This window comes from Pseudomonas sp. S31 (genome assembly GCF_016648105.1).
Taxonomy (GTDB): domain Bacteria; phylum Pseudomonadota; class Gammaproteobacteria; order Pseudomonadales; family Pseudomonadaceae; genus Aquipseudomonas.
On record NZ_JACVVE010000039.1, the window covers coordinates 1 to 53,237 of the forward strand.

At 65.8% G+C, this 53,237-nt stretch carries 44 protein-coding genes; 19 read left to right on the top strand and 25 right to left on the bottom strand.

The window, feature by feature from the left end; all coding sequences use genetic code 11:
• Positions 1-268: 268 nt before the first annotated feature.
• From IAE37_RS22980 to IAE37_RS22990, 3 genes are all read left to right on the top strand, one after another.
• Positions 269-805 carry a BRO-N domain-containing protein gene (locus IAE37_RS22980; RefSeq protein WP_201177246.1) on the top strand — a complete coding sequence of 179 codons (537 nt, stop codon included), beginning with the start codon at positions 269-271 and terminating at the stop codon, positions 803-805.
• 129 nt (positions 806-934) lie between these two features.
• Complete coding sequence (locus IAE37_RS22985; protein ID WP_201177248.1) at positions 935-1,237, top strand: helix-turn-helix domain-containing protein; 303 nt, start codon at positions 935-937, stop codon at positions 1,235-1,237.
• Positions 1,237-2,454 (top strand): type II toxin-antitoxin system HipA family toxin, encoded by a 1,218-nt coding sequence (locus tag IAE37_RS22990; protein ID WP_201177249.1) that lies wholly within the window; start codon positions 1,237-1,239, stop codon positions 2,452-2,454. The genes IAE37_RS22985 and IAE37_RS22990 overlap by 1 nt, the downstream gene beginning before the upstream one ends.
• A 55-nt stretch (positions 2,455-2,509) precedes the next feature.
• On the opposite strand, the gene IAE37_RS22995 is transcribed toward IAE37_RS22990, so the two are convergent.
• From IAE37_RS22995 to tagH, 15 genes are all read right to left on the bottom strand, one after another.
• Positions 2,510-2,971: a hypothetical protein gene (locus IAE37_RS22995; protein ID WP_201177251.1), complete on the bottom strand. Its 462-nt coding sequence runs from the start codon at positions 2,969-2,971 to the stop codon at positions 2,510-2,512.
• A gap of 22 nt (positions 2,972-2,993) precedes the next feature.
• Positions 2,994-3,434, bottom strand: a complete 441-nt coding sequence (locus tag IAE37_RS23000) for a hypothetical protein (RefSeq protein WP_201177253.1) — start codon at positions 3,432-3,434, stop codon at positions 2,994-2,996.
• On the bottom strand, positions 3,431-4,291 hold the full coding sequence (locus IAE37_RS23005; protein WP_201177306.1) for an NAD synthetase: 861 nt from the start codon (positions 4,289-4,291) through the stop codon (positions 3,431-3,433). The genes IAE37_RS23000 and IAE37_RS23005 overlap by 4 nt, the downstream gene beginning before the upstream one ends.
• A gap of 160 nt (positions 4,292-4,451) precedes the next feature.
• On the bottom strand, positions 4,452-5,357 hold the full coding sequence (gene tagQ, locus IAE37_RS23010) for a type VI secretion system-associated lipoprotein TagQ (protein WP_201177254.1): 906 nt from the start codon (positions 5,355-5,357) through the stop codon (positions 4,452-4,454).
• A gap of 72 nt (positions 5,358-5,429) precedes the next feature.
• Positions 5,430-7,208, bottom strand: coding sequence for a formylglycine-generating enzyme family protein (locus tag IAE37_RS23015; RefSeq protein ID WP_201177257.1), 1,779 nt, complete (start codon positions 7,206-7,208; stop codon positions 5,430-5,432).
• Positions 7,201-8,403, bottom strand: a complete 1,203-nt coding sequence (locus IAE37_RS23020; protein WP_201177259.1) for an ABC transporter permease — start codon at positions 8,401-8,403, stop codon at positions 7,201-7,203. The genes IAE37_RS23015 and IAE37_RS23020 overlap by 8 nt, the downstream gene beginning before the upstream one ends.
• Positions 8,403-9,107 (bottom strand): ATP-binding cassette domain-containing protein, encoded by a 705-nt coding sequence (locus tag IAE37_RS23025; protein WP_201177261.1) that lies wholly within the window; start codon positions 9,105-9,107, stop codon positions 8,403-8,405. Before IAE37_RS23025 ends, IAE37_RS23020 begins: the two co-directional genes overlap by 1 nt.
• Complete coding sequence (locus tag IAE37_RS23030; protein ID WP_201177307.1) at positions 9,107-12,112, bottom strand: serine/threonine-protein kinase; 3,006 nt, start codon at positions 12,110-12,112, stop codon at positions 9,107-9,109. The genes IAE37_RS23025 and IAE37_RS23030 overlap by 1 nt, the downstream gene beginning before the upstream one ends.
• Before the next feature lie 8 nt (positions 12,113-12,120).
• Positions 12,121-12,840, bottom strand: a complete 720-nt coding sequence (locus IAE37_RS23035) for a PP2C family protein-serine/threonine phosphatase (RefSeq protein ID WP_201177262.1) — start codon at positions 12,838-12,840, stop codon at positions 12,121-12,123.
• Positions 12,837-13,493, bottom strand: coding sequence for a type VI secretion system-associated protein TagF (gene tagF, locus IAE37_RS23040; protein ID WP_201177263.1), 657 nt, complete (start codon positions 13,491-13,493; stop codon positions 12,837-12,839). The genes IAE37_RS23035 and tagF overlap by 4 nt, the downstream gene beginning before the upstream one ends.
• A complete protein-coding gene (tssM, locus tag IAE37_RS23045) occupies positions 13,490-16,999 on the bottom strand; it encodes a type VI secretion system membrane subunit TssM (RefSeq protein ID WP_201177264.1) in 3,510 nt (1,169 codons plus the stop codon). The genes tagF and tssM overlap by 4 nt, the downstream gene beginning before the upstream one ends.
• The gene (locus IAE37_RS23050; RefSeq protein WP_201177265.1) at positions 16,996-18,303 is read right to left on the bottom strand and encodes a DotU family type VI secretion system protein; all 1,308 of its coding nucleotides are present in this window, start codon (positions 18,301-18,303) and stop codon (positions 16,996-16,998) included. The genes tssM and IAE37_RS23050 overlap by 4 nt, the downstream gene beginning before the upstream one ends.
• A gap of 6 nt (positions 18,304-18,309) precedes the next feature.
• The gene (gene tssK, locus IAE37_RS23055; protein WP_201177266.1) at positions 18,310-19,644 is read right to left on the bottom strand and encodes a type VI secretion system baseplate subunit TssK; all 1,335 of its coding nucleotides are present in this window, start codon (positions 19,642-19,644) and stop codon (positions 18,310-18,312) included.
• A 15-nt stretch (positions 19,645-19,659) separates the two neighbouring features.
• Positions 19,660-20,145: a type VI secretion system lipoprotein TssJ gene (gene tssJ / locus IAE37_RS23060; protein WP_201177267.1), complete on the bottom strand. Its 486-nt coding sequence runs from the start codon at positions 20,143-20,145 to the stop codon at positions 19,660-19,662.
• A gap of 39 nt (positions 20,146-20,184) precedes the next feature.
• Positions 20,185-21,582: a type VI secretion system-associated FHA domain protein TagH gene (tagH, locus tag IAE37_RS23065; protein WP_201177268.1), complete on the bottom strand. Its 1,398-nt coding sequence runs from the start codon at positions 21,580-21,582 to the stop codon at positions 20,185-20,187.
• 394 nt (positions 21,583-21,976) lie between these two features.
• Here tagH and tssA point away from each other — a divergent pair, with 394 nt between their 5' ends.
• The 16 genes from tssA to IAE37_RS23145 all read left to right on the top strand — a co-directional run bounded on the left by tssA (position 21,977) and on the right by IAE37_RS23145 (position 41,473).
• Entirely contained in the window at positions 21,977-23,008 is a 1,032-nt protein-coding gene (gene tssA / locus IAE37_RS23070) for a type VI secretion system protein TssA (protein WP_201177269.1), read from the top strand.
• Positions 23,009-23,080: 72 nt separating this feature from the next.
• Positions 23,081-23,596, top strand: a complete 516-nt coding sequence (gene tssB / locus IAE37_RS23075) for a type VI secretion system contractile sheath small subunit (protein ID WP_201177270.1) — start codon at positions 23,081-23,083, stop codon at positions 23,594-23,596.
• A gap of 11 nt (positions 23,597-23,607) precedes the next feature.
• Positions 23,608-25,104, top strand: coding sequence for a type VI secretion system contractile sheath large subunit (gene tssC / locus IAE37_RS23080; RefSeq protein WP_201177271.1), 1,497 nt, complete (start codon positions 23,608-23,610; stop codon positions 25,102-25,104).
• A gap of 47 nt (positions 25,105-25,151) precedes the next feature.
• A complete protein-coding gene (locus tag IAE37_RS23085; RefSeq protein ID WP_136913316.1) occupies positions 25,152-25,640 on the top strand; it encodes an Hcp family type VI secretion system effector in 489 nt (162 codons plus the stop codon).
• Positions 25,641-25,797: 157 nt separating this feature from the next.
• The gene (tssE, locus tag IAE37_RS23090; RefSeq protein WP_201177272.1) at positions 25,798-26,313 is read left to right on the top strand and encodes a type VI secretion system baseplate subunit TssE; all 516 of its coding nucleotides are present in this window, start codon (positions 25,798-25,800) and stop codon (positions 26,311-26,313) included.
• On the top strand, positions 26,310-28,172 hold the full coding sequence (tssF, locus tag IAE37_RS23095; protein ID WP_201177273.1) for a type VI secretion system baseplate subunit TssF: 1,863 nt from the start codon (positions 26,310-26,312) through the stop codon (positions 28,170-28,172). The genes tssE and tssF overlap by 4 nt, the downstream gene beginning before the upstream one ends.
• Entirely contained in the window at positions 28,136-29,182 is a 1,047-nt protein-coding gene (gene tssG, locus IAE37_RS23100; RefSeq protein WP_201177308.1) for a type VI secretion system baseplate subunit TssG, read from the top strand. The genes tssF and tssG overlap by 37 nt, the downstream gene beginning before the upstream one ends.
• Complete coding sequence (tssH, locus tag IAE37_RS23105; RefSeq protein ID WP_201177275.1) at positions 29,175-31,850, top strand: type VI secretion system ATPase TssH; 2,676 nt, start codon at positions 29,175-29,177, stop codon at positions 31,848-31,850. The genes tssG and tssH overlap by 8 nt, the downstream gene beginning before the upstream one ends.
• Positions 31,851-31,861: 11 nt before the next feature.
• Entirely contained in the window at positions 31,862-33,799 is a 1,938-nt protein-coding gene (locus IAE37_RS23110) for a type VI secretion system Vgr family protein (protein ID WP_201177277.1), read from the top strand.
• 11 nt (positions 33,800-33,810) lie between these two features.
• Positions 33,811-34,245: a DcrB-related protein gene (locus tag IAE37_RS23115; protein ID WP_201177279.1), complete on the top strand. Its 435-nt coding sequence runs from the start codon at positions 33,811-33,813 to the stop codon at positions 34,243-34,245.
• Between the two features lie 9 nt (positions 34,246-34,254).
• Complete coding sequence (locus IAE37_RS23120) at positions 34,255-38,613, top strand: RHS repeat-associated core domain-containing protein (protein ID WP_201177281.1); 4,359 nt, start codon at positions 34,255-34,257, stop codon at positions 38,611-38,613.
• Between the two features lie 2 nt (positions 38,614-38,615).
• Entirely contained in the window at positions 38,616-39,278 is a 663-nt protein-coding gene (locus tag IAE37_RS23125) for a hypothetical protein (protein WP_201177283.1), read from the top strand.
• 62 nt (positions 39,279-39,340) lie between these two features.
• Positions 39,341-39,808, top strand: a complete 468-nt coding sequence (locus tag IAE37_RS23130) for a hypothetical protein (protein ID WP_201177285.1) — start codon at positions 39,341-39,343, stop codon at positions 39,806-39,808.
• A gap of 21 nt (positions 39,809-39,829) precedes the next feature.
• A complete protein-coding gene (locus tag IAE37_RS23135; protein WP_201177287.1) occupies positions 39,830-40,492 on the top strand; it encodes a hypothetical protein in 663 nt (220 codons plus the stop codon).
• Between the two features lie 68 nt (positions 40,493-40,560).
• Entirely contained in the window at positions 40,561-41,214 is a 654-nt protein-coding gene (locus IAE37_RS23140; RefSeq protein WP_201177289.1) for a hypothetical protein, read from the top strand.
• A 61-nt stretch (positions 41,215-41,275) separates the two neighbouring features.
• Entirely contained in the window at positions 41,276-41,473 is a 198-nt protein-coding gene (locus tag IAE37_RS23145; RefSeq protein ID WP_201177291.1) for a hypothetical protein, read from the top strand.
• A gap of 91 nt (positions 41,474-41,564) precedes the next feature.
• Here the strand turns inward: IAE37_RS23145 and IAE37_RS23150 are convergent, their stop codons facing one another.
• From IAE37_RS23150 to IAE37_RS23195, 10 genes are all read right to left on the bottom strand, one after another.
• Positions 41,565-42,368, bottom strand: a complete 804-nt coding sequence (locus tag IAE37_RS23150) for an IclR family transcriptional regulator (protein WP_201177293.1) — start codon at positions 42,366-42,368, stop codon at positions 41,565-41,567.
• Positions 42,369-42,429: 61 nt separating this feature from the next.
• Positions 42,430-43,740 (bottom strand): MFS transporter, encoded by a 1,311-nt coding sequence (locus IAE37_RS23155; protein ID WP_201177295.1) that lies wholly within the window; start codon positions 43,738-43,740, stop codon positions 42,430-42,432.
• Between the two features lie 87 nt (positions 43,741-43,827).
• Entirely contained in the window at positions 43,828-44,976 is a 1,149-nt protein-coding gene (dgoD, locus tag IAE37_RS23160; protein WP_201177297.1) for a galactonate dehydratase, read from the bottom strand.
• A 40-nt stretch (positions 44,977-45,016) separates the two neighbouring features.
• On the bottom strand, positions 45,017-45,646 hold the full coding sequence (locus tag IAE37_RS23165) for a 2-dehydro-3-deoxy-6-phosphogalactonate aldolase (protein WP_201177299.1): 630 nt from the start codon (positions 45,644-45,646) through the stop codon (positions 45,017-45,019).
• Between the two features lies 1 nt (position 45,647).
• Positions 45,648-46,658, bottom strand: a complete 1,011-nt coding sequence (locus IAE37_RS23170) for a 2-dehydro-3-deoxygalactonokinase (protein ID WP_201177300.1) — start codon at positions 46,656-46,658, stop codon at positions 45,648-45,650.
• 220 nt (positions 46,659-46,878) lie between these two features.
• On the bottom strand, positions 46,879-47,778 hold the full coding sequence (locus IAE37_RS23175; protein ID WP_201177301.1) for a LysR family transcriptional regulator: 900 nt from the start codon (positions 47,776-47,778) through the stop codon (positions 46,879-46,881).
• Positions 47,779-47,840: 62 nt separating this feature from the next.
• A complete protein-coding gene (locus tag IAE37_RS23180) occupies positions 47,841-49,862 on the bottom strand; it encodes a pyridoxamine 5'-phosphate oxidase family protein (RefSeq protein ID WP_201177302.1) in 2,022 nt (673 codons plus the stop codon).
• Positions 49,863-49,890: 28 nt separating this feature from the next.
• Entirely contained in the window at positions 49,891-50,514 is a 624-nt protein-coding gene (locus IAE37_RS23185; protein ID WP_201177303.1) for a glutathione S-transferase family protein, read from the bottom strand.
• A gap of 138 nt (positions 50,515-50,652) precedes the next feature.
• A complete protein-coding gene (locus tag IAE37_RS23190; RefSeq protein WP_201177304.1) occupies positions 50,653-51,204 on the bottom strand; it encodes a UPF0149 family protein in 552 nt (183 codons plus the stop codon).
• Between the two features lie 98 nt (positions 51,205-51,302).
• Positions 51,303-52,946 carry an acetolactate synthase large subunit gene (locus tag IAE37_RS23195; protein ID WP_201177305.1) on the bottom strand — a complete coding sequence of 548 codons (1,644 nt, stop codon included), beginning with the start codon at positions 52,944-52,946 and terminating at the stop codon, positions 51,303-51,305.
• Positions 52,947-53,237: the final 291 nt, after the last annotated feature.

Sequence of the window (53,237 nt, forward strand, 5' to 3'; positions counted from 1 at the left end):
TGGTTGGCATACATGCACCTCTTACTCATGTTATGCCCGAACACAAAATTTCTGACACCCTCGCGCCGCGCGGGGGGCGCCCGATCTCATAAATACCACATTATAAACGTCGAACCCTTCCGGCGCTGGCGCAAATACAGACGCTTCCTACAACCCTCGGCATTGTGAACGTTGCGGGCTCAAGCTAGCTTGTGCAAGCGCTAAGAACGCTTCGCAGCGGAATCCCGTTCCCGTTAGAAACGGCTCTCCTACTTTTGGAAGGCCCATCATGCTCGACCACTTCACCCCCACCCTCTTCACCCGCCACAACCGCCCGCTGCACGCTCTCTGGCTCGAATCCCAAGCCTGGTTCTGCGCCCGGGAACTGGGCCGGCTGACCGGCCGGCACTACGACCAACATGGCGTCCGTCGGCTCGACCCGGACCAGCATCGAGTCGTGCGGCTACGACGCTACGAGCAGTACCAAGACACCCTCATGATCAGCGAGTCCGGCGCCTACACCTTGCTGGCTCACCATTACGTGCCGGAGAACCGCCATCTGCGCAGGTGGCTGACCCACGAGGTGGTGGCGGTGCTGCGTGCTGCGGATACTGAAGATACCGACGCTTCGCCGCAATTGGGGCGCATGTGCTGGGCTGGAGGGCGCATCTCGACCTTGCTGTACTGGCAGAACGAGGCTTGGGTGAAGATGCGCGACATGCCGGTAGTACTGGCGCTGGAAGCGGCTGAAGCCGAGCCGAGCGGCATGCGCAAGGACGGTTGGCGGGAGTGTGCGCAGCGGGCTTTGCGGATGCATGGAGTCTAGCAGAGTCGGTAGTGGCTCTTCGCCGCTGATCTAGGGACCTGTGGGTGCCGGCAGCCTACGGAACACGCATTTTAAGAACTGCTATACTACCTCTTACCCACGATAAGCATTGCTTTAACAGGTCTTAAAATGAACATTTTCCCTTTGGCATGTGCCGACAAGCTAATGAAATTAGGGCTCCTGGCCAAGAATAGGCGTCTTGAGCGGAAAATTCGTCAAAAGGACCTCTCTGCGCAGTCTGGCGTGTCGGTTACCACAATCGCCAAAATCGAAGCCGGGACCCCCTCGGTGGAGATGCGCAGCTACATGCTGGTCCTATGGTATCTAGGCTTGCTCGACGAGGTGTTTCAGGATGTCCCGATGACCTCGCCCGCATCGTTCGCCACTGAACACCGGGTGCGCCTCAAGCAGGTGACGGAGGATGACTTCTGATGACAGCAATCTACCTCTACATGCAAATGCCGGACTCCCTCGAGGTTTCCACCATCGGGCGGTTGAGCGTGGAGAACAATGTCGGGGAGTTCGTCTACAACCCAGCCCATGTCGAGGCGGGTGGCTGGGTAGCTGATGATTTGCGCTACCCACTGCGAACCCAACCCTACAAACGTATCACCAAGAACCGAGGCATACCCGGATTCATCCGTGACGCTGCTCCTGATGGGTGGGGTGAACGCTTGGTAGCGCGAGAGCATGGTGAGCAGAAGGAGGCCCTTGCCTTCATTCTGAAATCGCCCAACCATGACCGAGCTGGAAACCTCATGGCAGGGGCCGGTCGAAAGCCACCTGAGGGTATTGGCCAGGCTGGACTAGGCAAGATTACCCAGCTGGAAACCTTCATACAGTTCGCAGACGGTGTGCAAGGTGGATTCCCACGCAATGCCGACAAAGGCACCAAGGCCACGCTGCAACAGCGATCATCACTCGGTGGCGCCCGGCCCAAATGCACGTTGATCGATGGACAACGGCTGCTGTTAGCCAAGCCACGAGACCGCCATGATTCATACGACATCCCGGCCCTGGAACACGCTTGTATGACCTTTGCCGCAAGCAAAGGCCTGAACGTCGCGAACGTGGATTTACATCACGGACGGGTCAGCACGTTGCTCGTCGATCGTTTCGACCGGGTACCGGCCGGCAACGGCCAGTTCTATCGTGTTCCCATGTTGAGCGGTTTGACATTGCTCGACAGCGATTGGAACAACCCCGTCGGTTGGCCTCGTGAATGGCACTACGGGTTACTGGCGGACGAAATGAGCCGACGAGGTGTGCCGCGGAGCGATCTTCAGGAGCTGTTCAAACGCATCTGTTTCAACATCCTGATCGGCAACGATGATGATCACCCCAAGAATGTGGCGCTGCTCTATCTGAATGGCGTATGGCGGCTATCTCCCATGTACGACGTGGTACCAACGACCGAAGGCGCCGCTCCTTCCAGCTTGGCCATGGCAGTGGGGAGTTTCGGAAAGGAACTGACCCGGCGCAACCTGCTCAGTCAAGCCGACCACTATGGCCTGACTCCAGCTGAGGCAGGCTCAGTCATCGATGAAATTGCCGGGTGGAAATCCGATTTGGAGGCCCATTATCGACAGCATTTGCCGCAAGAAGAAGCTGAGGTGGCGTTGGCTGCGATGGGGACATTGAAAGATTGAATTCTCCCCTTCGCCGCGAACCGAGCGAAGCCCGGCCAAACAGCGCAGCACGTGACTACTTGCCCTCAGCCACCGGCTCCACCCGCTCGACCACCACCTGCTGATGGGTGAACATATCGGTGACGATCACCTCCCCTTCCGAATACTCGGGTGTGATCATCACCGAGCGGATCAGGTGCTGGTTGCTCCCCTCGCGCTCCTGGATGTTCTCGAACGACACGACCACCGTGTCGTTGCGCCAGTTGCTGATGTCGAAACCGCCCGCGGCGATGAACTCGCGGATGTCGCGCACATCGTTGAAGGTGTTGGCGGGGAGTATCAGCAGGCGGCCCTTGAGGAACACTTCGTAGTACTGGCGCGGACCCGCCGGCCAGTTGTGCGCCACCACGTGCTCGATGCGCCAGTGGTGGACGTCGTTTTCATAGACCACCACGCGTTCGACCTTGTGGCCGTTGCAGGCGGCGAGCAATGGCAGCAGCAAGGCCCCAAGCCAGCTGCGCTTTCGGCGCAAATTCATTCAGTCAGCCTCCATAACAGCTTTACTTGGCGGCCTTCGCGGCCTGGCGGTTGGCCTTGCGGATGTGGCGGTAGCTCACCAACTGCACACGCATGTCCCGGTAGCGCTGGGTGTTGATGACCAATAAGGCCAGCAAGGCGAACACCAGCACCGAAACATACGCCCCCATGTGCGGGCGATAGCCGTAGCTGGGCAACGCAGCGAGCAAGGCGACGACGAGGATGCCGATCACACCGCGCACGCCCCAGGCGTAGCCGCGCACCATGGCGATATGCGAGGCGGCACTTACCGCCGCTGCCACTGCAAGGGCCATCACCGACAGCGAGCGGTCGGGGCTGCGCAAATAGGTAGCGAATACCAGTGAGACAGTCCCGCCGACAGCAAAGCAGGACAGTGTGAACTCGGCAATGAATACGCCGAAGTAACGAGAAAGAAACGCTTGCAGCTCCTGACCATGTGTCACTCGGTAATCTCCTCGTAAAGCCCCACAGCAACCGACTGCACGAAGCTGCTGCTGCCAAAGCCCAGGGATGCGCCGATAGAGTCCTGGATCAGGGTCTTGGTGGCGTGCTGGATCTCGGTGGGGGTAAAGCGTTTGATCGCCGTCCCGGCAGCCTGCTGCAGCTTGAGCTGCTTGGCAGTGAGCGACGGATGCTTGATCAGCAGCAATTCCTTGGCCAACGCCTTGCGTTGCTGGCGGCTCAAATTATCGAACAGCTCGCGCCAGCTCTTGCCGGTCGCCGCTTTTCGCACTTGCAGGAACCGCACGGTGCTCGCGCCTGAGGCACCCACGCCCATCAGGGAAACACCGTCGAGGATACCCATGATCGTCTGCACGGTGTCGTTGTTGTCGAGCCAGTCGTTCTGCTCGGGGTCGTTCATTTCGTTATACACCCGGTACCCGCCCATCAGGCATTGGCCGGTCCCGGCAGCGGCCGCAGCATAGCCCACTGCGGTCAAGGCCAGGCTGGCGCCAGCGCTAAACGGTACGGCGACGGTGCCGCTGAACATGACGATCCAACCCAGCGCTGCCGACAGGCAGGTCGCGCTCGCGTTCATCGCTTCGCTGACCACCTTGCGCTCGCGCGGGCCGGTGGTCAGCTGGGTCATGAACTGTTCGGGCGAGGTGTAGGGTGGCGCCTCCTGCAGGATGATGCGCTTGGGCGCGATGCTGCAGATCGGCTGGAATTCGCGCAGCGTGATCACGTTGTACTGGGCATCGATGTAGACGACGCCAGCACCGACGATACCGGGGTCGGCATCGATGGCCCTGAACAGCTTCTGCTGGTCGAGGGTGAGCAACAGCTTCTGACGCGCCATCTGCTGCCGGTTGCTGCCCAGCACATCGGGCAATAGGTCATTCACGACGACTCTCCTTGAATCGACAAGCCGCTGCGCCGGCCCACGCGTCCCCCCGGCAGGTCAGGCGACCTGCACAAGGGCTGCACGTGCGCTGGCGCGAGCGCAACGGAGCGTGGGGTTACACGTTCGGGCAAGGTACCGGCGCCCAGTCACCCATGTCGGGGCTGCGGCACATCTTGTTGACCTGGTCGACACCGGCATTGGCCACTTGCTGGGCCTCGGCCTTCTTACTGGTGGCGTTCTGCAGGGTCTTCTCGGTGGCTACGGCCTCTTGCGGCACGTTCTTGTTGACCTTCTTGGCCTGGGTCTTCTTGCCAGTGGTCTTGGCCGGTGCGGCCACGGTGGCGACTTCGGTACGCGCTACGCCGACCTGCTTGAGGTCCTGCTCGTAGGCCTGGGTGTAGCTGTCGAGGTTTTCCGCGACGCGGCCGTTGACGGTGGCCAGCAGCTTGTTCGACTCCTGCAGGCCCGAGACGATCTCGGCCAGGCGCTTGCGCCCTTCGGTGTCGTTGATGCGGTTGGCCTTGCGGCCGTCGATCAGGCTGGTGAACTCACGCTGATAGCAGCTCTGCGAAGCCTTGGCGTAGGCCGTGGTGCGGTCCAGGTCGGCAGCGCTCTTGTCGATGTCGGTAGCGTAGGAAGCGATGCGCTGCTTGTCATCGCTGATCTGCTTCTGGCGCTCGGTGTAGTAACCGGCCGCGCCGCCCACCAGGGCACCGCCGGCTGCACCGATGGCGGCGTTGCGGCCACGGTTTTCCTTGTCGACCAGGGCGCCGGTCAGGGCGCCGCCGAGCGCACCGATGACGGCACCGCTGGCAACCGACTTGGTCATGTCGCCGTCGGTGGAGCGCAGGTGCTGCACTGGCTCGTAGCAGCTGGGGTAGTACTCGACCTTGGTCGTGGCGCCGACCTTGGACACCGGCGAGCTGGAGCAGCCGGCCAGCAGCACGGTGCTGAAGCCTGCGGCCAGCAGCAGCGCGTTGCGGGCCTGGGAAGCGTTGATCATGGTTTTTCGGCTGAACATGTCGGTTTCTCACTTGGGTGGGTCAAACCGGGGAGCCTCATGCCGCCCCGGGGTTACGTCAGGCAGAAGCCACTACGAAGGCCGCGCGGCGGCCGATGCCAGGAGCTCCTTGAGGATCGTCGCCGGGTCGGCCCGCCGGTTCTGGCGGTACTCCCCAACGTGGCGAACGAACAGGGTGGCGCGGCTCACCAGGCTGTTGCCCAGGACCGGCTTGCGATTGAGTTCTTCCTTGACCCGCTGGAACTGCGCCTGGATCACCGCATCGGTGTAGCGCGTGCCACTGGCCAGGTTGTCGATGTAGATCGCCACGGCGCCGTCGAGGGCGGCGCGGCCATTGGCGATGGCGGCGGCGTACATGCGCACGGTGGTCTGGTCGCCACGGGCCTTGGCCTCGGCCTGGGTGGTGCGCAGGTTGGTCAGGCGGATGTTGTAGTTGTTGATGGTCTCGGCTACCAGTGCGGCAGACTGGATCAGGTTGCCAGCGGCTTCCTCACGCTGGCGGCCGATCAGCGAGACACTGCGCTTGAGCTCTTCGTTGACCAGGCCCAGCTCGGCCTGCTGGCGCGGGTCGACGGTGGCGGCGATGATGCTGTCCAGGCGCTTGGTCGGGTCCTGGGCGGCGTCGATGTCGTCGGTCAGGCTGGCCAGGCGGCCCTCCTTCTGCCACTGCTCGAACAGCTCCTGGTAGCGCGAACGGGGTGCCGACAGAGCACCGATGGCCACCCGGAAGCCAGTGGTCTCGTTGCGCTGCTCGGTGCCATCGGCGCCGAACAGTGGGTACTCGCGGCGCATGCCGGTGAACAGCGTGCCCTCGCCTTCGAGGTAATTGCCGCCCTTGACCACGAAGCCGCCGTAGGCGCCCTGCAGGCGGCCGGCGTGCACCAGCTGGAACGACTCCTGGACCATCTCGGCAGCATTGCCGATCACATCGAACAACCCCAACGGGTTCGGCAGCTTGGTGCCGATCGGCATCAGCCGCGCAGCCTGGCCGGTCCCCCCGGCGACCTGGTTGAACACCGCCCAATCGCCCAGAGGCCCGTCGCTGTCATTGCCTTCGACCTTGCGCGGGAACAGGCGCCCTTCCAGTTCCTGGCGGCTCACTGCCGAACCGCCACGGGCGGCGAATTCCCATTCCACCTCGGTGGGCAAGCGCACGAAGCCAACACCGCCGTCTTCGGCCTTGCTGCCGCGGCCACTGACCGGCAGCAGTTCGCGGTGATACTTGAGCAACCAGGCGCTGTACACGGCAGCGAAGCGCTCGGCCTCGAAGCGCGACAGTTTGACCTTGGGCAAGCGCCCCGCCGCCGAAGTCTCGGCCTGGCAGCTCGGCGCCGCCTCGCCGCTGGCCAGCGACTGGGCCTGGGCCATGACCTGGGCGTACTGGCGGGCGGTGACTTCGTACTTGCCGATGAAGTACATCATCGGCTTGAGCGGGCCACCCTGGTCGATCTTCGGCAGGCTGGGCGCCACGGCCTTCTGCCACGCGGGCGACAGGTCCTGCAGGCCGAACTGGCCGTTGATGAAGTCGCGCCGGTAGCCAGAGATGAACGACTGCTTGTAGCCGGCCTCGCCTTCGCTGAACGGGTAGCCGAGGTTGACCTCGCGGTCGTCCAGGCTGCCCTGGGCCAGCACGTAGACGCTGCGCAGCACCAGTTCACCACCGCACGGCAGCGGCAGGCTGACGTCGCCCGGCAGTGGCTTGGGGTTGTCCAGCTTGCTGCTGTCGACCGGCTGCGCTGCGGCACTGGCCGGGGCCTCGGGCTTGGCAGGCTCGTCCTGGCCAGGCGAACAGGCCGCAAGGCCAAGGGTGGAGAGGATCAGGGCCACGGCCCCGAGGCGAAGGTCAGACATCACGGATTCCTTGGCTGGCATCGATGCGCGCCACCCGCCAGCCACCGAGAGCGGCGGCGGCCGTGCTGGCCAACAGCACGGCACAGAGCGCAACGAGGTAGTGCAGGGGCAACAGGTGGCTGGCGTACTCGCCCGGCACCTGCATGAAGATTCGGTTGAGGCCGTGTTCGGCCAGCAGGTACAGGCCACCGGCGGTGGCAGCGGCAAGTACGCCGCTGTACAGCGCCTGCAGCACCACGAACAGCAGCAACGCGGCGGTGCCGAAACCGAGCAGGCGCAGCACCGCCAGCTCGCGCTGCTTGCGCTGCACCGCTGCCACCGCGCCAGCGGCGATGGCCGCCACGGCGCCGGCCACGGCCAGGCTGGTAATGATCCAGAACACCAGGTCGAGGTTGCGGCTGAGGGTCTGCACCTGGGCGATCTGCGCCGCCTGGGTCGACACCAGCCACTGCCGCTCGGCGAAGTACGCGCGCAGCGGCTCGACGTCGGCCAGCCCGCGGGCATACAGGCGAAACGCCGGGTACACCCGTTCGGCGTCGTTGCCAGGCGCCTCGCCCGGCCAGCCCAGGGCCGGCACCGCGCGTCCGTCGCGGTAGTCCTCGACCGCCTCGAGCAAAGCCAGGGAGGCGAACAGACCGTCGCGCTCGAACGCGGCCAGCGGCAGCACCGCCGTCACCTGCAGGGGCATCTGGCGCCACTGCACCTGGCCGGCCTGCTGGCGGCTGAAGCTGGCCTGCAACTCATCGCCGGCACGGGCGCCGAGCTTCTCGGCGGCGGTAAGGCTCAGTACCACCTGCTGCAGGCCCTGCGGCGGCGCAACCTGCTGCAACAGCGGATCACCAGCGGCGCTGGGCAGCATTTCCACCGTCACCCGACGGCCCTGGGCGGGCAGCAACAGGTCGGCAGTGGCGGCGATCTGCCGGGTACGGGGGATGGCGAAGGCGACGTCGGGGCGCTGCGCCAGTTCGTCGATCAGCTCAGCCCGGAAGCGTCCACCGCCCAGCGGGATGATCTCGCGCACGGCCGGGTCACGTTGCAGGCGTTCGGTGAGGCTGCCGACCAGGCCGAACTTGAGCCCGAACAGCACCAGCAACGGCGCGATCACCGCGACCAGCGCCAACACACTGCACGCCGACAGCCGCGCATCGCTGCGGTAGTCCTGCCAGGCCAGGCCGGCGATCAGCCAGGGGCGCATCAGGCGGCCTGCTCCAAGGTAGCGGTGACGCCGCCGTCGGCGTCGCGCCGGCAACTCACGCGCAGCACGTTCAGCCCGGCGTTGCGCGCCAGGCCTTCGTCGTGGGTGGCAACCACACAGGTCACCTGGCGCGCCTGGGCCTCGCGCAGCAGCAATTGCATGACCCGCTCGGCATTCACCGGGTCGAGTGCCGCGGTGGGCTCGTCGGCCAGCAGCAGCGCCGGCGCATGGGCCAGGGCCCGGGCGCAGCTGACCCGCTGGCGTTGCCCCAAGGATAGCGCGGCGGGTTTCTTGCCCAGTTGATCGTGCACGTCCAAGGCTGCGGCCAGGCGTTCGACGCTGCCGTCCTCGCCCAGCCCCAACAATTGCCGAGGCAGGCGGATGTTGCCGCGCACATCGAGAAAGCCCAGCAGCCCGCCCGCCTGCAGCACGTAGCCCAACTGCCGGCTGCGCAGCGCGGCCAGCTGGTCGAGGCGGCGCTGGCGCCACAGGCCGGCGACGTCGGCGCCAGCGAGCAGGAAGCCCTCGGCGGCATCCGGCGCCAGCACCAGCGCCAGCAGGTCGAGCAGCGTGCTCTTGCCACAGCCGCTGGGGCCGACCAGGGCCACCCGCGCACCGGCCGCCAGCTGCAGGTGCTCGACCTCCAGGCTGTAGCGCTGGGCGCCCTGCCCGCGCGTCTTGCGCACCCCGTGCATGGCGATCATCACGGCAGCGTCGACAGCGGCACACGGTACAGGGCGTCGCCCGGTTCGGCCTTGCCGAAACGCACCCAGTTGGCCATGTCGTTGTGGAAGGTCTCGTACAGGCGGATTTTCGAGTCGAGTTCGTCGATGAAGTCCTCCTGCTCGGCCACCGACAGCGACAGCCACAGGTCCTGGGTCATGCTCAGGGACTTGCTGCGGTACGGCAGGCCTTCGAGGTACTCGCCGAGCACCCCGCCCTGGGCGAGGTTGGCGCCCTTGCGCAAGGCGCCCGGGTCGCGGCTCATGTAGGCACTGGCGCTGGCGATCTCGTTGAAGAAGTCGCCCGGCGAGGTGCGGGTCTTGCGCGCGGCGTCGACGATCAGCTTGAGCGACTGCTGCAGATCGTTGAGCTGCAGCTTGGTCAGCATCACGCACACCTGCAGGCTCGGCAGCGCCGGGTTGGTCAGGTCGCGGTCGGCGGCCCAGGCGCTGACCAGCTGCGGCGCCTGGCTGGCGCTGTGGCGGCCGAGAAAGTCCATGTGCATGGCATAGCCGATGGCCTGGGACTTGGCCGCCAGGCTGGCGCCAGCGCTCAGCTGCGGCAACGGCTGAGGCTGCTGCTCGCGCACCTGATGCACCAGCTCGGCGAAGGTCGAGCCGATCTCGCGCACGCGCTCGCCGAAGGCGCCGACGTCACCGCCCGGCACGCCCACGTAGAGGTCGCCGATCTGCGGGTTGCTGTCGGCGGTGAGCACCCGGTACTGGCTCTCGGCCGACGCGTGGTTCTTCGCCCCGGCCGAGGTGCGCAGGTGCAGGGCGTAGATCTTGATCTGCTTGCTCAAGGCGGCCTGGCGCACCTCGGCCTCGTTCATCTGGGTGCTGCTTTCAGGGTCGTTCTTGCGCAGGGCGCCGGCATCGCTGACCAGCAGGACGATGCGCCCGCCATAGCCGGACCAATCCATGCCTTGCACCGCTTGCATCACCCCGGCGAAGGCGTCTTCATTGAACGAATGACTGGAAACCGTGGTGGCCTTGACCTGCGCGGCGGCCTTGAGGAAGCGTGCCGGATCGCGGCCCTGCTCCAGGCTGACCAGGGTCTTGCTCAGGTAGTCCAGGCCCGGGGTGCGTTTGACGCTGTTGCGAAAGCCCACCAAGCCGAAGCTGACGCTGTCCAGTTCGCCACGGGCCGCCAGTTGCTGCTGCAGTTCGCTGACCACCTGGCGCACCCGGTCGATATAGGGCTGCATCGACACCGAGGTGTCGACCACCAGGACGATGCCGGTGCGGAAGCTGTTGTCCACCGCCATGGCCGCGCCAGCGGCCTTGGGCGCACGGTCGCGGCCACGGGCCCCGGGGTCGATGGAGGCGACGTTGAGCAGTTGCACCGGCTGGCCGTCGGCGTCGAAGCTCTCGCGGTAGTCGAAGATCGGCATCAGGTAGAACTGGTTCTGCGGCACCGCGCTGGCCGCCGGTTCGAGGGCCAGCACCTGGGGCACCTGGTCGGGGGTGTTCTGCGCCTTGAGCAGGTCGGCGCGGGCCTTGCCGGTATCGTCGAGCAGGTGCTGCAGGTCGTCGGCCTGGCGCATGAACATCACCGGCGAGCGACCGGAACGTTCGGTGAACTTGAGCACCAGGCTCTGCTTCCAGTCGCTGGTCTGCGTGGCCTGCAACCAGCCATCGCGCTGGCCATCGCTGGAGGCGCCGACTTCCAGCCACTGCTGGCCGTCGATGTCCTTGCGCTGGTACACGTACAGCACCGAGAACGCCGGCAACGGTTCACCCGCGCCGTCGCCAGGCTGCGCCAGCAACTGCGCTTCGGGCTTGCTCAGCACACGCTGGAACAGGGTCTTCTTGCCCGGCATCAACAGCGGCCGGCCGTCCTCGCTGACGGCAGGTGGCGGCGTGGTCGGCGTGACGGGCTCGCTCGCCGCCTGCACCACCGGTGCCTGCGCGCTGGGCTCGTCGCTGCCGCCCAGCAGCCAGAAGAAGGTCCCGCCCAAGCCCAGGGCCGCAGCGATGGCCACGGCCAGCACGGCCTTGGCTGGGGTCCCCGAACCGGACTTCTGCGGTGCAGTGGGCTTGGGCTGCTGCACGGACGGCGCGGGCTTGGCGACCGGCTCTGGCGCAGGCGCGGCTTGCGGGATGTCGAGGGTAACCGGTGTCAGCCCAGCGAGGTCGGCCTCGGCGGGCTCGACCACAGGCAGCGGGCGGATCACCGTGCTGTCGTTGTCGTCGGCGGGCAGGCGGTCGAGCGCGGCCAGCAACGCGGCGGCGTCGGCAAAACGTTCGTCGGGGTCCTTGGCCAGCAACCCGCGCAGGATGTCTTGGTAGCGGCCATGCTCGATGGGCAACTCCGGCAGCGGCTCGGTCAGGTGCGCCAGTGCTGTCGACAGTGCATCGGTGCCGCGGTATGGCAGCTCGCCGACGAGGATTTCGTACAACACCACGCCGAGCGCGTACAGGTCGGCGCGGCCGTCGATGTCCAGGCCTCGCGCCTGCTCCGGGCTCATGTAGCTGGGTGTGCCGACGGCGAAGCCGGCCTGGGTGAACTGGGTGCGGTCATCCAGCGACTTGGCGATGCCGAAGTCCGAAAGCACGGCGGTCCCGTCGCCACGGAACAGGATGTTGGCCGGCTTGACGTCGCGGTGCACCAGGTCCTGGGCGTGGGCGTAGCCCAGTGCCTGGGCGATCTGGCGCACGTACAGCAGGCCCTGCTCGGGGGTAAGGCCGGCGGTGATGCGCTCCTTGAGCGTGCCGCTGGGCAGGTACTCCATGGCCATGTAGTACAGCTCGCCGACATTGCCGATGTCATGGATGGTGGCGATGTGCGGGTGCGACAGCCGCGCCAGGGTGCGCCCCTCGCGCAGGAAGCGTTCGCAGAAGGTGGGATCGGCGGCAAGGCTGGCAGCCATCACCTTCAGCGCCACCTTGCGCTGCAGCGAGCGCTGGGTGGCCAGGTAGACGCTGGCCATGGCGCCTTGGCCAATCTCGCTGTCGATGTCGAATCCGGGGATCTGCATGTTCAGGGTGCTCTTCAGTTCGCCTTCACGACCACGGCGGTGATGTTGTCGGGGGCGCCACGGGTCAGCCCCAAATGCACCAGGCTGCGCACCACCTGGTAGGGGTCGGCATGGCCGAGCACGTCGGCGATCTCGTGGTCCTCGGCAGTCTTGTTCAGGCCATCGCTGCACAGCAGGTAGGTATCGCCACGCTGCACCTGCACGCTGACCGCCTGCAGTTCGAGGCGGTCCTCGACGCCGATGGCGCGGGTGACGATGTTGCCGCGCGGGTGCACGCGGGCTTCTGCCTCGTTGAGCAGGCCGCTGTCCTGCAGCTCCTGGACATAGCTGTGGTCGTGCGACAGGCGCTCGATGCGGCCACCGCGCAGGCGATACAGGCGGCTGTCGCCGGCCCACAGGCCAACCGCCTGGTCGCCGCGTGCGGCCAGCACCACCACGGTGCTGCCCATCATCGCCACGCCCCGGCGCACGGTCTCTTCGCGCACCGCGTGGTTGACCCGGCCGAGCGTGTCACGCACGGCCAGGGTGAAGTCGTCCAGCCCATCGATGATCGGCAACTGGCGCAGGCTGTCCACGGCCAGGCTGCTCACGTAGTCGCCGGCAGCATGCCCGCCCATGCCGTCGGCGACGGCCCACAGGCCATCCCAGGTCAGCTCCAGGCAGGCGTCTTCGTTGATCTTGCGCACCATGCCGACATGGCTGTAGCTCGCCGCGCTGTAGTTCACGCCGCTCATGCCGCCCCCGCCTCGCTGCCCAGCAGAAACGCAGCGAACTGCTCGCTGCGCGGCAGGCCCTGGCTGCGCATCAGGCCCGGTGCGATACGCTCGCTGCCCTGCCCCCACCACAGGCTCATGCCCTCGCAGGCGCACTCGGCCAGGGCCAACGCCCTGCCCTCCGGCGTGTCGCCATCCAGCCGCTGCAACCCACCTACAGTGGTACGCAGCCCTTGTAGGAGTGGCCTCGCGCCGCGAAAAGGCTGCAAAGCAGCCTCAAAGGCCTCAAAAGCCGCACCAGGCTCGAGCGTGGCCAACAACGCCGCCTCGACCCCTTCGAACCAGGCATCCGCCGCACTCACCACCCCCGCCACGGAAACCCCAGGCTCCAGCACCTGCGCCACGGTCAGCGGGAAATACCGCCCGACCCGGTCGATGCTCGGCATCAGCACGCCCACCACCGCATCCGGCCCACACACACCAGGTGCCAGGGCGAAGCGCCATAACGGGCTGACCAGGTAGGCCTGCAGCCACTGCTCGCCGAGCACCTGCTGGCTGGCCTGGATGCCCGCCGCCAGCCACTGGTCCCAGGGCTGGATGAAAGTCTGCGGCAGGCCACGGCTGACGAAGTCGCCGCGGCTGGCCAGTTTTCCGTAGAAACCCACGTCGTTCACAGATGCTCCGGCAGGCTGAAACCGCTGACCACTCGGCTGCGGAACGGGTTGAAGGCGCTGCTGGCACGCAGCTCGTACGACACGCTGGCGCCATCCACGCGCAGGCGCAGGTTGAAGCGCTCCGGCGAGCTGCCGGCCACCAGGTCGGACTGGTCGAGCAGACGGAACCACGCCCACGGCCCTTCCACGGTCAGCCCGGAACGGCCGCTGGCCGAGGGCGGCGCGATCGACAGGCGGACCACGCCGATGCTGTTGGGGTTGGGCCACTGCAGCGCCACCGGGCGGCTCGGGCCATGGTCGTAGCTGACCTGCTGGCCGTCGAGGTCGAGCAGGAACTGGGTGATGGTCGCGTCCATCGCCACCGGCTTGAGCTCGAACCGCACGCCCGGTTGCAGGCCGCTGCCGCTGCGGAAGAAGGCATCGCGGATGGTCGCCGCACGCTGGAAGGTGTACAGCACGCCGCTGTTGATACCCAGTTTCTGCGCTGCACCGGGCTGCCAGCTCCAGGGTGTGCTGGAGGTGTTGACGTAGGGTTGCAGGTACTTGCGGAAGTAGCTGTCCATCACCCCGCCGACGCCGAAGAACTGGCCGAAGTCCTCCAGGGTGGCATCACGCGAACTGCCAGCGACCATCGGGTAGCGGCCGCTGAGCGACTGCCGGTAGACGTTGACCACTTCGCTCGACCAGGCGGCGTTGAGCTGGTTGCGCACACCGCCCATGACGATGTTGTGGGTCGAGCCGAGCACCGAGCTGACCAGATTCTGCACCACCTTGGGCTGGCGCGCCGCACCCAGGGCGACCCGCTGCGCCGCGGCCTGGGCCTGGTTCTTGGCCTCGCCGAGCAGGGCGTCGCCACTGGCCCCGACCATGCCACTGACCTGCACGTAGAGCGCGTTGAGGTCGGTGAGCAGACCGTCGATGGCCGCAGGCTGACCTTCGCCGATCTCCACCAAGGTGGCCAGGTCTGCGAAGTGGGCGGTCACCGGGTCCACGGCGTGCGCTGATGGCGTGTCGCTGGCCAGCGGCGCCTCGCCGAGCAGCCCGCCGAGGCGTTGGCGCAGCTGATCGACGCCGGCCTGCTCGGCCTTGTCCTTGACCTTGTCGAGGGTGGTCGGCTGCGACAGGTCGGTCTCATGGGCCACCGCCTGCAGCAACTGCTTCATCGGCGAGGTGGGCCCAGACAACACCCGCAGTACGTCGGCGGCCTGGCCGACGCTGGTGATCGGCACGAAGTCGAGGTCGTCGAGCAAGGCATCCCAGTGGCGGATGTAGTCCTGGTAGTAGAGCTGCTGCACGTCGTCGGCCAGGCGCCTGGCGTCACCCGCCTCGCTGGGCGCGCGGCCCAGCACCCAACGCTCTTCGGCAAGCGTGGTGGCCTGGGCCAGGCTCGCGGCAAGAAACGCCTTGCGATAGCCCTCGACGGTGAACAGCCCGGGCAGTGGCTCGTTCAGCGGCTTGCCATTCTTGAAGCGGAACACCAACGCAGCATCGCGCCCGGCCGCCTCGCTGACGCGGAAGTCGGCGACACCGGTCGGCAGCTTCTGGCGCTTGACCCGGTCGTACACGCGCTGGGCCACGGGCAACTGTTGCAGCTGGCGGCGGGTGTCGTCGATCAAGCGCTGGTCCAGCCGCGCATTCGGCGGGCGCTTGTCGAACAGCGCCGCCAGGTGCAGCTCCAGGGCCTGCCGCAGGTCGGGGGCGAGGTCGCGGGGCAACTGGCGCTCCCAGTCGAGGGTGATCCAGGCCTTGAGGAACTCGGGGTCGTAATGCTCGCCATCCGCCAGCATCAAGTAGGCCTTGAGGCCTTCGTAGAGGTAGTCGGATGGGCCGCCAGCATACAATTGTTCCTCGATTCGCGTGACCAGACGCGGAGCGAAGATGGCGATCAGCAGCTTGCGGTACAGACTCTGCGACTCGCTTTCGAGCATGTCGCCCTGGTACAGGCCCAGGCCCTCGGCCCAGCCGGGCGGATCATCGGCCAAGCCGCGCACGGCGTTGAGCAACGGCAGCACGTCGACCACGTTGCGCTGCGCCGGGCTAAGTTCCTGCACGCTCTTGCCCAGCGGCTGCAGGCGGCTGTCGACGTCGGCGATGTACTGCTGGTTAGCGCGGTAGCTGAAGGTCCACAGGGTGCCGACCAACACCACCAATGCCACGCTCAGGGCCAGGGCGCCGCGGGCGATCCACTTGCGCCGCCGTTCCACCTTGGGGTTGCTGCCGACCAGGCCGCGCTCGGCGAAGGCCACCGCGCTGAACAGCTTCTCGATGAAGTAGCTGCGCCCGCTGCCGCTCTGCCGGGCCAGGTGCGCACGGTCCAGGCCCATGCTCTGCGCCATGCTGCCGATCAGCCGGTCGATGGGGCTGCCTTCCTGGGTGCCGCTGGTGAAGTACACACCGCGCAGCAGCGCACGCGCTTCGAAGGCGTTGGGCTTGAAGATGCCGTCGAGGAACACCTCGAGGTTGCCGCGCAGGGCGGCGAACTGTTGCACGAAGCCGTAGATCAGGTCGCGCCGCGCCGGGTCGCGCTCCTGTTGCAGGCGTTCGACCAGGCGCTCGCCCAGACGCCGTTCGAGCAGGCCGAACTCGTTGCCGAATTGCGCCAACGGGCCGCCGCTCTCCTGCTCGTGGGTATCCAGCGGGAAGGTCATGCCCCACACCTGAGCGCGCTCTTCCTTGCCCAGGTTGTCGAAGAACTCCATGAAGCCCGGCACCAGGTCGAGCTTGGTCAGCATCAGGTACACCGGGAAGCGCACGCCAAGCTGGCTGTACAACTCCTGGATCCGCGCACGGATCGCCGCGGCATGGGCAGCGCGCTCGGCATCGCTGCCCAACAGCAGGTCGGACAGGCTGATGGCGATGAACGCACCGTCGATCGGGCGCCGCGCGCGCTGGCGCTTGAGCAGGTCGAGAAAGCCCAGCCAGGCCGCCTTGTCGACCTGGGCGTGGCTGTCCTGGGTGGTGTAGCGCCCGGCGGTGTCGAGCAGCACGGCCTGGTCGGTGAACCACCAATCGCAGTTGCGCGTGCCACCGACGCCACGGATGGCGCCTTCGCCCAGCTGCGCGGCCAGCGGGAAGTGCAGGCCAGAGTTGACCAGCGCGGTGGTCTTGCCCGAGCCGGGCGGGCCGATGATCACGTACCACGGCAGCTGGTACAGGTTGCGCCGTTCGTCACCGCCGAGGCGGGCTTTTTTCAGCAGCGCCAGGGCTTCGTCCATGCGCTGGCGCAGGGTCGCCAGCTCTTCGGCGGTGGCCACGCTGGCAGGGTCCGGGGCGGTATCCGCGGCCAGGCTTGCCATCACTTCTGCCGCCTGGCGACGGGCCTGGACGATACGCCAGGCGCGGTAGGCAGCCCACGCGGCGAACAGCAGGACGATCAACAGCCAGCGCGGCGCGGGCGGGGCCAGCACTTCGAGCAATGGACCGACGAACCAGATGATCAGGCTCAGGGCGATCAGCCCGAGCAGCGGGATCACCCAGCGAATGACAAAACCGAACAACGCCTTCACTCGACGCCCTCCGCCAGAACGGTGATTTCAACCCGACGATTCTTCGCCCGGCCCTGCGCGGTGGCGTTCGACGCCAGCGGCTCGGTGTCGCTCAGCCCTTGCGCGCTGAAGCGCTCGGGTTGCCCGGTGCGAGCGACGAGGATGGCCTTGACCTCTTCGGCGCGCGCCTGCGACAGCGCCCAGTTGGACGGGAAGCGCAGCGTGGCGATGCGCTGGTTGTCGCTGTGGCCGCTGACCCGGACGTCGCCCTTGACCTTGGCCACGGCCTCGGCGATGCGCAGCATCAGCGGCTGGAAGTCGCCCTTGATGCTGGCGCTGGCACTGGCGAACAGCTCATCGCCACGGATGGTCACCACCGAGCGATCCACCGCGTCCTCCACGGCGACCCGACCGGCCTTGATGTCCTCGGCGAGGAACCCAGCCAGGCGCGGGCGCTCCACCGGCTTGGGCTGCACTACCGGGCGGTCCATGGCCTGCACCGGGATTTCGCCCAGCGCGTGGATACCGCGGAACACCGGCTCGGCGTCGGCGGCCAGCTTCAGGCGCAGGCCGAACAGCACCAGCAGCAGCAACGCCATGGCCACCGCCAGGCCGACCCAGGGCGGCACGAACTGAGCCAGGCGATCGCGGCTCACGGTCACCCCGCGCCAGTGCGGCGACAGTTCACGCTCGCGCTCGCCACGGGCGCCGCGGATGGCCGCAGCAGTGCGCTCGCGCAGGGCTTCGAGCTGGGCACGGCCATCGTTCATGACCCGGTAGCGGCCTTCGAAGCCAAGGCTGGTGCACAGGTACAGCAGCTCCAGCAGGTCGAGGCGTTCGCGCGGGCTCTGCAGGCAGTGCTCCATCAGCTGGAACACCTTCTCGCCGCCCCAGGCCTCGTTGTGCACGGTGATCAGCAGGCTCTGCCGGCCCCAGTCGCTGGCACTGCCCCACGGCGTGCTGAGCACCGCCTCGTCCAGCGCGGTGCACAACGCGTAGCGCGCCAGCAGCACCTCGTTGCGGGCCACCCCGGCGGCTTCGGCGCGCTCCTCGAACTGGCGCAGATAAGCCAGCAGCTGCGCCCGCAGGCTGGCCGGCGCCGGGTGAGCGATGGTGTTGCGCAGACGGGTGAGCAAGGCCAGCAGTGGCCCGGCGGCCTGCTCCAGCGGGTTGAGGCCCACGCCCTGCCCAGCTGCCAACGGCTCGGCAGGCACCTGCAGGGGGGCGGGCGGCACCGCCTGCGCGGCGGCAGGCTGCGGGGCACGGCCACCGGGGCGCGGCATGAACTGGGTGCGGTCGTTGGCCTGCGGATCGTCCGGATGCATCGCGGCTTATCCTCGAATGGCCCAGAAGGCCAGGCTCAGGCCGGGGAACTCACCGGCAACGTAGAAGGCGAAGCCACCGGAGTGCTGCAGCTGCTTCCAGTGCTCGCTGCCGCGGTCGAGCTCGAAATAGGTGGAGCCGGCGTGGAACGGGATCTGCCGTGGCGCCACTGGCAGCGGCAGCAGGCCGATGCCTGGCAGTTGCAGGTTGACCAGATCGCGGATGTGCTCCACCGAGCCGATCTTGCTCTGCTGGCCGAAACGGCTGCGCAGGGTCTCGCTGGGCACGTCGGCGCGCACCACCAGGATGAAACTGGCGCTGTCGAGCAGGCTGCGATCGGCGAGCATGCCGACGTGGATGCCATAGGCCTTCTCGACGATGGGAATGGCCACGGCCTTGCTGTCGATCAGTGTCGACAGGGCCTCGCGCAGCGCCGCCATGACCGGGGCGAAGGTCGCCGCCAGGTCGTCGTGCTGGTACACCGGGAAACTGTGCGGGCGGCGGCCGTCACGGGTGAAGGTGGCGAACTCGCCGGCCAGGGCCACCAGTTCGCTGTACAGGCGTTCGGGGTGCAACGGGCTCAGCTGGTTGAGGTGTTCGACCAGCGGCTGGGCGCGGTTGACCAGTTGCAGCAGCATGAAGTCGGCGATCTCCGAGGCGCCGCCATTGGCCGAGGCCACCACCCGCCCGGCCAGGGCTTCGCCACGCTGGTGCAGCAGGCCCAGCAGCTCGCCGCAGAAGCTCGACAACGGCTGGCTGGCCGCCACGTCGAGCACCGGTGGGATATAGCTGTCGTCGACCACCAGGGCGCGGTCGGCACGTTTTTCGCGAATGCGCAGCATGCCCAGCGTGGCGTGGTCGCTCAGGCCGTCTTCGCTGCGCAGCAGGCGCAGGGCACGGCTGCCGAGCGCCAGCGGGGCACGGTTCTCGAACGGTGCGTTGTCGTCGCGCACCTCGCTCACCCGGCTGATGTAGCGGGCGCCAGCGCTGGCCTCGCCTTCGTCGACCGTATCGCGGGCGCCGGCGCGCTTGAGCGGCAGGCCCAGGTGGATCACTGCGTCACGCAGCTCGTCGGGCACCTCCAGCGGAGCCGGCGCCAGGTCGTCGCGCGGGATGTCGAACGGCGTGCCGTCGGGCAGCAGGCCACGGGCGCGGAGGATCGCCAACTTGCCCTGGGCGAGCTGGCCCTGGTCGAGCAGCAGCTCGGAAAAACCCCAGGCGGCAGCGCTCAGCGGGCGGCTGCGGGCGTCGACGAAGTGCTCCAGGTAGCGGTCATGCTGTTGGAAGTGCTGGGTCGTGATGAACATGCCTTCCGACCAGACCACGCGATTGTTCCAGGACATGGGGACTCCGATTGCCTAGTGGGCAGGCACAGGTTGTGGGGTGGCCACGGCGCTGCGCACGGCGCGCACATCGAGGCTGATCTGATAGTCACGCGGCGGCACCGACAGCACGCTGCGCCACTGGGCCTGGTCGACTTCGCGATAGCCGACCACCAGGCCGAGCTGGCGGGTGGCCGGGTCCAATGGGCGTTCGAGGCGCAGCTGCGCGCCGGGCTGCAACAGCACTTCGTCCTGGTCGATGAGGTCGGCGCCGAGGGTCGCCTGGGCGCGGTCGGCCAGGGCGAAGTAATCGGCGCGGGCGAAGGCGGCGGCGTTCTTCAGCTCGTACAGGCGCACCCGCACCGGCGCGGGTGTGCCGTCAGCACCAGGGTTGAGCCCGGCGGCGGCGCTGAAATACAGGGTCACGCCCGCGTCGTCGGCGGGTGGAGGCTCGGGCGTGTCCTTGCTGCAGGCGCTGAGCAGTACCAGGGCCAGTGCTGCGATCAGGGGTGTTGCTCTCATCCTTGTCCTCATGACGTACCGTGGTCTTCCTGGGCTCGCTCAACTGCGTTGCAATCGGTGGTTGTGGGCCTCGTAGGCGCGGCTGAACTCGCGGCCGAAAAGGTCTTGGAAGTCGTCCTCGGCCTCCCGGGAAATCTGCCCGTAGAGCTCGGTGAACTGCTGCCAGCAATGCGCCTGGCGCGAGCCGCCGAACAGCTTGGCCAGCCCGGCGGCAGGCGCCAGGCGCTGCTCCAGGCGGGCCGGCTCGAAGCGCGCGAGCAGGTGCTTGATGGCGGCCTCCACGCCGGCCATCACGGCCAGCTGGTGGGCACGCACATCGTCGAAGCTGTCCCGCACGGCCTGGTCCGGCGCCAGGAACGCCTGGTTACCGTGACGCAACAGCAACAGCAGCGCCTCGTCGGCATTGGGGGCGAACTTCAGCGGGTTGTTCTGCACCGGGGCGATGGTGGTCTGCTGCATGCGGAACTCACCCTTGAGGCTGCTGCGTGCACGCAGCACATCGATCAGGCCTTCGACCATCAGCCGGTAACTGCGGCCGATGGCTTCCATCTGTGCGGCGGCATCGGCGACATCGATGCGCAGGTGCTCGACACCGGCACCACGCAGGAACGCCTGGAGCAGTTCATCGCTGCCCGTGGCCGCGGCCGGTGCTGGCGGAGCCACAGGTACAGGTGCAGCAGTCTCGGCCGGCACCAGGGGCGGCAAAATCGATTCTGGGGCGGGTGCTGCGGGTGGCTCTGCCGGTGCCGGCACCGGCATCGCGGCTGGCGGCGTGTCGAACAAGTTCCAGTCTTCCGGAATCACCCCGGGCGCAGCGGCTGCGGCCACCGGTGCCGGCAGTTCTGGTGGCGGCTCTGGTGGCAATACGGGGGTCGGCGGGCGAAAATCATGTTGCTGGGCCGGCACATGGTCGGGCTGGCTGATCGGCGCAACGCTCGAAGGGCCGAGAAAATCGAACAGGTCGGGCAGCGTATCGTGGCTCGATGCCCCGTGCAGGAACGCCGCCGGCGCGCCGGAAATCGGCGGGCTGGCCACGACCGGCGCCGCCCCCTGGTTGGCCATCAGCGCCTCGAAACTGTGCATCTCGGGCGCGCCGCCAACACTGCTGGACAGGCCGGCGTCGATCCGAGCCTGGATCTCGTACTCGCCTATTCGGATAACTTCGCCATCCATCAGTGGCTCGCTGTTGCCGCGGCGCAGGCGCACACCCGCGTGAACTAATTCCACACCATTGGTACTGCTATCGGTCAAGTAATAGCGCCCATCCTTGAACTGGATCACACAATGCCTGGACGAAACCAGCCGCTCCGGATCAGGAAGTACCCAATCATTATCCGCCGCACGCCCAACAGTGATGGCACCGGTTTCCAGCAACTTCTCCGAGCATTGCCCGGGAGTAATCTTGTGATAACTGGTGATAGTCAGGCAAAGTGCCATCACGCCTCCTTGCATATATGTGAAACGCAAAGCCATTCATTTGAATAGTTTCGACCAAGCATTCAAATGAGTGCTGAACCTCTTGATTTCAAAGGCCTTCACGCTAAATACCGAATAACGGACCAGGCATTTAACCCTAGGATCGAGGCACTTTGATGGCAGCCGACAAATGGTACAGGATAGCTGCCAACCCGGTCACAATGGCCACTCAGGGCGCGTAGCTTACCTTGACACTCGCGAACAAATAAACCATAAATGCGCAACTTCGAAGTACCAAAACGATATCACACTGATATCACCCAGGTACTCTTTGCCAAGTTTGTGCGCTGGTTCACACTTGTAACTTCGCACGCGAAAACGCCCCACCACGGGCCGATATGGAGATCGATTTCTGGTGAACTCATCGCAGTTGCTCGCCGCTGTTTCAGCTGATTTCCCCTGCGGCGATGACCTCGAATACGACGCCGATTTCCTGCAGCTGGAACGCGATGCCCAGGGCCGCCCCGAGCGCGTGATGGGCGACGCCATCCAGCCTGCCGAACCACCCCAATGGCGCGATATCGAACAGGCCTGCACCACCCTGCTGCAACGCAGCAAGGACCTGCGCATCACCCATTTTCTGCTCCAGGCCAACCTCGCCCTGCACGGCTTGCCGGGCCTGGCCGCCAGCCTCGAACTGATTCGCGACTTGCTCGCCGAGTACTGGCTGTACCTGCACCCGCAACTGGACGCCGCCGACGACAACGACCCCACGGTACGGGTCAACGCCCTCGCTGGCCTGACCTGCGAGCGCAACATCGGCCTGCTGCGCGACGCCGTGCTGGTGCGCTCGCGCGCCTTTGGTCCGGTCACCTTGCGTGCCGCCCTGCACGCGGCCGGCGTGCAGCACTTCGCCAGCGAACAGCTGAGCGCCGAGGAACTGGCTGCCGCCCTGCGTGATGCCGACGACGAGCAGTTGCAGCAATGCCATCAGGCTCTGCAACTGGCCCGCGAGGCCGTGGATGCCATCGAGAACCGGGTCAATGACCAGGTCGGCTCGGCCAGCGGGGTCGACCTGTCGCCCCTGAGCCAGCCGTTACGCCAGGTGCAGCAGGTGCTGGCCGACTACGGCCCGGCCGGAGCCGCCCCTGCACTGGAGCCCGACGAGACGGCGACCAGCGCCAGCGAGAGCGACCTGCCCGCCGCAGTCAGCCCCAGCCCACGGCCTGCCGCACGCCCTGGCGAAATCAGCAGCCGCGAAGACGTGCAGCAGAGCCTCGACCGCCTGCTGCAGTACTACGCCCGCCACGAGCCCTCGAGCCCGTTGCCCGTGCTGCTGCACCGGGCGAAGAAGCTGGTCAACGCCGATTTCGCAAGCATCGTCCGCGACCTGATCCCCGATGGCTGGTCGCAATTCGAGAACCTGCGCGGCCGCGAGGACGACTGACGTCATCGCGCCGCATCAATACCGACGCCCGCAACGAACAGCGCCGCCGTACCGGCGACCAGGAGGAACAACGTGGCGAAAGACAGCTCCCAGAAATTCATCGCGCGCAACCGCGCGCCGCGGGTGCAGATCGAATATGACGTCGAACTCTACGGCGCCGAGAAGAAGGTCCAGTTGCCGTTCGTCATGGGCGTGCTCTCCGACCTCGCCGGCAAGCCGGCCGAGCCGCTGCCTGCAGTGGAGGACCGCAAGTTCCTGGAAATCGACGTCGACAACTTCGACTCGCGCCTGAAGGCGATGAAGCCACGCGTGGCCTTCAACGTGCCCAACGAGCTGACCGGCGAAGGCAACCTGAGCCTGGACATCACCTTCGAGAGCATGGACGACTTCAGCCCGGCCGCCGTGGCGCGCAAGGTCGATGCCCTCAACCAACTGCTCGAAGCCCGCACCCAGCTGGCCAACCTGCTGACCTACATGGACGGCAAGACCGGTGCCGAGGACATCATCCTCAAGGCCATCAAGGACCCGGCCCTGCTCCAGGCCCTGGCCAGCGCGCCGAAACCCGCCGACAACGAGCCCAAGGCCTGAGGAGACAGCCCATGAACGATCCATTGCGCGACGCCCAGGCCCAACAGGCCGCCGCCACCCAGGACCCGAGCGAATTCGCAAGCCTGCTGCTGCAGGAGTTCAAGCCCAAGACCGAGCGTGCCAAGGAAGCGGTGGAAAGCGCCGTGCGCACCCTGGCCGAGCAAGCCCTGGCGCAGACCAACCTGGTCTCCAACGATGCCATCGGTTCGATCGAGCAGATCATCGCCGCCATCGACGCCAAGCTCACCGCCCAGGTCAACCAGATCATCCACCACGATGACTTCCAGCAGCTGGAAAGCGCCTGGCGTGGCCTGCACTACCTGGTCAACAACACCGAGAGCGACGAGCAGCTGAAGATCCGCGTGCTCAACGTATCGAAGACCGACCTGCACCGCACCCTGAAGAAATTCAAGGGCACCGCCTGGGACCAGAGCCCGATCTTCAAGAAGCTGTACGAGGAAGAGTACGGCCAGTTCGGCGGCGAGCCCTATGGCTGCCTGGTCGGCGACTACTACTTCGACCAGTCGCCACAGAACGTCGAGCTGCTGGGCGAAATGTCGAAGATCTGCGCCTCGATGCACGCGCCGTTCATCTCCGCCGCCTCGCCGACCGTTTTGGGCATGGGCTCGTGGCAGGAACTGAGCAACCCGCGCGACCTGACCAAGATCTTCACCACCCCGGAGTACGCCGGCTGGCGTTCGCTGCGTGAGTCGGAAGACGCGCGCTACATCGGCCTGACCATGCCACGCTTCCTGGCGCGCCTGCCCTACGGCGCCAAGACCGACCCGGTCGAAGCCTTCGCCTTCGAGGAAGACACCGACGGCGCCGACAGCAGCAAGTACACCTGGGCCAACGCCGCCTACGCCATGGCAGTGAACATCAACCGTTCGTTCAAGTACTACGGCTGGTGCTCGCGCATCCGCGGCGTGGAATCGGGTGGCGAAGTGCAGGGGCTGCCGGCGCACACCTTCCCCACCGACGACGGTGGCGTGGACATGAAGTGCCCGACCGAGATCGCCATTTCCGACCGCCGCGAAGCGGAACTGGCCAAGAACGGCTTCATGCCGCTGCTGCACAAGAAGAACACCGACTTCGCCGCCTTCATCGGCGCCCAGTCGCTGCAGAAGCCGGCCGAGTACGACGACCCGGACGCCAGCGCCAACGCCAACCTGGCCGCGCGCCTGCCGTACCTGTTCGCCACCTGCCGCTTCGCCCACTACCTCAAGTGCATCGTTCGCGACAAGATCGGCTCGTTCAAGGAAAAGGACGAGATGCAGCGCTGGCTGCAGGACTGGATCCTCAACTACGTCGACGGCGACCCGGCGCACTCCACCGAGACCACCAAGGCCCAGCACCCGCTGGCAGCGGCCGAGGTGGTGGTCGAGGACGTCGAAGGCAACCCGGGTTACTACAACTCGCGCTTCTACCTGCGCCCGCACTACCAGCTCGAAGGGCTGACCGTATCGCTGCGCCTGGTATCGAAGCTGCCTTCGGCCAAAGGGGCCTGAGCCCCTCCCCTGCAAACCGTTAAACGACACGCAATTCCGAGGACGACATGGCTGTAGATATCTTCATCAAGATCGGCGACATCAAGGGCGAGTCCAACGACAAGGCTCACAAGGACGAGATCGACGTGCTCAACTGGAGCTGGGGCATGTCCCAGTCCGGCAACATGCACATGGGCAGCGGCGGCGGTTCGGGCAAGGTCAACATCCAGGACCTGTCGATCACCAAGTACATCGACAAGTCCAGCCCCAACCTGATGGCCCACTGCTCCAGCGGCAAGCACATCGACAAGGTCAAGCTGACCGTGCGCAAGGCCGGTGGTGAAAGCCAGGTCGAGTACCTGATCATCAACCTCGAAGAGGTGCTGATCAGCTCGCTGAGCACCGGCGGCTCGGGCAGCGACGACCGCCTGACCGAGAACGTGACCCTGAACTTTGCCAAGGTCACCGTCGACTACCAACCGCAGAAGGCCGATGGCAGCAAGGAAGGCGGCCCGATCAAGTACGGCTGGAACATCCGTTCCAACGTCAAGATCTGACGCACCCGGCCCTGTGGGATATCTCCTGCCGATTGCGGTTCCTGTGGGAGCGGGCTTGCCCGCGAACACCGGCACCGCCGGTGCCATCCACCGCGTCGGCTGGTTCGCGGGCAAGCCCGCTCCCACAGGTCCAGCGACCTCCTGAGAGAACCCTGAAGTGGTAGCCGAAATCGCCACCCGCGACCGCCTGCAGCCTTCGCTGCTCGACCGCCTGACCGACGACGACCCGGGCAACCCGCAGGAAGCCGCCGACAAGCGCGTGCTCGGCCTGCAACAGCTCAAGGCGTCGGTGCTGCGCGACCTGGCGTGGCTGCTCAACACCACTTCGCTGCTGGACGCCAGCCAGACCCTCGACACCCCCGCCGGCGCCTCGGTGGTCAACTATGGCCTGCCTGCCCTGGCCGGCAACAGCGCCTCGAACCTCGACCTCAACGTGCTGGAGCGCATCATTCACCAGGCCATCGTCACCTACGAGCCACGCATCCTCGCCCACACCCTGAAGGTGCGCGCCCAGGCCGCGCCCGGGCAGATGAACGCCAACGCCCTGAGCTTCGAGATCGAAGGCGACCTGTGGGCCCAGCCCGCGGCCTTGCCGCTGCTGCTGCAGACCGACGTCGACCTGGAGTCCGGACATGTCAGCGTGGCCCCGGCCGACCGCAGGAGGCGTGCATGAACCCGCGCCTGCTGGAGCTGTACAACCAGGAACTGCAGCATATCCGCGAGGGTGCCGCCGAGTTCGCCAAGGAATATCCGAAGATCGCCGGGCGCCTGACGCTGTCCGGGATCGAATGCGCCGACCCCTACGTCGAGCGCCTGCTCGAAGGCTTCGCCTACCTCACCGCGCGCGTGCAGCTCAAACTCGACGCCGAGTACCCGACCTTCACCCACAACCTGCTGGAAATCGCCTACCCGCACTACCTGGCGCCGACCCCGTCGATGACCGTGGTGCAATTGCAGACCGACCCCGACGAGGGATCGCTGGCGGCCGGTTTCCCGCTGCCACGCGGCAGCGTGCTGCGCGCCAACCTCGGTCGCAATTCGCAGACCCCGTGCGAGTTCCGCAGCACCCAGGCGGTCACCCTGTGGCCGCTGCAAGTAGCCCGGGCCGAGTACTTCGGCAACCCCGGCGCCGTGCTCGGGCGCCTGGCCAGCAGTGTGCCACAGGCCCGCGCCGGGCTGCGCCTGACCCTGCGCAGCGGCGCCGAGGTACCGTTCGCCAGCCTGGCGCTGAGCAACCTGCCGCTGTACCTGAACGGCGCTGACGAAACCCCATTCCGCCTTTACGAGCAACTGCTGGGCTGCGCCTGCGCGGTGTTCGTGCGCGAGCCCGGGGCCGACTGGGTCGAACGCATCCCCGTCGAGGACGCCCTGCGCCCCTGCGGCTTCGATGACGGCGAGGCGGCGTTGCCGGTGGTACCCCAGGCCTTTCAGGGTTACCGCCTGCTGCAGGAATACTTCGCCCTGCCGCAGCGCTTCCTGTTCGTCGACTTCGCCGGCCTTGCGCGCGCGGTGCAGCGCTGCAACGGCCAGGAGCTGGAAGTGCTGGTGTTGTTCGAACGCTTCGAGCAGAGCCTGGAAAGCAGCGTCGGCGCCAGCCAGTTCGTGCCGTTCTGCACGCCGGCGATCAACCTGTTCCCGCGCCGGGTCGACCGCCTGCACCTGACCGACCGCGTGCATGAACACCATGTGATCGCCGACCGCACCCGGCCCACCGATTTCGAGATCCACTCGCTGCAGCGGGTCACCGGCCACGGCACCGGCCCCGACCAGGAATTCCTGCCGTTCTACGCCGTGCGCGACCCGTCGCGCTATGGCCGCGACCAGGCCTACTACATCGTGCGCCGCGAGCCGCGGGTACTGTCCAGCGAACAGCGGCGCAACGGCACCCGTTCCAGCTACATGGGCAGCGAGACCTTCGTCAGCCTGGTCGATGGCCAGCAGGCGCCGTACCGCCACGACCTGCGCCAGCTGGGCGTCAGCGCCCTGTGCAGCAACCGCGACCTGCCGTTGTTCATGAACGTCGGTGACGGGCGCAGCGACTTCAGCCTGGCCGACAGCGCCCCGGTCGCTGGCGTGCGCTGCCTCGCCGGGCCGAGCCGGCCCAAGGCCAGCCACGCCCACGACAACCGTGCCTGGCGCCTGATCAGCCAGCTGTCGCTGAACTACCTGTCACTGGCCGAGCAAGGCCAGGGCGCCGCTGCGCTGCGCGAACTGCTGCGCCTGTACGGCGACCCGCACGACAGTGCCCTGAACCTGCAGATCGACGGCCTGCGCGAGGTCAGCAGCAAGCCCTGCACCCGGCGCCTGCCGATGCCCGGGCCGATCGTCTTCGGCCGTGGCCTGGAGATCACCCTGACCTTCGACGAAAACGCCTTCCGTGGCACCGGCGTGTTCCTGCTCGGGGCCGTGTTCGAGCGTTTCCTGACCCGCTACGTGTCGATCAACAGCTTCACCGAAACCGTGCTGCGCACCAGCGAACGTGGCGAGATCATGCGCTGGACCGCCAAGCCCGGGCGCAGGCCGATCCTGTGAGCACGCTGGAGGCCATGCAGGCCGAGCCCTGGGAGTACGACTTCTTCCAGGCCCTGCGCCGTCTCGAGGCGGAAAACCCCGCGCTGCCGCGCTTCGGCCACTCGCTGCGCCTGGCCGACGAGCCGGTACGCCTGGGCCAACGCCTGGACTGCGGCTTCGCCCCGGCGACCTTGGCCTCGGTCAGCGCGGCCGACCACCGGCCGGCGCGTCTGGAGCAGTTCTTCTTCGGCCTCGGCGGCCCCAACGGCCCGCTGCCGCTGCACCTGACCGAGTACATGCGCGAGCGCCAGCGCAACCACGGCGACTCGACCAGCAAGGCCTTCCTCGACGTCTTCCACCACCGCCTGCTGAGCCTGTTCTACCGGGCCTGGGCGGAGGCGCGGCCAACCGTCAGCCACGACCGCCCCGGCGATGACTACTGGGCTGCACGCCTGGCGGCGCTGAGCGGCCGTGGCCAACCCGAATTGCAGGGCCACGGCCCGCTGGCCGATACCGCCAAGCTGCACTGGTCCGGCCACCTGAGCGCGCAGACCCGCTACCCCGATGGCCTGTGCAGCATCCTGGCCGGTTACTTCGGCGTGCCGGTGACACTGGAGGAATACGTCGGCCAGTGGCTCGAGCTGCCCGAGCGCAGCCAGCTCGGCGTGCGGGCCAATCGCCTGGGCGTGGACCTGTGCCTGGGCCGCTACGCCTGGGACCGCCAGCACAAGTTCCGGCTGTGCCTCGGCCCGCTCAGCCTCGAGCAGTACCACGCCCTGCTGCCCGGTGGGCAGGCCTTCGGCGAGCTGACCGCCTGGGTGGCCGAGTACCTGGGCCAGGAGCTGGACTGGGACCTCAACCTGATACTCGCGCAGGACCAGGTGCCCGCGCTGCAACTCAATGCCGGCCAACGCCTGGGTTTCGATACCTGGCTAGGCCACCCCTCGCACGATGCACGCGACCTCAAGCTGGCCCGGTATTACGCCGAGCAGTCGAGCGCCGCCCCAACAAGGAACCAGGACCATGGGTGAAATCAGCCGCGCCGCGCTGTTCGGCAAACTCAACAGCGTCGCCTACAAGGCCATCGAGGCCGCCACGGTGTTCTGCAAGCTACGGGGCAACCCCTATGTCGAGCTGGTGCACTGGCTGCACCAACTGCTGCAATTGCCGGACAGCGACCTGCACCGCATCGTGCGCCAGTTCGATGTCGAGCCGGCGCGCCTGGCACGCGACCTGACCGATGCCCTGGACCGCCTACCGCGCGGCTCGACCTCGATCACCGACCTGTCCTCGCAGGTGGAGGAAGCGGTCGAGCGCGGCTGGGTGTACGGCAGCCTGATGTTCGGCGAAAGCCAGGTGCGCACCGGCTACCTGCTGGTCGGCATCCTCAAGACGCCGAGCCTGCGCAATGCCCTGCTGGGCTTGTCGAGCGAATTCGCCAAGCTGAAGATCGAGGCCTTGAGCGAGCGCTTCGACGAATACGTCGGCGACTCGCCGGAAAACCACCTGGCCGCTACCGATGGCTTCAGCGCCGGCGTGCCAGGTGAAGCCAGCGGCGCCGTGGCCCCGGCGGCGATGGGCAAGCAGGAGGCGCTGCAGCGCTTCACCGTCGACCTCACCGAGCAGGCCCGCAGCGGCAAGCTCGACCCTATCGTCGGCCGCGACGAGGAGATCCGCCAACTGGTCGATATCCTCATGCGCCGCCGACAGAACAACCCCATCCTCACCGGCGAGGCTGGCGTCGGCAAGACCGCGGTGGTCGAAGGCTTCGCCTTGCGCATCGTCGCCGGTGACGTGCCACCGGCGCTCAAGGACGTCGAGCTGCGCAGCCTGGACGTCGGCCTGCTGCAGGCCGGCGCGAGCATGAAGGGCGAGTTCGAACAGCGCTTGCGCCAGGTGATCGAGGACGTGCAGGCCTCGCCCAAGCCGATCATCCTGTTCATCGACGAAGCCCATACCCTGGTCGGTGCTGGTGGCGCCGCCGGCACTGGCGATGCGGCCAATCTGCTCAAGCCGGCCCTGGCCCGTGGCAGCCTGCGCACGGTGGCAGCGACCACCTGGGCCGAGTACAAGAAGCACATCGAGAAGGACCCGGCGCTGACCCGGCGCTTCCAAGTGGTGCAGGTGGACGAGCCGAGCGAGGCCAAGGCGCTGCTGATGATGCGTGGCGTGGCCTCGACCATGGAAGCCCACCACCAGGTGCAGATTCTCGACGAAGCGCTGGAAGCCGCGGTGAAACTGTCGCACCGCTACATTCCGGCGCGCCAGCTGCCGGACAAGTCGGTGAGCCTGCTCGACACCGCCTGCGCCCGCGTGGCCATCAGCCTGCACGCGGTGCCGGCCGAGGTCGACGACAGCCGCCGCCGCATCGAGGCGCTGGAAGTGGAGCTGGCGATCATCGCCCGCGAAGCGGCCATTGGCGTAGCCACCGGGCAGCGCCAGGCCCAGGCCGACACGCAACTGGCCGAGGAACGCCAACGCCTGGCCGGGCTGGAAAGCCGCTGGGCCGAAGAGAAGGCCCTGGTCGACCAACTGCTGGCGACCCGCGCCCAACTGCGCGAGCAGGTGGGCGTGGTGGATCAGGAGAGCGAGGTGCAAGGCAGCCACGAACTGCGTGAAACCCTGGTCGGCCTGCAAGCGCGCCTGAGCGCCCTGCAAGGCGAAAGCCCGCTGATCCTGCCGACCGTGGACTACCAGGCGGTGGCTTCGGTGGTGGCCGACTGGACCGGCATCCCGGTCGGGCGCATGGCGCGCAACGAGATCGAGACCGTGCTCAACCTCGACAGCCACCTGGCCAAGCGCATCATCGGCCAGGACCACGCGCTGGAGATGATCGCCAAGCGCATCCAGACCTCGCGCGCTGGCCTCGACAACCCGAACAAGCCGATCGGCGTGTTCATGCTCGCCGGCACCTCGGGCGTGGGCAAGACCGAGACCGCCCTGGCCCTGGCCGAGGCGCTGTACGGCGGTGAACAGAACCTGATCACCATCAACATGAGCGAGTTCCAGGAAGCCCACACCGTCTCTACCCTCAAGGGCGCGCCACCCGGCTACGTCGGCTACGGCGAAGGCGGTGTGCTGACCGAAGCGGTGCGCCGCCGGCCGTACAGCGTGGTGTTGCTCGACGAGGTGGAAAAAGCCCACCCGGACGTGCACGAGATCTTCTTCCAGGTGTTCGACAAGGGCGTGATGGAGGACGGCGAAGGCCGCCAGATCGATTTTCGCAACACCCTGATCCTGCTCACCACCAACGCTGGCACCGAATTGATCGCCCGCACCTGCAACGACCCCCAGGCCCTGCCCGACCCGGACGCGGTGGCCAGCGCGCTGCGCCAGCCGCTGCTGGAGATCTTCCCACCGGCGCTGCTCGGGCGCCTGGTGACCATCCCCTACTACCCGCTCAGCGACGCCATGCTCAAGGCCATCACCCGCCTGCAACTGGAGCGCATCCGCAAGCGCGTGGAGAGCACGCACAAGGTCGGCTTCAGCTTCGACGAGGGCGTGGTCGAGCTGATCGTCTCGCGCTGCACCGAGACCGAGAGCGGTGGCCGCATGATCGACACGATCCTCACCAACGGCCTGCTGCCGGACATGAGCCGCGAGTTCCTCACCCGCCTGCTCGAAGGCCAGCCGCTGGCCAGTGTCCGCATCAGCCGCCGCGACAACGACTTGCACTATGACTTCGGCGCCGCCGACTGACAGGATCGACCATGCTGTTCACGCAGTTCACGCGCCTGGCGCAGATCAACAGCCCGCTGGGGCCAGACAAGCTGATCCTTGCCGAGATGGGTGGCAGCGACGAGCTCGGCCGGCCGTTCGACTACGAACTGCGGCTGACCAGCGACGACCCGGCCATCGATCTCAACGCCTTGCTGGGCAAGCCGATGTGCCTGAGCGTGCAACAGAGCCTGGGTACCTTGCGGCACTTTCACGGCATCGTCGCGCGCTGCAGCCAGTCGGTGGACCAGGGCCAGTTCGCCAGCTACCGGGTCACCCTGCGCCCATGGCTGTGGCTACTCACCCGCACCAGCGACTGCCGCATCTTCCAGCACCTGAGCGCACCGCAGATCATCAAGCAGGTGTTCCGCGACCTGGGGTTCTCGGACTTCGAGGATGCCTTGAGCCGCAGCTATCGCGAGCGCGAATACTGCGTGCAGTACCGCGAGACCAGCTTCGATTTCGTCAGCCGGCTGATGGAGGAAGAAGGCATCTACTACTTCTTCCGACATGAGCAGGAGCGGCATGTGTTGGTGCTGGCCGATGCCTATGGCGCCCACCTGCAGGCGCCGGGCTACGAGAGCGTGCCGTTCTACCCGCCGGACGGGCAGCACCGCGAGCGCGACCACATCAACGACTGGCACCTGGCCCAGGAGGTCCAGCCCGGTTCGCTGGAACTCAACGACTACGACTTCCAGCGCCCCAGCGCGCGCATCGACGTGCGCTCGGCCATGCCGCGCCCGCACCAGGCCGGCGACTACCCGCTGTACGACTACCCAGGGGCCTACGCGCAGAGCCAGGACGGCGAACATTACGCGCGCACCCGCCTGGAGGCGCTGCAGAGCCTGCACGAGCGGGTCGAGCTGCGCGGCAACGCCCGCGGCCTTGGCAGCGGCCACCTGTTCAGCCTCAGCGGCTTCAGCCGCCAGGACCAGAACCGTGAGTACCTGATCGTCGCGGCCCGCTATTACGTGCACCAGGAGCGTCTGGAAAGCGGCACCGGCAGCAGCGACGCGCAGTTCGAGAGCAACCTCAGTTGCATCGACGCGCAACAAACCTTCCGCCCCGAGGGCAGCACCGTGCGGCCGATCGTCAAGGGGCCGCAGACGGCAGTGGTGGTCGGCCCGGCTGGCGAAGAGATCTGGACCGACCAGTACGGCCGGGTCAAGGTGCACTTCCACTGGGACCGCCACGACCAGTCCAACGAGAACAGCTCGTGCTGGATCCGCGTGTCGCAGGCCTGGGCCGGCAAGAACTGGGGTTCGATGCAGATCCCACGGATCGGCCAGGAAGTGATCGTCAGCTTCCTCGAAGGCGACCCCGACCGGCCGATCATCACCGGCCGGGTCTACAACGCCGAGCAGAGCGTGCCCTACGACCTGCCTGCCAACGCCACCCAAAGCGGCATGAAGAGCCGCTCGAGCAAGGGCGGCAGCCCGGCCAACTTCAATGAAATCCGCATGGAGGACAAGAAAGGGGCCGAGCAGCTGTACGTGCATGCCGAGCGCAACATGGACACCGTGGTCGAGCAGAACGAGACGCTGGCGGTGGGCATCAACCGCAGCCAGACGGTCGGCATGCTCGAGACCATCACCATCGGCCAGGACCGCATTCGCGCCGTGCGCCGCGACGACATGCTGCTGGTCGGCGCCAGCAAGACCGACAGCGTCAGCACCAGCTACCTGATCGAGGTGGGCGAAAACCTGCGCCTGGTCTGCGGCAAGAGCGTGATCGAGCTCAATGCCAGCGGGCAGATCAACATCAGCTGCGAGCAGTTCAGCTTCCATGCCAAGCAGGACGGCGAGATCAACACCGACGGCACCCTCGACCTCAACGTCGGCAGCGGCGCGCAGACCGCGCCCGACAAGCAGGGTGTGAAAAAGACCATCGACGACTCGGTGAAGGCGATCTTCTCCGGCTCCGACCAGTAACGAGACCTCCCATGAGTTATCGCGTCAACGAATTCCGCCTGGCCCTGCCCGATGCCGCCGTGCAGGACAGCAGCATCAACATCCTGCGTTTCGAGGCGCTGGCCACCTCGCTGATCGTCAGCCGCAGCCTGCTGGCCGAGGGCGAGACCTTGCAGAGCAATTTCGACGGCCAGTTGCAGCGCCTGCAGCAGCAGGTCAAGGACCTGCGCCTGCAGCCCGCCCAGGCCACGCAGGTGGGAGCCGGGCCGGTGATCGAGGCCATCGAGCTGAGCAGTCAGTTCAGCAAGGGCCAGGAGAAGGTCTACCAATACCAACTGGCCCTGGTGCTGCCCGGCACGCGCAAGATGTTCGCCCTGAGCTACGTCAAGGCCAGCCCCTTGGGCGCCGCCGAAGCTGCGCACTGGGCCGCCATCAAGCAGTCGCTCGACTTCGACAACCTCGGCTGACCCAGCGCCATGTCCGACGCCTTGTGGGCCGCGCGCGAAGGCGACGCGCTGATGCACACCTCGATGCTCGCCGACATCGTCGGCGGTGTGCTGGAGATTGCCGCCACCGTGGCCATCGGCGCCCTGGCCACCGCTGCGGTGGCTGCGGCTTTCGGCCTGACCGTGGCCACCGGTGGGCTGGGCTGCTTCGTGCTCGGCGCGGTGGTCGGCCTGGTGGTGGGCGTGGTCATGGCCAAGACCGGGGCCGATACGGGCCTCAGTCGATTATGCGAGGGTATCGGCAACTTCCTGTTCCCGCCCTCGGTGCAGGCGACCATCGCCAGCGGCTCGTCGAATACCAAGACCAACGGCAAGCGCGCCGCCCGCGCCGCCGGCATCGTCACCGGGCCGCCCGCGCCACTGGAGCAGGCCGGCACCGAGGCTGGCGAGGCCAAGGAAGAGACCTTCCTCGACATGGCCAAGGGCTTTTTCTCGCAGCTGTGGCGCCCGACCGTGGCCACGCCTGCGGCCAATACCCAGGAAGCCCCTGACGACAAGATCGCCTGCACCAAGCACCCAGCGATGCCGCCGCAGTACCTGGCCGAGGGCTCCAGCAAGGTGCTGATCAACGGCCACCCGGCCTGCCGCAGCGGCGACCGCAGCACCTGCGAAGCGGTCATCGTCGATGGCGGGCTGGTATCGAACAACGTGCGCATCGGCGGCGAGCCGATCGTGGTGCGCGAGATTCGCAGCGGCAAGACCCCCGGCATCGGCCTTGCGGTGACGGCGTTGATGCTGCTGCGTGGGCGGGGTGGCAAGTTCTACAGCAAGTTTGGTTGCATGCTGGTGGGCGGGGTCAGCAGCTTCGTTACCGGGCAGGTCAGCAGTGCCCTCACCCAAGCCATGGCCGGTTCGCCGAACCCGGTGCATGCCGCGACCGGGGCGAAGATCCTCTGCGCCGAGGATGAGCTCGACTTCACCGTGTCGGCGAGCCTGCCGATGGTCTGGCAACGGTTCTACAACAGCCACGACGAGCGGGTCGATGGCCTGTTCGGCGCTGGCTGGAGCCTGCCCTACGAAGTGTCGGTGCAAATCGAAGCGGGCGATCGCCTGGTGCTGATCGATGAGCAGGCGCGCCGGGTGGACATGGGCGTCATCCCCCTGGGCGATGCGGTGTTCAGCGTCGGTGAAGGGTTGAGCGTGCGCCGCGCACACAACGGCGAACTGCTGACCGAGAGCCGTGAGGGCGAGTATCGCCTGTTCCAGCCGACGCCAGGGCAGCCCGAGCGCCTGCGCCTGAGCCAGGTGGGCGATCGCAACGACAATCGGATCTTCCTCGACTACGACAGCCAGGGCCGTCTGTGCCGATTGCGCGATACCTTTGACCAGGTCCGCGTGACACTCATCTACAGCGACCAGTGGCCCCGACGCGTAAGCCACGTGGACCACCAGGCAGCCGACGGCCACACGCGGCGCCTGGCCAGCTATCGCTACGACGCCAGCGGCGACCTGGCCCAGGTGCTGGACGGCGCAGGGCAAGTGTTGCGCAGCTTCGCCTACGACCCCGCCCGGCGCATGATCGAACATCGTACCGGTAGCGGCCTGCACTGTTTCTACCAATGGGCCGAGCATGACGATGGCTGGCGCGTGGTGCGGCACTGGACCGATGCCGGCGACAGCTACGCCTTCGAGTACGACGTCGCCGCCGGCATCACCCGGGTGACCGATAGCCTGGGCCGCGTAGCCGTACGCCAGTGGAACCAGCAATACCAGATCACCGCCTATACCGATGCACTCGAGCGCACCTGGCGCTTCGAATGGAACGACGAGCGCCAACTGCTGGCGGCGAGCGACCCGATGGGAGGACGTTGGCAATTCTTCTACGACGCGTCGGGCAACCTGGCCGAAACCCTCGACCCGCTGGGACGCAGTGAATCCACCGAGTGGCTGGAGCATTGGTCGCTGCCACGCTGCCAGACCGACCAAGCCGGCCAGCGCTGGGCCTTCGCCTACGACGCGCGCGGCAACTGCATCCGCGAGAGCGACCCGCTGGGCCAGCACACGTACTATCGCCATGACGACCGGGGCAACCCCGTCGAGATCATCGAAGCCAACGGCAGCAGCCGGCAACTGCGTTGGAACGACCTCGGACTGCTGGTGGAACAGAAGGATTGCTCGGGCTACATCACCCGTCTGGGCTACGACCCATTGGGCCACCTGCAATCGATCACCGATGCCCAGGGCGAACGTACCGAATACCGCCATGACGGCAAGGGCCGCTTGCGCAGCGTGACCCTGCCCGATGGCCGCAGCGAGGCGTTCGAGCTCGATGGCAGCGGCCTGTTGCTCCGACACGTCGACACCGCAGGCCACGTCAGCCAGTACCGGCGTAACCGTCGCGGCCAACTTGAGCTGCGCGTCGACCCGCTGGGCCGGCAGGTGCGCTACCAGTACGACGGCTATGGTCGTCTGTTGGCCCTGTACAACGAAAATGGCGAGGCCTACCGTTTCGACTGGGATGCGGGCGACCGCCTGGTCGCCGAGCATGACCTCGACGGTAGCCTGCGGCGCTACCAGTACGACCCGTTGGACAACCTCGGCCAAGTGACCTTCGTGCCCGCGCCGGGCAGCGAGCAGGCGCCGATCATCCATCGAATGGAATACGACGCGGGCAGCCGGCTGCTGACCCGCCATACCGACGATGGACGCACCGACTACAGCAACGACCCGCTCGACAACGTGGTCGCCATTCGGCGTACGACACGCGATGGCCAGGTCGAAGAACTGGGCTTCGCCTTCGATGCGCTCGGCCAGTTGCTCGAAGAGCGCAGCATCGCCGGCAGCGTACAGTACCAATACGACCCGCAGGGCAACCTCACCCGCACCCGAACGCCCGACGGCCGCTGGATCAACCGCCTGTACTACGGCAGCGGCCACCTGCACCAAGTCAATCTCGATGGCCAGGTGGTCTGCGATTTCGAGCGTGACCGCTTGCACCGCGAGACCCTGCGCGTGCAAGGCAACCTGGCCACGCAACGCCAGTACGACCGCGCCGGACGCCTGCGTGCCCTGCTCCGTCGGCCGGCAGCGCAGCCCAGCCAACTGCCGGCGCCAAGCCAGCAGCGCTACCAGTTCGACGCAGCCGATCTGCTGGCGATGCGCGAAGTGCAACACCCCGGCATGGGCTATCTGCAGGCGTTCCAGCATGATGGGAGCGGCCAGGTGCTCGGCCGCCAGGACAGCCCCAGCGGCCAGCGCGAAGCGTTCCGCTACGACCCGGCAGGCAACCTGCTCGACCCGGCGAGCGCGGGCGCAGGCCTGGTCAGGCACAACCGCCTGCTGACCTTCGAGGACAAGCGCTACCGCTACGACGGCTTCGGTCGCCTGGTGGAAAAGCGCAGCCGCCGACGCGGCACCCAGCTGTTCCACTACGACGCCGACCACCGCCTGGTACAGGTGCGTAACCTGCAACCTGGGCGGGAACGCATCGTCGACATGCGCTACGACCCGATGGGCCGGCGTACCGAGAAAATCGAATCGACGCTCGACGGCCAGGTGGTCTGCCGTACTCGTTTCAGCTGGAGCGGCCTGCGATTGCTCGGGGAGCAACGCGATGGCCTGTCGACGCTGTACCTCTATGAAGACGATGGCCACGAACCGCTGGCCCGTGTCGATGGCCAGGGCGCACATCAGCAACTGCGCCATTACCACAACGACCTCAACGGGCTGCCTGAACAACTGACCGACGACCAGGGCCAGGTGCTGTGGTCGGCGCGCTACCTGACTTGGGGCGCCAGCTGGGAGGAACAGCGCACTCCAGAGCTGGTCGAGGATCAGAACCTGCGCTTCCAGGGCCAGTACCTGGACCGCGAAACAGGTTTGCACTACAACCTGTTCCGCTTCTACGACCCGGATATCGGGCGCTTCACCCAGCCTGATCCGATCGGCTTGGCCGGTGGTTTGAACCTGTATGCCTATGCGCCCAACCCATTTACCTGGATCGATCCGTGGGGGTTGCTCAAGGAGGGGGAGACTGCGGGGTATGGTGCCAAAGCGCACCGGGGCGATGGCTTGGAAGCCCATGAGATCCTGCGGAACAAATTCCTCCAGGACATCGGTCTCGCACCGAAAAAACGCCGGATGCGCGGCAACCCATCCATAGCGTTGACGCCCGAGCATCATGATCAGGTACATGCCGCTGAAAACCGCTTGCGCAAAGGGATGGGCATCAAGCACAACCAGATGCTCAAGAGCGGCAGGCTGGAAATTCGCTTGATGTCCAAAGCCATCTACCAATCGCTGGTCAAGGACGGGCATGTCACAATCCAGCAACTCAGAACCGCCCGGCGCTACGCCAGGTCGTTCGCCAAAGCCAAAGGATGTTACTAGCCATGCAGAAAATCGTGCTTTCAACACAGGATCACGGCTTTGGCCAAATAGGTGGAGGGGCGTTTCTCAAAGACCTTTCACTGTGGCCGACCAGCCCAGAGAACGGCGAGCTGATGACGCCGCTTCTGACCCTGACCGAGCGCTTCCGCCCGGCGAAATTGCTTCCGCCAGGTATGGCCATCACAGTGTTCATTGCAGCACGACAGCAGCGAGACGGGGACTTCAGCCACAACTTGCAGCGTCGCTATACAGTCAACCAACCCTCGGAGCTACAGGAAGTCATGAAGAACGGGTACGCCCGAGTGATTCTTCACGAACTGGCCGAGAAATCGATCCTGCCCAGCGATCACCCCTTGCTGTTGCTGAGTGCGTTCATCGACTTCGAAGAAATGAGCGATGAGGAACTGCAAGAGGAGCACGCCGATGAGGACAGTGGCATCGACTTGAGCAAGCCAAGTGGCCGACCGGGTTGGCTGCAAGACCCGATCTATCCTCCGGATCGCTACATGTTCCTGATGCAACTCGTGGACGGCGATGTGGCCGAAGCCAGCCCGCAGCATGAGGGTTTGCTTGCTGAGGGTATAGGCTATGTCTTTCTGGACATGCGAGCGCGGCGTGGCAAAGAGGGGGACGAGGCCGGTTTGTTCTTTGTTCAGTACGCTTGAATGAGTGCAGTCTTATCGCAGTGCTTATAGGCAACAAACGAACCTTGGCAATCGAATACCGCGTGAGCAACCCGGTATCGATGACCGCCCACGCCCGCTTCTGGTTCGAGAACCAACCACTGGGGAGTCTGGAAGACCTGGTCTATCTGGATGGATACGTGTTGGGCTGCTTACTCGACCTAGAGCATAAACCTCTTCTGACAGCGCGCTACCAGAACAAGGACGTTCAGCAGATGTTCAGCGCCCTGGAGCAGGATCTGGAGTCCTGGGAGGAAGACGATGACTTCAGCGAGGACGCTAGCCCCTACTTGCTTACCTGTGGGACATTGTTCGATTGCTATTCGGTGTTTGCATATCGGATGGACGACACAGTCGGCCAGATCATGTGGCGGATCAAGGGCGAGGAGGAAAACCTGCCCTTCCAGGATCTAAAAAACGCATCTCGAGACATACACTTCGCCACATTCAGCTACGCCGAGCTCGCTGCACTGATCGCCGAACTCAAGGCAGTACTGGCTGGCGGCCAATGAAAGCAAAGGATGTTACTAGGCATGCAGAAAATCGTGCTCTCACAACAGGACCAGGGCTTTGGCCAGATCGGCGGAGGCGCTTTCCTCAAGAACTTGTCACTGTGGCCCGTCAGCCCGGAAAACGGTGAACTGATGACGCCGTTGCTGACCCTCACCGAGCGCTTCCGCCCCGCAAGATTGCTACCTCCAGGCATGGCTATCACGGTATTCATCGCGGCACGGCAACAACGAGACGGCGACTTCAGCCACAATCTGCAGCGCCGCTATACAGTCAATCAACCCTCGGAGCTTCAGGAGGTCATGAAGAACGGCTACGCCCGTGTGATTCTTCACGAGCTGGCCGAGAAACCGCTGCTCCCCAGCGATCATCCACTGCTGTTGCAAAGTGCGTTCATCGACTTCGAGGAAATGACCGACGAAGAACTGGAGGACGAGCACGCCGACGAGGACAGAGGTATCGATCTGAGCAAACCAAGCGGCCGACCAGGCTGGCTGCAAGACGCGATCTATCCACCAACGCGTTACACATTCCTGATGCAATTGGCAGATGGCGACGTGGCCGAAGCCAGCCCGCAACACGAAGGACTGCTGGCCGAGGGTATTGGTTATGTGTTCCTCGACAGGCAGGCTGTGCGCGGGAAGGAAGGTGACGAGGCCGGGTATTTTTTCATCCAGTTCACATGACGGCACGCCAAAGTGCCTAGCAATTAGCCAGATCGTACGCAAAGGACAAAGGGGGCGACGTGAGCTCAATGAAATTGGTGTTCACCGAGTTCGACAAAGGCTTCGGTCAGGTGGGGGGTAGCGTTCGCATGGACGATCCCAGTTTGTGGCCTCTGGCACCGGATACGCAGGAGCCGATGACCCCGCTGTGTACGATTACGGAAGATTTCCTACCGGCCGCGGTCTTCCCGGCGGGGATGGCAGCCACGGTTTTCATCACTGCCCGCAAACGCGACGGCTATTTCAACCAGTCGGTCATCGGGCGCTACACCGTCCATGATGAAGCAGAACTACCCAATATTCATAATGGCTTTGCACGAGTCATTCTCCACCGGTTGACCGAACAGGAACTGCCGGCCCCGACCGGAACGCTCCTGCTGGAGCGTCGTTACATCGACTTCGAGCCGATGACCGACGAGGAATTCGAAGAAGAATATGCCGACGAAGATGCCGGTCTGGGCATCAGCAAGCAGCTGGGGCGAGCGAGTTGGATGCAAGATCCGATCTATCTTTCAAGCCGCTACGTGTTGCTCCTGCAACTGACCGACTACGATATCAGTCGATGGGCCCCGGAACACGAGGGCATTTTCCTGGATGGCGTTGGTTTCGTGTTTCTGGACAAGCAGGCGCGTCGTAAAAAACAAGGCGACGAGGCTGGTCTGTTCTTTGTTCAGTACGCCTGACTCGGCGCAGGCTCACGCAATGGTGATAGGCAACAAACGAACCCTGGCAATCGAATACCGCGTGAACAACCCGGTATCGATGACCGCCCAGGCCCGCTTCTGGTTCGAGAACCAACCATTGGGGAGTCTGGAAAACCTGCCCTTCCAGGATCTAAAAAACGCATCTCGAGACATACACTTCGCCACATTCAGCTACGCCGAGCTCGCTGCGCTGATCACCGAACTGAAGGCAGTGCTGGCTGGCGGCCACGGTCATTGACTACCGCCATCAGGCTGCTCATACATCTGGGGGCTGCTGCGCCGCGATGGGCCGCAAAGCGGCCCCATACCCACACCACAGGATCCACGGTTCACCCTAAAGACTTGAACCCCAACTCCGCCGACAACCGCCCCGTCACCGCCTTGATCACCGGCACCAGCTCGCGCATCTTCTGCTCGGGCATGTACGGCACCGTGCTGGCCACGCTGATGCCGGCGACAATGCCCCCGCTGGCGTCGCGGATCGGCGCCGCCACGCAGCGGATCGATGGTTCGTTGTCTTCCAGGTCGAAGGCATAGCCGCCCGCCACGTACTCGACCATGCGCTGCTCGAACTGCGCCCAGCTCTGTTCGCTGTGGTGTGGCCAGAATGTGCTCTTGCCGCCTACTGGCAGGCTGGTCTCGTACAGGCGCTGCCACTGGGCCGGGCTGTCGTCGAGCATCAGCGCCTTGCCGATGCCGGTGCGCGCCAGCGGCATGCGATGGCCGACCCGCGAACGCATCTCCGGGCCGTTGCGTCCCGGGGTCTTGTGCAGGTAGAGCACCTCGTCGCCTTCGCGGATGGCCAGGTGGATGGTGTCGCCGGTCAGCGCCGACAACTCGTCGAGGTACGGCCCGGCGAGGGTCACCAAGGGCAGTTCCTCGCGGGCCTGGAAGCCCAGTTCGATCAGCTTCGGCCCGAGCAGGTAGCCCACCTGCGGCAGCACCCGCAGGTAGCGCTCGTCGACCAGGCAACTGACCAGGCGATGGGTGGTGCTGCGGGTGGTGCCGATCGCCTGGGCGATCTCCTTCAGGTCGCGGGCGCCAGCGGCCACCGCCTGCACCACGGCCAGGCCGCGTAGCAGGGTCTGGGTGCCGGTCGGCGCGGCAGCGGGTTTCGAAGCATCTTCCTGCATGGGCAGCCTTAAACCGTTGAACGAGTGAGCAGGCGCCATTATGTTCGCCCGCGTGGGGCGACTACAACTCGATGCGCTCGACCTTGCCCACCAGCAGGATGTACGACAGTGCCCCGGCCAGCGCCACCAGCGAGATGTAGGTGATGGCCGGGGCGAACGAGTCACCGCTGGCGAGGAAGCCGATGACGATTGGCGTGACGATCGCCGACAGGTTGCCGATGAAATTGAACACTCCACCGGTCAACCCGAGCAGGCGCGCCGGTGCCAGGGTCGAGACCAGCGACCAGGTGATCGAGGCCAGGCCGTTGCCGAAGAACGCCAACGCCAGGAAGGCGATCACCCAGGCGGTGGAGTCGACGAAGTTGGCGCCGATGATCGCCGTCGAGATCAGCAGCCCGCCGATGATCGGCAACTTGCGGGCAAAGCCCACGCTGGCGCCGCGACGGATCAGCCAGTCGGAGAAGAACCCCGAGCACAGCACACCGACGAACGCTGCGAGAAACGGCAGCGAGGCCAGCAGGCCGGACTTGATGAAGTCCATGCCACGGTATTTCACCAGGTAGGTCGGGAACCAGGTGAGGAAGAACCACAGTGTCGAGTTGAGGCAGAACTGCCCGAGGTAGATACCCCACAACTTGCGCTTGCTCAGCACCACGCCGAGGTCGCTCCAACTGAACCTGGCCTTGACTTTGGCCTGCTCAGCCTGGATATCGACCAGGCCGCCGCCTTCGCGGATCAGTTCGATCTCGCCATCGTTGACACCCTTGAAGTCGCGCGGTTCGCGATACACCGCGTACCAGACCAGCGCCCAGAGAATGCCTACCGCGCCAGTGGCGACGAACACCATGTGCCAGCCGTACTGGTGTTGCAGCCAGGCCAGCACCGGGGTGAGGAAAGCCAGGCCGACGAACTGCCCGGAGGTGTAGAAACCGATGGCCGTGGCGCGTTCGCGCTCGGGGAACCAGGTGGTGACCACACGGCTGTTGATCGGGTAGGCCGGGGCCTCCAGGGCACCGACGGCCATGCGCAGGGCGAACAGGGCGATGAAGCTGGCGGCGAAGCCGAGCAGTACCGTGGCGATCGACCACAGCGCCAACGCGGCAGTGTAGAGGATGCGCGGCGGCACCCGGTCGACCAGCCAACCACCGGGGATCTGCATGGCGGCGTAAGTCCAGCCGAAGGCGGAGAAAATCAGACCGACGTGAATCGGGTCGATGCCCAGGTCACTGGTCAAGGCAGGTGCGGCAATGGACAGGTTGCTGCGGTCGAGGTAGTTGATCACCACGGTGATGAACAACAGCACCATGATGAAGAACCGCTTGCGGCTGGGTGTCGCCAACGCAGCCTGCCCGGTCAGGGTATTCGGATGCATGGGTAGTGCCTCTTCTTATGTTTATTGAGGTCGCTGCCGGCCCAGGGTGCGTGCATGCCGCTGGGCCGTGGAGGGATCAGTGGCGCGTTACCACTCGGCGAAGCTGCCGTCGGCGTGGCGCCAGATCGGGTTGCGCCAGCGGTGGCCGACCGCCGCGCGCTCGATGACGTATTCCTCGTTGATCTCGATGCCCAGGCCCGGGCCATTGGGGATCTTGACGAAGCCCTGGTCGTAGTCGAACACGCCTGCATCCTTCACGTAATCGAGCAGGTCGTTGCTCTCGTTGTAGTGGATGCCCAGGCTCTGCTCCTGGATGAACGCGTTGTAGCAGGCGGCGTCGAGCTGCAGGCAGGCAGCCAGGGCGATCGGGCCCAGCGGGCAGTGCAGGGCCAAGGCGACGTCGTAGGCTTCGGCCATGTTGGCGATCTTGCGCGTCTCGGTGATGCCACCGGCGTGCGAGGCATCGGGCTGGATGATGTCGACATAGCCTTCGCTGAGCACACGCTTGAAGTCCCAGCGCGAGAACAGTCGCTCGCCGAGGGCGATCGGCGTGCTGGTCAGTGGCGCCAGCTCCTTGAGCGCTTCGTAGTTTTCGCTGAGTACCGGCTCTTCGATGAACATCAGCTTGTACGGGTCGAGTTCCTTCATCAGCACCTTGGCCATGGGTTTGTGCACCCGCCCATGGAAGTCGACGCCGATGCCGACGTTGGGGCCGACGGCATCGCGCACGGCTGCGACGTTGGCCAGGGCCTGGTCGACCTTGTCGAAGGTATCGAGGAACTGCAGTTCCTCGGTGCCGTTCATCTTCACCGCGGTGAAGCCACGCGCTACCGCTTCCTTCGCCGCTCGGGCGGTGTCTGCCGGGCGGTCGCCGCCGATCCAGGAATACACGCGGATCTTGTCGCGCACCTGACCACCGAGCAGGTCGCTGACCGACACGCCCAGGGCCTTGCCCTTGATGTCCCACAAGGCCTGGTCGATGCCGGCCAGGGCACTCATGTGCACCGCCCCGCCGCGGTAGAAGCCGCCGCGATAGAGCACTGTCCAGATGTCTTCGATGTTGCGTGGGTCCTTGCCGATCAGGTAGTCGGAAAGTTCCTCGACGGCGGCGGCCACCGTATGAGCACGCCCTTCCACCACTGGCTCGCCCCAGCCGGTCACGCCCTGATCGGTCTCGACCTTGAGGAAGCACCAGCGCGGCGGCACGATGAAGGTGGTCAGCTTGGTGATTTTCATCTTGTTGTCTCTCTTGTGGGATGCAGCGCCCAGGGCGCCGTCAAACGTCTTGGCCGAGGGCGGCCCAGGCAGCGACATAGGCCTCGGCATTGGCCGCCACTTGCGCTGGGCTCATGCCCGGCTTGTACAGGCCGGAGCCGAGCCCGAAGCCCCTGGCGCCAGCGTCGAAGAACTGCTGCATGTTGGTCGGGTTGATGCCACCGACCGGGGCCAGGATCGTCCCGGCGGGGAACACCGCACGCCAGGCCTTCACCACCGCCGGGCCCATCTGCTCGGCGGGGAACAGCTTGAGGATGTCGGCGCCTTCGGCCAGCGCGGCGAACGCCTCGGTGGGCGTGGCCACGCCTGGGCAGAGGAACAGGCCAGCGGCTTTCGCCGCACGCAGCACTCGTGGGTCGCTGTGCGGCATGACGATCACCTGCCCGCCTGCGGCCTTGACCTGCTCGACCTGCTCAGGCGTGAGCACGGTGCCCGCGCCGATCAGGCAATCGGCGGGCAGGCTATCGCGCAGGATGCGGATGCTCTCGAACGGTTCGGGCGAGTTCAGCGGCACCTCGATGACGCGAAACCCTGCGCGGTACAGGACTTCGCCCATGGCGGGCGCTTCCTGGGGGTGCAGGCCGCGCAGGATTGCGATCAGGCCGTTTTGCGCCAGTGCTTGCTTGAGCATGTCAGAGCTCCATTGAAGGGGAAGGAATCGCGGCGGGGCGTACCAGCCCGGCCGCCACGGCCAGTTGCCACAGGCCACGCTCGGTGGCCTGTTCGGCCAGCGTCACCTGGGCGAAGCCACAGGCGTGGAGGGCGCGCTGGTAGCGGGCGCAGAGGCCGGCATTGCCGATCAGCAGCACCGCTGGCAGGGCCATGGCCTTGCGCCGACGCCGCTGCACGGTAGCCAACGCGGCCAGTTCATGGCCGATCAGCAAGCCGGAGAGGTAATCGGGCTGGGCCGCCGCGTTCAGTTCACCGGTCAGGCCCAGGCAGCGGGCACTGAAGATGGTCGACAGCGGGCCACTGTCGCCATCGACCGACAGGGCCACCTGCACGCCACGGTCGAAGGCGGCGGCGTCGAAGCCCTGGCCGCGTTGCTGGGTACGGCCGAGGATGCTGTGCTCGCTGAGCACGGCGAACACTTCGCCGGTCATGAAGGTGTCGAAGCGCTCGATGCAGCCCTCGGCCACCTGCACCCATTTCGAATGGCTGCCCGGCAGGCCGATCAGCAGATCGCCGGCGGCCTCGTCCGGCAGGCTGTGCAGTACACCGAGCACCTGGGTTTCCTCGCCACGCATGACATTCGGCAGCGTCGAACGCTGGATCACGCCGGGGACGATATGCACCTCGGTGCCACGGCGGCTGCGCACGGTCTCCAGGGCGTTGCCGAGGCTGGCGACGTTGGCTGGGGTCTCGCGGTAGGCGGCTTCGCGCCAGCCCTGGGCGCTGCCGACCATGCCGCAGGCGATCACCGGCAGCTCGGGCTGGGCGTCGAGCCAATCCCCACAGACGTCGTGGAACGCCAGTTCGAAGCCATCGCTGCAGGCCTCGCCGTGGATCAGGCGAGGGCCTTTGGGCAACTGCATGATGCCCGACGACAGTGCACGCTGATTGAGCACCTGCCCGCCCGCAGCGAGTTTGTAAGCACGAAGGGAGGTGGTTCCCCAATCGAGCGCGATCAATTGCGCCTGCATCGCTTCACCTGTTCTGTTCTTGGCAGTGAGTGAGCGGACTATAAACCCAGGCGGCGGGAAATTCCAATATATAAACACACATCCCATATTATGGGATGCTCTGCGCAATGCATGGCACGGGCGTTGCCCGTGTTCGCGGCTAAAGCCGCTCCTACAGGGATCGGGGAATCTTTGGGGCCTGTAGGAGCGGGTTTACCCGCGAACCAGACGCCGCGGTCTATCAGTTGAGATAGCGGTGCTCGCCCAGCATGCTCACCAGCAGGTCGATGAACGCCCGCACCTTGGCCGAACCGTACTTGCTCTCGCGGTGCAGCACATGGATCGGCCAGGGGGTTTCTTCGAAATCCTCGAGCACCGTGCGCAAGCGCCCGGCGATAAGATCGTCGGCCACTTGGTACGACAGCAGGTGGACGATGCCCAGGCCCGCATTGGCAGCAGCGATCGCCGCATCGTTGCTGGTGACGTTCAGCCGTGGCTTGACGCGGATACTCAGCGGCGCCTGGGCCTCGCGGAACTTCCATTCCTGGCCCGCGCCCACGCCGTTGGCGGCGATCAGCGCATGCTGCGCCAGCTCGCTGGGGTGGCGTGGCGTGCCCTGGCGGGCCAGGTAGTCGGGCGAGGCGCACAGCAGCCGACGCACCTGGCCGACCTGGCGGGCCTTGAGGCCGGAATCGGGCAGCGGGCCGATACGCACCGCGACGTCCATGCCCTCCTCCACCAGGTTGACCACCCGATCGAGGAAGAACGCCGAGACGTCCACCTCCGGGTAGGCCTGCAGGTAGCGCACGATGCAGGGCATGACGAAGTACTTGCCGAACAGCACCGGCGCGGTGACCGCCAGGTTGCCCCGTGGCGCGGCATTCATCCCGGCGGCCGCCTCATTGGCTTCGACGATGCTGGCGAGGATGTTGCGGCTGTCCTCCAGGTAGCGGCTGCCGGCCTCGGTCAGGCGTACGCTGCGCGTGGTGCGCAGCAGCAGCTTGACCCCGAGGCTTTCTTCCAGGGCGCCGACCGCGCGGGTCACCGCCGCTGGTGAAATACCCAGGCGGCGGGCCGCAGCGGCGAAGCTTTCGAGTTCGCCGACCGCCACGAACACCCGCATCAGGTGGATCTGGTCCATGCCGCCTCCCGGGCATCAAAGGGACAAGGATTATCGCTCATCCACGCCGCGCTGAGCGGGTCTCAGATATCCAGCACCAGCGGCTGCTCGCTTGCAGCGGGGACCGCGCAGCAGATCAGCGCTTGGCCACCCGGCGGCAATTCGGCTGGCGGGTTGGGGTAATGCACTTGGCCACTGACCACCTTCGTCCGGCAGGTACCACACGAGCCTCCGCGGCAGCTGAACTCGGGAGAAAGCCCGCGAGCCTCGGCCAGTTCGAGCAACGTGCCGCTCTGAGGCGCCCAGCGTGTCTCCTTTGCCGAGCGGGCGAAATACACCGGCACGGCCTCGCTGGCGGCAGGAGGTTGGTCGACTGCTGGTCGATCGCCATCGCCTTGGCGTCGCAACGTCGACGGGCCGAATGTTTCAGCGTGGATGCGCCCATCGGCTACCCCTGCGACGCGCAAACCTGCATAGAGCTCCTGGGTGAAAGCACCGGGCCCGCACAGGTAGAAGTCATAGTCGTCCAACGCCAGGGCCGCCTTGACCTGTTCGATCCCGAGCCGGCCAGCGTGCTCGTAGTCCTGCCCCGGCACGGCGTCGGCCTCTGGCTGGCTCAGCGAGCGGTGCAGGCTGAACAGCCCACCGGCACGCTGGCGCAAGGTTGCGAGTTCCTTCCGGAACGGCAGGTCGGCCAGGCTACGGGCACCTTGGAACAGGTAGACACGTCGCCCAGCCCCACTCGCCAGTTGCTCGCGCAGCATGGCGATCAGCGGTGTGATGCCGACGCCGGCCCCCATCAGCACCAAAGGCCGTGGGCTGAGGCTGTCGAGGGTGAAATTACCCATGGGCAGGCGCACCTCAAGCGTGTCACCGACGCCGATGTGCGCGTGCAGGTACCGCGAAGCAGGCCCTTGCGCCTTGACGCTGATACGCAGTTGGCCGTCCGCCGGGGCGCACGACAGGCTGTAGGTGCGAATCAGCGGAGCCTGGCCCGGCAGCGTGATACGCACCGGAATGTGCTGGCCAGCGACGAAGGCCACGGGGCCGTCTGCTTGCAGGTGAAACGAACGAATGTCCTGGCTTTCCTGTACGATGCGCACCACTTGCCAGGTGAGCCATTGCCGCTCGCGGCGCTGCTGCTCCAGACGTTGCTCGGCCTCGGCCCAGGTGCCGGTGAGCAGGCTGGTGGGCGCATATTCGTCGAAGCGCCAGCGCAGGGATGTTGCCGCCGGGCGACGTACCACCTGCTCGACATCCACCGTCCAGAGCCGCTCGGCCCCCTCGAACGCCTGGATCAGCGGGCTGTCGAGGATCACCTGCGTGCGCCCGCTGACCTGCAACACGTCGCCGCTGCGAAAATCCACGAACAACAGCCCCGCCCGCGGATTCTCCAGCAAGTTGCCAAGGGTGTTGAAATGCAGGTTGCCGGCGTAGTCGGGAATGGTCAGGCGATTGCCTTCGACACGAACAAAGCCTGGGCGCCCGCCACGGTGGGAAACATCGACCGCGCGCTGGCCGCTGGCATCGGTGAAATAACTGGCGACGAAAAAGGTGTCAGCGCTCTCGATCATGGCCCCCGCAGCGCCATCCAGCGCGCTGGAGTCCTGGCGCTGCCCTGCCGGCGCCGCGACGCGAACGTAATCACGCAGCTGGATGTACTGGGGACAGTTGCCGAACGATTGTTGTACCTGCACTTGCAGCAGGCCATCGGCCGAAGCGCGCAGCACGCCATTGAGCCGGTTGCGCCGGCGCGTGTGCAGTTCGATACCCAACAGGCCGATGGCCTCGCCCGCCGCCAGCCCGGGGGTGGCCGGGTCGTCGTCGGGTGGCAGGACGTGGATCAGCAGTTGCCGAGGATCGGGGGACTCGACGAAGCCCTCAGGCCCTTCGAGCAAGGTCGCCCAAGGATTGCCACCTGCATCTACGGTGCCGGCAACCATGAACGGCAATTGCTGGAAGAAGGCCCGGTGTTGCTCGGGCATGTAGTCGCGGATGACTTTCTGCCCGAACGCCTCCATGCGCTCCGACACACCGACGCGTTCCTGCAGGCGTTTCTCGCCGGCATGCCAAGGGGAGCGGGAAGAGCTGGGAATCTGCTGCATGGCCGTGTACCTCGCTGGGGAGAATGGCTCAGCTACGGGTCTCCAGACCCACGGCAGTCCGTGGCATACCGACGAAGCCCGGCAACCCTTCGATCCGCTCCAGCCAAGCCCGCACGTTGGAATACGCATCCAACGACACATTGCCCTCGGGGGCATGGGCGATGTACGAGTAGTTGGCGACATCGGCAATGGTCGGCTCGTCGCCAACCAGGAACGCTGATTTACCCAGCTCCTGCTCCATGACCTTGAGCAAGGCATGGGCGCGGGCGATCACTTCATCGCTATTGAACGAAGCCCCGAACACCGTGACCAGGCGCGCCGCAGCTGGGCCGAAGGCCAGAGGCCCGGCGGCGACCGACAACCAGCGCTGCACCCGGGCGGCGCCGAGCGGGTCGCGGGGCAGCCAGTGGCCATGTGCGTCGTAGGTGCTGGCGAGGTAGACGAGAATGGCGTTGGAGTCAGCGATGATCGTGCCATCGTCATCCAGGACCGGGACCTGGCCGAACGGGTTCATGGCTAGGAACTGCGGCTGTTTGTGCTCGCCCTTGGCCAGGTCGACGAACACCAGCTCAGCAGGCAGGTCGAGCAGCGAAAGCATCAGCTCGATGCGGTGGGCGTGGCCGGACTTCGGGAAGTTGTAGAGTTTGATCACGGTCGTGGCTCCAGGCTGGCACCAGGGTGGTGCGGGTCAGGAGCCATGCTGCGCCGAATCTGCTGACAGTAGAATCAGTGCCAGAAGCAATCCATAATTTCGCCCGGCGAAATAATTACCGCCGAGGCATACAGCGCATCAGTGGCGCTGTTTCTGGTAGCGATACAAGCCGCGCGCCGCCTCGATCACTTGCGGCACGCAGGCCTGCAGCTCAACGAAGCTCATGGCGTCGAGCAGTTCGTAGTTGTCCTCCAGGCCATGCAGGGAAATCGCCTTCAGCCATTGATCCTGCTCGGGCGGCAGTTCGTCCCATCCGGCCACCTGGGTGCCGCGCATGTAGCCGAAGCACCACTCCTCCATGATCACCGCCGGTCCCTCCTCGGCCTCGCTCTGCTCGAACAACGGCTCGAAGTGCTCGAGATCGTCGGCCAGGGCTTCGCCAACCTGATCGGCATAGCGCAGCATGAGTGCCGTGTAGGCCTCTTCGTGGGCGGGTTTCTTGAACTTGGGGACCTTGCCACCCGCCACGGCGGGCAGCCACTGCTCGGGCATCACCAGAGTCGGCGAGCTGGCCAGGGCGGTGAAGAAACCGTTGAGTTCGGCCAGGTTGAGCACCGAGTAGTCGTTGCCGTAGGTGATCAGCAGGTCTTCGAGGCGGGTGAGTTCTTTGTCGCTGAGGGCGGGAAGCATGTGCGGGTGTCCAGGGAAGCAGATTTGCCTGCACCCTAGCACAAAAGCATCGCCGGCAAGCTGGCTCCTGCAGGAGCCGGCTTGCCGGCGATCAGGCCTTACACCGCCAGCGCGCGCTCACGCAGCTCGCTGTTGAGGATGCGGTCGTTCTCGCTGTAGTCGACCGGGCAGTCGATCACGTGCACGCCTGGGGTCTTGATGCAGTGCTCGAGCAGCGGCAGGAAGGCTTCGGCGCTTTCGACGCGGTGACCATTGGCACCGTAGGCTTCGGCGTACTTGACGAAGTCCGGGTTGCCGTAGTCCAGGCCGAAATCGGTGAAGCCCATGTTGGCCTGCTTCCAGCGGATCATGCCGTAGCCGTCGTCACGCAGGATCACCACGGTGATGTGCATGCCCAGACGAACTGCGGTTTCCAGCTCCTGGCTGTTCATCATGAAGCCGCCGTCGCCGCACACCGAGATCACCGGACGGTCCGGGTACACCAGGTGCGACGCCATGGCCGATGGCAGGCCAGCACCCATGGTCGCCAGGGCGTTGTCGAGCAGCACGGTGTTCGGCTTGTGCGCCTTGTAGTTGCGAGCGAACCAGATCTTGTAGATGCCGTTGTCCAGGGCAACGATGCCTTCGGATGGCAGTGCACGACGGATGTCGGCGACCAGGCGCTGCGGGTAGACCGGGAAGCGGTTGTCGTCGCCACCTTCAGCGATCTGCGCTTCGTTCGCTTCACGGATGGTCATGAGGCGGGTGAAATCCCAGTGCGCGGTGTCGGTCAGCGCTTCGCTGATCTGCCACACGGCGTTGGCGATGTCGCCGATCACTTCGACCTGCGGGAAGTACACGGCATCGACTTCGGCGGAGCGGAAGCTGATGTGGATGACTTCGGTGCCGCCACGGACCATGAAGAACGGTGGCTTCTCGATCACGTCGTGGCCGATGTTGATGATCAGGTCGGCCGCTTCGATGGCGCGGTGGACGAAGTCACCGGAGGACAGCGCAGCGTTACCCAGGAAGCGCGGGTGACGCTCGTCGACCACACCTTTACCCATCTGGGTGGTGATGAACGGGATGCCGGTCTTGTCGATCAGTTGCTTGAGGACCTTGGCGGTCATCTTGCGGTTGGCGCCGGCGCCGATCACCAGGATCGGGCTGCGGGCCTTCTGCAGTTTCTCGACGGCAGCTTCGATGGCCACGTGCTCGGCCAGCGGGCGACGGTGCAGGCTGCGCGGGATCGGCAGGGCGTCGGTCTGCTCGGCGGCGATGTCCTCAGGCAGTTCCAGGTGCACCGCACCCGGCTTTTCTTCTTCAGCCAGGCGGAACGCTTCACGCATGCGCGCCGGGATGTTGTCGGCCGAGGCGAACTGGTGGGTGTACTTGGTGATGGGGTCCATCATGCCGCACACGTCGATGATCTGGAAACGGCCCTGCTTGGACTTCTTGATCGGCTTCTGTCCGGTGATCATCATCATCGGCATGCCGCCCAGGTAGGCGTACGCACTCGCGGTCACCAGGTTGGTCGCGCCAGGGCCCAGGGTCGACAGGCTCACGCCGGTCTTGCCGGTCAGGCGGCCATAGGTGGCGGCCATGAAGCCCGCGGACTGCTCGTGGCGGGTCAGTACCAGCTTGATCTTCGACTTGCGCAGGGATTCCAGCAGGTCGAGGTTTTCCTCACCAGGAATGCCGAACACATACTCGACACCTTCGTTTTCCAGGCATTGCACAACGACATCGGCGGCCTTGGCCATCTTGCTTGTAACCTCAAGTGATCGGACGGTGGAAGTCCAGAAATGCGCAGCACGGTACGCTGGCATCGCTCGGTTCGGGGGCCAGGATTGCCCCGAACTTAAGTCTTGACGCAGCATAAGCGCGAACAAGTCACGTTAATTTGCGAGAAATATTGTCGCACCGTATAACCGGTGTAGATAGGAGGATACAGACAAAAGGTATTTGTCTGCAGCGTCAAGGCGCCGCATTGCCGGAGGGGAGAAAGACAAAACCCCTACCTGCTCGCGCAGATAGGGGTTTTGCGAAATGAA

Excerpts from the sequence above, each read along its gene's own strand:
- IAE37_RS22980 (WP_201177246.1), top strand. The coding sequence starts at position 269 with ATGCTCGACCACTTCACCCCCACCCTCTTCACCCGCCACAACCGCCCG.
- IAE37_RS22985 (WP_201177248.1), top strand. The coding sequence starts at position 935 with ATGAACATTTTCCCTTTGGCATGTGCCGACAAGCTAATGAAATTAGGG.
- IAE37_RS22990 (WP_201177249.1), top strand. The coding sequence starts at position 1,237 with ATGACAGCAATCTACCTCTACATGCAAATGCCGGACTCCCTCGAGGTT.
- IAE37_RS22995 (WP_201177251.1), bottom strand. The coding sequence starts at position 2,971 with ATGAATTTGCGCCGAAAGCGCAGCTGGCTTGGGGCCTTGCTGCTGCCA.
- IAE37_RS23005 (WP_201177306.1), bottom strand. The coding sequence starts at position 4,291 with ATGGCGCGTCAGAAGCTGTTGCTCACCCTCGACCAGCAGAAGCTGTTC.
- tagQ (WP_201177254.1), bottom strand. The coding sequence starts at position 5,357 with ATGTTCAGCCGAAAAACCATGATCAACGCTTCCCAGGCCCGCAACGCG.
- IAE37_RS23015 (WP_201177257.1), bottom strand. The coding sequence starts at position 7,208 with ATGTCTGACCTTCGCCTCGGGGCCGTGGCCCTGATCCTCTCCACCCTT.
- IAE37_RS23020 (WP_201177259.1), bottom strand. The coding sequence starts at position 8,403 with ATGCGCCCCTGGCTGATCGCCGGCCTGGCCTGGCAGGACTACCGCAGC.
- IAE37_RS23025 (WP_201177261.1), bottom strand. The coding sequence starts at position 9,107 with ATGATCGCCATGCACGGGGTGCGCAAGACGCGCGGGCAGGGCGCCCAG.
- IAE37_RS23035 (WP_201177262.1), bottom strand. The coding sequence starts at position 12,840 with ATGAGCGGCGTGAACTACAGCGCGGCGAGCTACAGCCATGTCGGCATG.
- IAE37_RS23050 (WP_201177265.1), bottom strand. The coding sequence starts at position 18,303 with ATGCATCCGGACGATCCGCAGGCCAACGACCGCACCCAGTTCATGCCG.
- tssK (WP_201177266.1), bottom strand. The coding sequence starts at position 19,644 with ATGTCCTGGAACAATCGCGTGGTCTGGTCGGAAGGCATGTTCATCACG.
- tssJ (WP_201177267.1), bottom strand. The coding sequence starts at position 20,145 with ATGAGAGCAACACCCCTGATCGCAGCACTGGCCCTGGTACTGCTCAGC.
- tagH (WP_201177268.1), bottom strand. The coding sequence starts at position 21,582 with ATGGCACTTTGCCTGACTATCACCAGTTATCACAAGATTACTCCCGGG.
- tssC (WP_201177271.1), top strand. The coding sequence starts at position 23,608 with ATGAACGATCCATTGCGCGACGCCCAGGCCCAACAGGCCGCCGCCACC.
- IAE37_RS23085 (WP_136913316.1), top strand. The coding sequence starts at position 25,152 with ATGGCTGTAGATATCTTCATCAAGATCGGCGACATCAAGGGCGAGTCC.
- tssF (WP_201177273.1), top strand. The coding sequence starts at position 26,310 with ATGAACCCGCGCCTGCTGGAGCTGTACAACCAGGAACTGCAGCATATC.
- tssH (WP_201177275.1), top strand. The coding sequence starts at position 29,175 with ATGGGTGAAATCAGCCGCGCCGCGCTGTTCGGCAAACTCAACAGCGTC.
- IAE37_RS23110 (WP_201177277.1), top strand. The coding sequence starts at position 31,862 with ATGCTGTTCACGCAGTTCACGCGCCTGGCGCAGATCAACAGCCCGCTG.
- IAE37_RS23115 (WP_201177279.1), top strand. The coding sequence starts at position 33,811 with ATGAGTTATCGCGTCAACGAATTCCGCCTGGCCCTGCCCGATGCCGCC.
- IAE37_RS23120 (WP_201177281.1), top strand. The coding sequence starts at position 34,255 with ATGTCCGACGCCTTGTGGGCCGCGCGCGAAGGCGACGCGCTGATGCAC.
- IAE37_RS23125 (WP_201177283.1), top strand. The coding sequence starts at position 38,616 with ATGCAGAAAATCGTGCTTTCAACACAGGATCACGGCTTTGGCCAAATA.
- IAE37_RS23135 (WP_201177287.1), top strand. The coding sequence starts at position 39,830 with ATGCAGAAAATCGTGCTCTCACAACAGGACCAGGGCTTTGGCCAGATC.
- IAE37_RS23140 (WP_201177289.1), top strand. The coding sequence starts at position 40,561 with ATGAAATTGGTGTTCACCGAGTTCGACAAAGGCTTCGGTCAGGTGGGG.
- IAE37_RS23150 (WP_201177293.1), bottom strand. The coding sequence starts at position 42,368 with ATGCAGGAAGATGCTTCGAAACCCGCTGCCGCGCCGACCGGCACCCAG.
- IAE37_RS23155 (WP_201177295.1), bottom strand. The coding sequence starts at position 43,740 with ATGCATCCGAATACCCTGACCGGGCAGGCTGCGTTGGCGACACCCAGC.
- dgoD (WP_201177297.1), bottom strand. The coding sequence starts at position 44,976 with ATGAAAATCACCAAGCTGACCACCTTCATCGTGCCGCCGCGCTGGTGC.
- IAE37_RS23165 (WP_201177299.1), bottom strand. The coding sequence starts at position 45,646 with ATGCTCAAGCAAGCACTGGCGCAAAACGGCCTGATCGCAATCCTGCGC.
- IAE37_RS23170 (WP_201177300.1), bottom strand. The coding sequence starts at position 46,658 with ATGCAGGCGCAATTGATCGCGCTCGATTGGGGAACCACCTCCCTTCGT.
- IAE37_RS23175 (WP_201177301.1), bottom strand. The coding sequence starts at position 47,778 with ATGGACCAGATCCACCTGATGCGGGTGTTCGTGGCGGTCGGCGAACTC.
- IAE37_RS23180 (WP_201177302.1), bottom strand. The coding sequence starts at position 49,862 with ATGCAGCAGATTCCCAGCTCTTCCCGCTCCCCTTGGCATGCCGGCGAG.
- IAE37_RS23190 (WP_201177304.1), bottom strand. The coding sequence starts at position 51,204 with ATGCTTCCCGCCCTCAGCGACAAAGAACTCACCCGCCTCGAAGACCTG.
- IAE37_RS23195 (WP_201177305.1), bottom strand. The coding sequence starts at position 52,946 with ATGGCCAAGGCCGCCGATGTCGTTGTGCAATGCCTGGAAAACGAAGGT.